Consider the following 41577-nt stretch of genomic DNA (forward strand, 5'->3'; position numbering starts at 1 on the left):
TTTTGGCTACCCTTTGGCTACCCAGAATAAAAAAATTCCTATATTTGCAAACAAAGGAATTTAAAAGAAATGGCTACTAAAAAAAAGTTGAGGAGCGATAATACATATATTATTAGTCAAGATACGACAGATAACCCCAAACTTGGGGCTAAGGTATTATCGGACGGTAGAGAAAGTTTGTTTCTCGATTATTATTTGGGGTATCAAAAAATATATAACGAAAAACTTGGCAGAGAAGTTATGAGGAAAGACCGGAAAAGGGAGCATTTGTCTTTGTACCTCTGGCAAGCACCGAGGACACCGATAGAGAGGCAACAGAATAAAGATACGTTGGAATTGGCAAAAAAGATAAGGTTTGAGAAGGGGCAGGAACTGTTAGAAATGACAGAAGGATATAGACTTAAAAGCAATAGAAAAGTAAATTTTTTAGACTATTTCCAGACATATATAGATAATTACACTAAGAAAGATATTAGAATGGTCCGGATTGCATTTGGGCGGTTTGTCGATTTTCTTAATGAGACACCGGAATATAACAAGTATAAGGATATGATTAGGCCGGATCAGATTACTAAGGATATGATTCTATCCTTTTCAGAGTATTTGCAAAGCAGGAGTGTCGGGGAGGGGGCGAGAAGCCTATATGCACGTTTTAAGAAAGTGATAAAACATGCAGTCGAGCATGGTGTAATGCGGATAAATCCGTGTTCCGGGATTTCTATAAAAGTAGATGACAGCCAACTAAGGAAAGAAATACTATCACAGGAGGAGATACAACTTTTGATAAGTACAAAACGAGAAAATGAGAATCCCAATATAAGAAGGGCATTTATTTTTTGTCTCTACTGCGGTTTGCGATTTTGTGATGTTAAAGAGCTTACATTTGCCGATGTGGACTATTCTAATAAGCTGTTGAGGTTTGAGCAGAACAAGACAAAAGGACATAGCACAAAAAGCGGAGTTGTTATACCTCTTAACGATAGTTTGTTAAAGTTGATAGGTATGCCGGCAAACTCCAATAGCAAGGACGATTTGATATTTCCTTTGCCGAGTTATGAAATGTGCTTAAAATCATTGAAACGTTGGGTAAAAAGAGCCGGAATCAATAAAAATATTAGTTGGCACTGTGCGAGGCATAGTTTTGCTGTAAATATCCTTAATAACGGAGCTAATATAAAGACGGTATCGAGCCTTCTGGGGCATAGTAGCCTACAAATGACAGAAAAGTATATGCACGCCATAGACAAGCTAAAACAAGACGCTATAAACAGCCTTCCGGAACTTGATATTTAATCAACTTATTGCAAGAACATTATAATAGAACGATATGAAAAACAGGGAGTCAGAAGTTGATATGCAGCAGCTTTGCAAAGAGTACTATGAAATTATTACATGTTGTGAAAAAATGGGTTTTTCACTTTGCAGGTATAAGTTATGGAAAAATGAAATCTATATTATAAAATGGTCTAAATTAGACACAAAATTATCGGATTTTGAAAATATAATCTTTGGGCAAATTCGCATTAAATATCAATTTGAACAGATAGAAAACAGCCCAATAGATTTAAAAACAAAGGCGGAAATTTTGTTTGCTATGAGTAAAAAATCAAACATGTATCTAGAAAAGTATATAGATTATACGTGCTGTAAAAACGAGATCGATGAAGGGGTGGATTTTGTTCATGAATTGTATTGTTATTTAGATAATATAGGGCATGAAATTTATACATGTTTGAGTAAAACAATGTGCCAAATAAGCATAATAAATGAGTATAGTAATTCAACTAAAATAACGGTTGATAATGATAGGGATATTATGCTTATTGAGGACGGAAGATTAAAGGATATAGTTGAAGTCGCCATAGATAAGGGGCTTATTGACAAAAATAACAATTGGTTAGACACAAAACAATTACAAGACTACTTTTGTCAAGAGGTATCGTCAGAATTGAATCTTTCAAAAAAATATTCAAACGGGAATCCGACTACAAATTGGAACTTTTTTAAATTAAAATTTGGGTGGAAAAATTTAGGGAATGCAAGAAAAAATTGGTTACAAATCAATGGAATGGATGCGCGTAGTATGGAAGGGGATAATAATTATTTACCAAAAGGACATGATAAGGTAGATGATATTTTCGATGAATTATGTTATACTTCCACAGAATAAACGCTAAAAATACTATTGCATACTGGTATTAATAAGTAAGTTTCATATTTTTTTGTGTGATTTTGGTTCAAAACGACTAAACACACCGGTATAACACCGGTGTGTTTTTTTATTTCTTATACCCTATATCTTTGTCCATGTATTCAGAGGGATAGCGAGTGCAAGCCTATCCCAGAAGATTACAACGGGTAAAGACGGGCGAGCCTTGCACCTCAGCTCTGAAAGCCTTAATTCTCAAATCAAAAAAATATGGAAGAGAAAGCAAAAGAGTTTGCCGATTATATTGCGGAAAACATTATCGGAATCACAAAACCAGTATTGACAAGTGAAGAAGCAGCCCGTTACATGGGTGTATCGATGAGTTATTTGTACAAGTTGACAATGGGGCGTAAAGTCCCGCATTACAAAAGCCCGACCGGTAAAATGTGTTATTTTAATAGATCCGAGCTTGAAGAGTGGATGCAGAGTAACCGGGTATCTACCGACGAGGAAATAGGGCAAAAAGCGCAAGAGTATTGCGTGGGAGGGGGTGTAAAATGATAACCCCCAATATTATCTATTATGCCCGTTTGTCATTGGAGAGAAACGGCAGTAAGACACCTAAGTATGTGATTACGGCGACCGCCGGCAACTATGCGCCAATGGAAAAATTAAAAGGCCGTGACGGTCGTGTATCTATGTTTCTCGTACCTAAGACGAGCTACAAATCAAGTGCGCCACAGATGAGGCTACAAGCCAAAGACAGCCTAAATTTTACAGGATTGAAGGATTATTTTATGGACGGTAAAATGAGCGGTTATGCGTATGGCTATGCCCCGACGGTGCAAACATACACGGTAAAAGGGAAAGAAAAGCCTAACCCGCTGTACGGGTATGAAAACGACGGTTTTCTGTTCATAATCCACCAAGACGAGACCGCCACATCGGAAGCCGAGAAAATCATACCGTCGGAAATAGAGCTTATAGTGTTGGAGGGTGCAAAAGTGCTCATACCCTCGTATTGCAAGCAGTTGTGTATGGGCGGTTTTGACGAGATTCTCAATTATTTAAGGAAACAATCAAACGTGTTATAATTATACAAGGCGATGAAAAGAAATGTAAAAACAATAGAAGAAACGAGCAAGTATAAAATAGTTGTCGATAACGTATTTGATAACATACCGCTCACCTTTAAGATATGGAAAAATACGAATCTTAAAGAGTTGAAAATAGACAACGGATTTGCGAGGGCTATCGGGTTTAACTCACTGGAAGATATGAAGAATAAGGTAGGCGAGAGCATTATAAAATCTCTTGGATATTTTCCTGAATGGACGATTTTAGAAGAAATGGATCCGCTTAATAACATAGGGTTGAATTAGAACGACAGACCGGACAAATCAGACACTTTAAAAAAGAGATATTATGAATAATAATTCAGACAAGGAAAACCCGAAACGAGATGTTTTTTCGTTCTTTTGGAGTTTCAAGGATGCTATAATGGGACTTGAAAATGAAAAGGAAAAACTTGCCATTTATGAGGCTTTGACCGATTACGCTTTTCTGGGTATTGAGCCTACCGATTTAACCCCGATATGTAAAATTATATGGAAGTTGATAAAACCAAATATCGACTCATCGATTAGACGTTATGATGCCTGTGTAAATAACGGTAAAAAGGGGGCGGAATATGGATCTTTGGGGGGTAGGCCAAAGAATAAAAAAGCAACGAAAAAAACCCCAGAGGAAACCCCAGAGGAAACCCCAGAGGAAACCCCAGAGGAAACCCCAGAGGAAACCCCAGAGGAAACCCCAGAGGAAACCCCTAAGAAACCCCTTAATAAGAATAAGAATAAGGATAAGAATAAGGATAAGAATAATAAAAAAGAAATACTCTCTAACGAGAGTATAAAGAAAAATGCGGCGTCCGCCGCCACACTCAAAAGGAAAGAAGATTTTTATCATTCCCTATTTCCTTATGCCGACAAATACGGGAAAGAAATGCTACGGTCATTCTTCGACTATTGGTCGGAGATGAACGCCTCCCAAACGAAAATGAGATTCGAGAAACAACCCACATGGGAACTATCCAAACGGCTCGCCACATGGGCAAACAACGAGAAAAAGTATGAAAACAATAAAAGTCCTGCTACCGGAAAGACCAAACAGGAGCGATATGCAGAGTTTGCAAAAGCCATCGCCGCCAAGCTGGCAGCAGGAGATACTGGCAGCCTACAAGACGGGGGAGAATCTGATCTGCCTTTTTAGCCCCGACAAGCAAATACAGTGTCTCGATGACGTTCTGGGAATTGAAACGACCAATAAAAACAAATATTTAACAATTTGAAAAATGGAAAAAACAGTAAAATTTAAAATTAAAGCAGACGGCGAGAAAGTACTCGTCACTGCCGGGTGTTGTGTGTATGCGCTGACAAGGAAAGAAGCGGACGAACTATTTTTGAGGGTAAGGGAATTACTCAACAAGATGGGAACAGCAATAGAAACGGTTGATTTGTCCGGACGGTTCATTTCCGACTTTGCGGGCAGAGAGAAATTCTTTGTATCGAGAGAGGATTTATACAAGGCATACATATCGCTGAAAAGAATACTTAACTACTTATAAATAAAGATTATGAGAAAAGAAGAAGTAAAAGTACTTGCACTGCAAGATGTGCTAAAAGAAGCGAAGAAAGAATGGAACAGGGCATTAGATGATGTTCTGGCCGGCAAGGGGAAAGGGGTATTTGGTAACGAATACGACAAAGCCGAAATGGAAGCCCGCACAAAAGTAGAAAAAATAAAAAAGCGTCTGAGAGAGGCGATAGTCGAACGGGATGCCTGTTCCGATGAGGAGATAGATGCTATCGTCGGAATAACTAAACCGGAGGAGTTATCACCGGAAGAAGATGCTTTTTTAGATAGGTTGTCCGACACATTCTAAAACGGCATAACACAGGCGTGTGAAGCTGCACGCAACCCAACGGAGGGGGGTGGGTACATACCTAAACGATCCACCTCCCTATTTTTTGAGAAACAAGGCAAAATAAGGCGATTTAAGAGCGTTTCTTTCCTGTTTGGTATAATTTATCGTTTTCAAGGAGAAACCCCCGCAAATCGAAAATAAATAAGCGAGAGAGATATTTGTGATGTAATTAAATATTGTTTGTTATGGTGAAACGTGTAAAATACGGACATGTCAAAGTCGAGGATGCCGGAGAGGTTATCCGCCTCCATGTCGGAAATGTCTACCGTGATTTAAGCGTGTCATACGCTCGTATATTGGCGGGAATAATTAAAAATGCGGCCGATAGGCTCGAACAGAAGCAGAAAGGAGGAGAGCATGCCAAAGATGATTGACCCGGCCGGATATGTCTCAAAATGCAAAGAGATAATCGAGAGTAATACTATTCGTACTTTGTGCGAACTCGGAGAAGAATGCGTGAAAAGAGTACGTGATAGAGCAGGTGATGAAAGTTGGTACGACCATACCGGAAACTTGCGTAGTTCGGTAGGATATATTGTGCTGTATGAAGGAAAAGAAGTCCAAAGAGGGGGTTTTATGTCAACTTCTGCACCGGAAGGCAACGGGAGCAAAGGGAAACAGGAAGGGCAAAATTATTTGGAAGAAACCGCAAAGACTTTTGCAGAAAGTTCCGGTTTTTCTCTTGTTGTAGTCGCCGGAATGAACTATGCCGAATTTGTAGAAGCGATGGATAATAAAGACGTACTTTCATCAACCGAACTTTGGGCAAGGGGAAAATGGGAAGAAACAGAACGGAAATTAAAAACGAAGATTGAAGTAGAAATAGATAAACTTGAAATATTTTAGGTGTATGAAAGAAAAGATTTCACAAAAAATTATCGATGTGCTGGGCGATGTCCCTGTGCGGTTTGAAGTAGGAGACAAAGAATATCGTATCTATCCCCCAACTTTGGGGCGGGAGCTTATTTTAGAGAACCTAAAAAAACAGTTGAATATAGACCCGGAACGAGCAAAAAACGAACCATTCGAGGAGGTTATAAAATTATGTGAGAATAATAAACCCGAAGTGCTTAGAATATTGGCGTACAGTACGATACGACGTAAAAGAGATATGTTTAACGATGCGTTAATAAAAAAACGGGAATCTGTTCTTAATACGGTCGATATAAAGGATTTGGCAACGCTCTTTTTTACGGTTATCACTAATACGGATTTGCAAGATTTTATTAAACATTTCGGATTGGATAGGGACACTGAAAATCGGAGGAAAATAGCCAAAGTCAGAAGCAAGGATTATGTTGTAACGTTTGGCGGAAATAGCATATTTGGGGGATTGATAGATTTTGCTTGCTCCCGTTATGGGTGGAAACCGGACTTTGTAGTTTGGGGTTTGAATCTTACTACATTGCAAATGTTATTCTACGACCACGCAGATAGCGTTTGTTTAACCAAAGAAGAATTTAAGGCGGCACATTTAAAGGAAGGCGGAGCCGTAATAAATGCCGATGACCCGGCAAACATGAAACTAATCAAAAGCATTTTCAGAGATTGATACTTCCTTAATTGAACTTATAAAATTAAAAAATATGGCAGGAATTAATTTTAAATTTTCAGGAACGAATGACGATGTATTAAAGAAAATACACCAGATTCAAAATGAACTTTCAAAGGTATATAATAAGACTAACAGCACTAAAATAGATCTCGGTAAAGACATCGATTTTTCGTTGTTGGGAGAGAATTTTAAACGGCTTGACCAACAAAGCAGGGACGCATTTAACAAAATGTCTAAGGAAGCGCAACAATACACGAAAGACATACAGAGCAATATACTCGCTTTGCAGCAGGTAGAAAAGATGCAATCCGGATTAAATGCGCTGTTCGAGGAGGGAAATGTGGATTTGGATTCATATATTCAGTCACAAGCCCGATTAACTGTACTTCACGAAGAACTCGCAAAAGCTATACAAAAGAGTGAAGCTAATTTGAGAGCTGAAAGTGTAGCCGGAAAGATAGCAGGAGATTCTATTGCAGGGTTACACGCAAAGGTGTTGCTTCTTACTACTGACTACATGAATTTATCCAAAGCCCAAAGGGAGGGTTTAGAGGGGGCTGCGCTACTGAGAAATTTACAGGAGACCCAAACGCAACTTGACAAAGCATCCTTGTCAATGAACAAGTATGCGGCGGGAGCAAAAATCAGATTCGATGCTTTGGGATTCAGTGTCGCACAAATTGCACGAGAACTTCCTGCACTGGCATTTGGTCCGCAAATGTTTTTTTTAGCGATAAGTAATAACATAGGTCCATTCAAAGATGCCCTCTCGTCGGCTCGAAATGAATACAAAATGCTGGTTGAGGCCGGTAAAAGTGCTACTCCCGTTTGGAGGCAGCTGTTAAAGTCTGTATTCAATTTACGAACCGGACTCGCTGTCGCAACTACTTTGCTTGTCGTGTATGGAGACAAGATTACGGAATGGATCAGTACATTATTCCGTGCTTCTGCCGCTGTGGATAAAACAGCGACTAATGTACGGAATTTAAGCCGGGTTATGGACGAGGCCGCAAAGCAATCGGCGGCGGAGCGTGCGGAGTTGGATATTTTATATAAAGCTACACAAGACCAAAACAGATCATTAGAGGAGAAAAACGCAGCAGCAGACGAATTGAAAAGGAAATATCCCGAATATTTCAGTAATTTGACAAACGAGGCTATTCTAGCAGGGGATGCGGCTAATGCTTACCGAAACTTGACCGAAAACATATTGAAGGTTGCACAGGCAAGAGCAGCAATGAAAATTGTAGAGGAGAATTACGGTAAGATGTATCAATTACAAAAGGCGATAAATGCGGATACTAATTGGACTAATAGACACAAAGAAAGTTCAAAGGGGGGAAAAGCTAGTACAACGACAGTTGTAGGTGGCTCTATAACTGGATATGTACAAACAGGAGAAGCCCTAACGGCAGAAGCAAAAGAGTATAACCGCAGGGTAGAGGCGTTGGAGAAGAATACAAAGGCGATGAAAGATTTTGAAGATGCAAATGAAGCGTTAATAAAATCTATCGATGTAGGAGCTTTTGCTCTTTCAAATGCAAATCCCACCGGATCGATTGACATGAACGCTTATAACGAACAGATAAACAAGATTAACGAACTCCGTGAAAAAAATAAAAATGAACGAATACGACTTGATACGGATTTGGAGAATCAAGTAGAACAGGCCTATATAAATACGTTAGAGGACGGCATAGAAAAAGAAAAGAGGCAGCGTGAACTGAACAACAAAATAGAGTTACAAGCCATCGAAAGAGATAAACAGGAATATATCCGTAAAGTTACGGAGGCACAAAAACAAATATTTGAAGCTGAGGAGAACGCCAAAGCCGCCAAAGATAAAAACTACAAAAAAAAGACGTTTGACCCTTCCTCAGTCTCTGTTGATACATCGATGTTTGACCGCATGTCAGAATATACCAAACAGAAGCAGTCCAACGAAATGGCAGATTATTATAACAATATTCTCACCAAGTATCAAGACTATACAACGAAGCGTTTAAGCGTTGAAAAGAAATACCAAAGTGATTTAGAGAAGTTGGAAGCGGCAGGAGGTACGGAGGCACAAAAGGCTGAATTGTCCTATCAGCGAGATGAAGCATTAAACGCCGTCGATAAAGAATTTGCCATGCGTGAAGTTTCGTTCCAGACGTGGGCAAATAGTATAACAAATATGAGTTTGGACGAACTGGAACGGTTGCTTACCGAAGCGGAACAGGAATTAGCACGCATGGAAAAGGAAGGAGGGGCAAACGGGAACGAACTTGCGGTACAGCGTGCAAAGGTAACGGCAACGAAAAACCAAATCGCCAATATAAAAAGTAAAGAAAGCACATCGCCGGATAAACGAAGTATCAAGGAGTGGCAGGAGTTGTATAAAACCTTATCTAAGGTAGAAAGAGAGTTTGAAGAACTTGGAGATACAATAGGGGGCACGGTCGGTGAAATTATATCCGCAGCCGGAAGTATCTCCTCTTCTACATTACAAATGATTGATGGTATTGTAACACTTGCAAATAGTTCTTCTACTGCCATGTCAGGAACGGCCGAAGCTGCATCTACGGCAATTCAGAATGTAGAAAAGGCCTCCGTAATACTGTCGATTGTAGGTGCAGCCCTGCAAGTCGCGACAAAAATAGCAGGGCTATTTAAACAAGAGTCGTCGTATGAGAAGTACGAAGAATCAAGGGAGGTGTACGAGTCATATATAGATATATTGGATCAGGTAATCGATAAGCAATTGGAGTTGGCCGATTCGCTGGCAGGAGAAAACGCACAGGCGGCCTATGACAAAGCGATAGAATTAACCAAGAAACAGGCAGATGCGGCACGGGCATTGGGTGCGCAATATTACAAATCTAGGGAGTCCGGGGAAAAATCGAAGGGACGCCAAGGTTTTAACGACATGTCCGCCGCAGGTTGGCAGCAAGCCGCTGACGCACTAGGTATGTCAACGCAAGAGTTAATCGATATGATGTCAAAAAACATGACTAACATATTTAACCTTCCCGCTGAGCAATTAGAGAAACTAATGGAGGAAGCTCCTCTATTTATAGCACAGTTGGATAGTGAAGCACAAGGGTATATAAGGCAGATTGTCGAAGCGGAGAATGATATTAAAGAGACGACAGAGCGAGAGATGGAGAACGCCACGGGCATATCTTTTGAATCTTTCTCCGATGACATATTAGAGTCCCTGTATGATGTGGAGAAAGGAGCGGAGGACATTGCGGACGACATCGCAGAATATATGAGAAAAGCACTCATTAAAGCCATGTATGTAAAGCAATATGAACCTGAAATGCGCAAATGGTATGAGATGTGGGCGGAGGCAACAGGAGACGGAGAAATCGACCCGGAAGAACAGGCCGCACTGGATAACCTAAAAAATTCAATCATTCAAGGAGCTGAAGCGGGAGCCGCCGCTATCAATGCACAATTTGGAACAGGTTCTACCACCGAGCAAGAATCAACGGTCGGAGGTTTTGAAACCATGTCACAAGATACAGCAACAGAATTAAACGGCCGGTTTACAGCTTTGCAGATAGCGGGAGAAGTGAGTAAGGAGCAACTTGTTTTGTTGAATGTGGCTGCAAATTCACTCCTTAAAATCAATCAAGCAGGGTTTGATAACACAATTCTCCAAATGGTGCAAATAAATAGCTATTTGGACGATATATATACCCTACAAAAGAAGATGTTTAGCCAACTCTATAACAAATTAGATAGTATAGATAGAAATACTAGAAATTTATAGACTGTATGTAAATCCCCTAAAAAAGGGGTATTTAAAAAGCCCGCCCACACAATCCATGTGCAAGCGGACTCCGACAGTACTCAACCATCTTAGCCTGCCCGGGCTAAGATGGTTGCAAATATAAGGATAATTGAATAAAAGTGCATGAAATTCATGCACTTTTTTTATTCCGTAAAATCTACGGATTTAACAAATCCTTTTGCTTTAAATGGGGGGAATTTCCCCTATTTAGATTTGAATTTTGAATAATGCTATCATGATGTAACAAACGTAACAAAACTAACAAATGATAGCATAAAAAGTCCGATTTTTCCGATGCAATAAAAAAGGGAATTGCACAATTTTGTATTATTGAATACGGCGGAATTTTCCGCTATATTTAACATGTTGATTATCAGTTTGCAGGGATTTTTTCTTTATAACTAAAATACTGGTTAATGGAATATTTTAATATAAAATGTTGCCGGAAAACGGAATATTTTTTACGCCTTTGTTGCCGGCAAGCGGTAGAGTTTATAAATGCCCTGTCGGAATTCCGAAAAACCTATAAATCAAATGTTTAACTACACACCTCATCAAGATGTATTTTACATACCCCAAAAATGGTATATGTAAAAGCAACAATACAGGGGAAAATCACGGTAAGATTACGGTAAGGGTAAATATTTTTTTTCTTTGATAGAAAGATCATCATCTTCTTATAGCGATAATCAGATAAAAAGTCGTTTTATCGTGGAACAGCATATTTACAGCATATTTACAGCACCTTAAATATAAACAGCAACTCAACAGCATATTCAACAGCAACCTAACAGCACCTTAAATAAAGATATTATTAAAGATAAATATGATCTCTCTATATATGGAATTGAAAAAATTGAATAAAGTGCATGAAAAACATACACCTTTTTTCTTTGATTTTTTTCTTTGTTTGAAATCATGACTTTACGTCATGTATCCTATAATGTATATTTATTTTCTATGTTTATTTTGTTATATTATTTATGCGGGCGGACATGGGGGCGGACATGGGGGCGGATATAAGGGTGATTTTAATTAAGAGGGTTACTTATTAAGACGGTGATTTATTGAATTTATAGCCTGTAATCTACTGGTTTCAAACTGTTTAACTTTATAATTTAAACTTTTATGTTTTATATGCCCTACAATGGCATCTTCTAAGCCTTTCATATCCAATTTGCAAGATACATAAGTACGTCTATTATATCCTATTTCAGATTGTAAGAACCCACGTACTACAAGCTCCTTTATCATCTTCTTATAGTGATAATCCGTCGTATATTGCTTGTATGCAGATTTCACCTTCTTATCACTTAAAATAAGCTCCAATTCGGATTGATTCTTAGCCCCGAACATTCTGCACTTAATCATACTGCCGGTAGTTTCTGCAAAATCTTTATTGCCAATAATAGAACGTATTCCGGCATACATGGCGAACAATGCTTTTTCGTAGTCGGTTTTTGTGTTCTTATAGAAATCAAACATCATTTTTTGACTGATTGATACAAGCGGCTGATTGTGAAACCCATTATAAGCAGCATGATAAGTTTTATAAATTTTAGCAACAGAGGATATGTCAAATTTTATTGCAAGGACATCTTTTACTTTCATTAGCCGGCTAAATTCTTCTATCTCATTTTTCAGATCCAGATGCTCCTTGCAATACTCATAAATACTTTCTATTTCTGTATCTGGGATAAATTCATAACTTCTAAATCCGTTATAATACTCATCTCTGTAAAATATATTACCTTCTTCAAGCCTATAAAGTTCTCTTTGAAGGCTCTTTGTTAGTCCACCGCGATAATAACAATACATGAGCTGTTTTAATGCGTTGTATTCGTTTATTTGGAGGGTTTGAGATACACGGTATATCCCTACATCGAAAATATCGCTAAATCCGCTCTTTGGCTTTTTAAATATTTCTTGAATTAGAGGTAATGGGAATAGGATATATTTGAAATCTTCCATATCTTTGCAATTACAATGTTTCTCGCTCGGTTGTCCGTGATGGATCGCCGGGCATTCTTTTTTTTGTTAATCATATACTTTGATATTGATACTTTTTCAACCGTTTTCCAACCGTTTTCCAACCGATTGTTATTGCACCTCATCACAAGTTTGTAAAAGGCTTAAAATCAATGTAAAGGATATTTTGCAGACACATCAATACCAGAAAAATCACGGCATGATTACGGCATGGGTAAAATATTTTTTTTCCCCTCATTCATGGCTTAATCTTTTGACTCGGTTACCTTTAATTTGGTTCCACATTTAGGGCACGTTAAGACATTATTATCGTTATTAGGGCGTTCAAATAGTTCAGATATATCGCAGCCTATGGCATTAGATATGCGTTCCAAAACTTCAACAGATGGGTTGCCGTTGATATGTTGACTTAATCCAGTAGGAGTTATCCCCATTCTTTTAGCAACTTCACGAACTTCTAACCCGTGTTCTTTAATTACTTTCTTAATATTTAAACTCATAGCTTTATTTAATTGGTTTATGCAAACATAAATCTATTATTTGAAATTAAAGTTATCGCTTTATCTAATTATTGTTAATAATAAGTTAAAACTTTAATCATGTATTGCATAATTAAAGTTATCGCTTTATCTTTGTCACATCAAACAAAAACAAACAAAGATATGAAAACGAAAATCAACAAATCGCAACTTTTCAAAATGGCATGGTCAATGTATAAACGCTCTATCTCGGTTCTCGGACGTGAGTTCTGCCAGTCGTTCAGTGCTTGTTTGAGGAACGCATGGTTTAAGATGAAAGCGGAAGCCCGCAAAGCGGAAAAAGAGGCTCGCCGGTTGATGAAGAAGTCGGAGCCCGCACAAAAGCCCGAACCGGTTGTATTTGACGCAGCAATGGAAAGAGGGATAACGGAGTATTACAGAAGCCAAAGCGGGCGTTATTGCGGAGATTGATACACCAAATACACGTGCTCTTCAAAACAGCACGAGACGGTAGCCCGGTCACGGGGGAAACAAAAACCGGTCCACTTTAATAAAGACCAACAAAATAAATAAAGATATGAGTACACGGAACAGAACACAATTAAGCGAGATTATGAGCCTTGCATGGCAGTTTGTAAAACGCAACGGATATACGATGTCGGAGGCACTCAAAACGGCATGGGCAAATATGAAGTTGAAAGTACAAATGAAACATCGGATCGTGCGGTTTTATTTCCGCAAGGTGGACGGGACGATTAGAGAGGCATACGGAACACTGAAAGAGTCTATGCTACCGCCGACACAGGGCACAGGAAGAAAGGCAAATGAGACGTTGCAAACGTACTACGACACCGAGAGACAGGAATACCGCTCTTTTAAGCGGGCGAACTTGGTAGAAGTATGCAGTTAAAAAAGGGGCGGTTTATCCGCTCCGGGGTTCCCTATCCCCTAAAATAGGTGCTTTTTATGTTTGTTAAATTATAGACGGGGCAGCCGCTTGTGAAAGTAAGCTATCCCACCGGTAGCGGACATGTCCGGGAGGATTCCCGCTATTTCAAACATAGGTTAAACAATAAGCTTTTTTTATATGGAAACAAATGAATTAAAACAGAAAACCACAGTAGAGAATTTACAAAACGCAAATGAGCAGTTAAAACAGTCTTTGAAGGATGCCCTTATATCGGCTGAACAATTCCGCAAGGAAGCAAAAGAAGAACGAGACAGGGCGAATATGCTTGAAGTTATGCTTCACAGTCAATCTATGGCAGACGATAGGATTAAGAGGAAAATTGTAGATAATGATGAAGTAAGGGATTTGCAACATCTGTGTAAAGGCATAAACGAGTACAATATTCAAAAGCTGTTAGAATTGTTTGTCTTAATGGGCGACCCTAACTATTGGAGTGAGGAGATAGCAAAAATTTCCATGATAATATCCGACCTTATTACACGGGCGGAGTTTGATACCGATGAGGACTATATATATCCACCTGACTATGCAAGTGCGTTTTACAATCTTAAAATGCTATATGAAGCCTTTTTAAGCATGAATAAACATACACAAAAATCCTTTGATGTTCAGTTTTTGATAACAACCAGCAGCGGAGAATCTTGTATTTAGTAAAATGTTCAGTCAATGGCGACCCCGTCGTCAATCCGGGCGGCGGGTTATGGAGCAGGGCACAGTAAACAGCGATGATATGAAACATAAGAAGGAAGTAATAAATTTCCGGTATTTATAATATATCGGGTCTCTATGGAGTTGAAAGACCCCGAACAGCTATTGCAAACGGCGATAGCTGTAATTAAATATGCTTCATGTGGCATTAGCCCGGATAGGCTAATGGTCTCGCCGGAGCTATGGGAATGGATAAAAACAGAGATAGACAAATACAATGAACATGAAAAAAGAAATTAAACAGTGTGCCGAAAATCCGGCATACTCCACTAAATTAACCATGTCCTCCGTGGAGATTGCGGTAATGACTGGGAAACCTCACAAAGACGTATTGAAAGCTATCCGGGCAATGGAGCCTGCATGGGAGAAAATCTCACGGCGAAAATTTTCGCCGTCAAATTATAAAGACGAACGAGGAAAACGACAACCTTGTTATCTCCTCGACTGTTACGAGTGCATGTACATCGCCACCAAGTTCAACGACGAAGCCCGTGCAAAGTTGGTATTGCGTTGGGCAGAACTGGAAGAGGAAGCCAGACGGAAGCAGGCAGAAACCGCCCTTATCGCTCCTACTATGGCAGAGGAACGCCTATTAAAGTTGATAGAGGAGCAAGGAGAAACTTTACGGCTACTTAGTGAACGGTTGGGACAAATAGAAAATACAGATGTACAACATAAGGTTAATATGGGGTCACCATACGATCTATATACCATTATATCTTACTGCTTCATTAATGACATACAGTTAACAAGAAATCAGCGTGCCATATTTTCGTATTTGTGTGCGGCTGCCTGTAATAATAGAGATATTTACTATAAAAAGACTGACGGCGGTAATAAATATCCCTATTGGGTAATCGAGCAAGTTTTTACCGATGAGCTTATGGGTGATTAAAATAGTGAGGGTAGAATTACCCAAAGGTTACCCAAAGGGTAAAATATTTTTTCTGTATAATAGAAATGCAATCGGGCTAAATAATACGCATGAAATTGCGTGTTTATAACGGTCGATCGATGAGGGGTAAATTTATGGATATGGGCAAAGTGCGGAAAATTTTCCACACTATTTTACGCTCATCGATGAGGTATAAAAGAAGGGGGTAGCCAAATTTGGACATACCCCCTCTTTCTAATACCAGACAAAAAAAGGATAACTAATAAGGACATACAAATATACAAATAATACTGAATAGCGCAGAACTTCATGCACTATTATGCAAATCTAAATAGGGGGAATTTCCCCTATTATATGATCTTCATAGGGGTATTACCTGTATGATAATCTTCTGCACACGTATATAAGAATGGAGATAAAACAGGGGGATAATGTGTCGATTTTGGCTACCCTTTGGCTACCTGTAAAAATAAATAGAGCTGAAAATCAAATGATTAACAGCTCTATGCAGTACCCGAAGGGGGACTTGAACCCCCACAGCTGCAATAGCCAAAGGATTTTAAGTCCTTCGTGTCTACCATTCCACCATTCGGGCAGCCTTAGAGCGAAAAACGGGACTCGAACCCGCGACCCCAACCTTGGCAAGGTTGTGCTCTACCAACTGAGCTATTTTCGCAATTGCGAGTGCAAAGATAAAATGCTTTTTTGTTTTTGCAAAATTACGGCTTGAAAATCTAATGGAAAGTTTTGTTTGAGACTTTATCGTCCGATGGAGGGGAATTATGTTAGGGATTACAAGCTAACTTATTTCACTGCCTATTCATCTACAAATATAGAACGATTATTATTTGTCTCCATAATGCCCTTTCATGGAAATCACAAATACCGTTACAATATCCTCGTCAATCTTGTAAACAAGCCTTGATCCTTTGTCTATCCGTCTGCTCCAAAAACCTTGTAGCTCACCTTTGAGTTGTTCTACTTGACCTGTTCCTGAGTTAGGGTGTTGCCGTAGTTCCTCGAAGAGTGCAACAATTTTTCGTAGTGTTTTCTTTTGTCCGGATTTTATCCATTCTTTTAGATGTCGCTCTGCCTCCGGCATTAATATCAACTCATAGTTCATGAATCCAAAAGTTCCCTAAGTTTATCCATAGAATATGTAGTCCCTTTCCCGGCTTTCATTTCTTCTATTCCACGATTTACTGATTCCATGTTTACCGGATCATCAAACCACTTGTCTCCTGATGGGGAAGGATTCTCACTAACCTCTATGGTTATACCGTTGGCCTTTGAAATAAGTACTTGTTCTATATATGCTTTAAGACTTTTTCCTTGTGCTACCGCCATGAGTGATAATTTTTTTAGAGTGTCCACAGGGAGGTCTATATTCTTTCTTTTCAGTGTAGTATCCATATCATTTCTATTTTTTTATGTAGCAAAGATATATAATGTATATTATATACACAATATATTTCCTGCCTTTGATTCTTAAAAAAATAGGAAAATCGATTTGAATTATTTATAAAATGTGATTTTATACCATGTAGAAATGATTGAACCTGTATATCAGTAGCAAATTTTACAAGGGGTATATCCGCTATTTTGAGCTTTGTCTAAGGATATAGAGACTATTTCTGCACTACATTTTTTCAATCCTCGGCAGTTTCTGTGGGCATGGAATCTTTTAGATTTTGGACCGGTGCAGATATATACAGTTGCAGTTTCTTGTTTTTTCTTTTTGTCAGTTGGTTCGCCGGAAGTTATAGCAGGGCAACACAATGCAAATAACAAGATTAGTGATGTCAGCCTTGTTTTCATATCAATAAATATCGTGTTCTTCTGTTCCTAAAAGAGGCTATTTTTTTCATAATACTTGATATAAAATTTGTTAGGGTTTTTTTCATCTGCAAGTACATTCTCTTTTTTTTCTCGTTTTACTGATTTATCTGGGAAACCAATATGTGGTTTGATTTGTTCTATATTGGACACCCAAAATTCATTTTCTACGTGCTTGATAGAATCTTCATTGTTCGATTTGTACGAAATCCTGTTGGTGAATATATATGGTGATTGTTCGGGGCTTACCGAACCGTCATGATAGAGTCGATTTCCATCGCTTATTGGATAACGCACAGGAATGTATTTTGCTGAGTGAGGGGGAATACATATTACCGGCTGTTCTTTTACAGTTATAGAAGAAACATGATTAGTGCCATATCCAACTTTTTTTGTTGCATCAATCGGATTAAAAAACGAATAATAGGGATATATGGCTTTCCCGTCAATACTTATACTCTCTTCATATGTCGAAGTATAACTCTCCGTTATCTCCCTATTGGCATAATAATCATAGGCCACACCATTGTGTATATAGAACGACCTGTCCATCAATACGAATAAATCGCTATCGGTTTTGTTTTCCATTACGAATCCCGGATTTCCGTATTCTGCCCACAGATTATAATACAATGCGCAGTCCTCGTTTTCATATTTGAGGGAGCCTTCATTTTGTTCCAACTCACTTTCTACCGTATAAGTTTGATAATATAAGAGGTATTCTGTACAAGATGTTATTGTCAATAATAGGGAAAATAATAGTATTTGATTTCTCATAATTATGTTGTGTTATAATTGAAATCGATTCATGAAGAAACTCATATCAAGACTTTTATTTTCATGATATAATACAGGCTTATGCGTATCCACATCAAACCGTATTTTAATATAGATGTAATCGTCAGACGTGTTTACACATTTGTGAAATTTGAATTGTTCAATGTCACTATTAGAGAAAGTAAAGAATATATTTTTGTAAGCATTATTCTCCTTACAGCGCACTACTATAATGTATCTTATTTGGGTGTTTATAAAAGCGTCGAATCTATTTACTTTTATTTGAGTGTGAGCTGTATAATTCCCTTTTAATTCTGTGGCTTTTACTTGAACAAAGAAGAATACATTGTCTTTACTTGCAACAATATCCACGCCTTCATCAACGCTCATATTGTTTGCATTATATCCACGAAATAATAGTTCTGACATAACTGCATATTCTCCTGCTTTTCCCATGTAGTTTGTCGTTGTTTTTTGAGATTGGGAAGTTGTTGTTTCTTTCAAAATGACATCCTTATTTTGTTTCTCATCAATAATAGGAATGGGGAGAGGTTCTTTCTTTTTTATCCTCAACTTATATACACCAGCTCTAAATTTACCGGTCTTTGGATTTTTTACTCTTGCAAAATCTTTATCAGCAGCGTTTTTCTTTTTAACTTCTCTATTTAATATTTGAGTAACTTTCCTTAGAACTTCGTCAATTGACATATCACCGGAAGCTCCACTCATTAATATTCTTTCTGCGATCATTCTCACATGAAGACCTTCTTTTGCATCTTTCTCACTAAGTATTTTCTTAATTAATTCTTTCATGGCTTTACTATTATATTAGTTTTTCTTATATTAAGAAATTATTTAGTATATTGCGATTATTAACCATCTAATCTTGTTTATCTAATGAACTCCTCAAAATACATATTAAATCATCTTTGGATTTTATTGTTGTTTCAGGAGTCTTTATTGTTAACGGTATATTAATTGGCCTCCGGCTGAGCCATAGGGTGCTATATTGTAACTTTGCAAGAAATAACGACCGTCTTTTGCTGTCCCTGTCATGGGGCCTCCTGTGGTGATGTCGTAGGTGGAACCGCATTTGGGGCATCTTAGACAAAGATTGTTCTCGTCGAATTCGATTCTTATGTTGGAGTTGATTTCTACGGGACAACAGAGGTCGTAGACGTAGGGCACACCGTGTTCGTTAGTAATAAGCATGAGCCCTCCGTATCCTGTGGCCGAAAGGTCGGTATAGGGAAATCCCGCCGGAATTTTCTGGTTACGAATGAACCGGCGGTGTATGAAACTACCGCTTACTCCATATAAGTCCCACATGGCTTGGTTGGCAAATTCTACCCGGACGGCGGCAGCCGGGATACGGTCGCGGTCGCCTCCGTCGCAGCTTGTGGCTATGATTATGATAAGGAGGAGAATGAGAATGTTGCCTGTTCGCTTCATTTCAATATGTTTTCTATGAGTTCTATTTCGGACGGTGAGAGGGACAAATTATCCACTGCATGCAAACTGTCTTTCAACTGGTCGAGGTTGCGGGCTCCGATAATTACACTACCGATTTCTTTGCGGCGTAGTATCCAAGCGATCGCCAATTGCGATATGCTTTGTCCTCTTTGTTCTGCGATTGGCCGAAGGCGGGCTACCTTAGCGATTTTATCCGGAGTGACATCGGATTGTTTCAAGTAACCTTCGGGACGGGCTGCTCGTGAATCGGCCGGTATGCCGTTCAGATATTTGGAACTGAGTATGCCTTGTGCCAACGGGGAGAATGCCACTACCCCGATGCCTTTTTCCATACAAATTTGCAGGTGTTCTTTTTCTATGTGACGGTCGAACATGTTGTAGCGATCTTGATAGGCCAAACACGGAACGCCGGCATCGTGCAAGTAGTTCAAAGCATACAATAGCTTGTCGACCGGATATTTGGATAGTCCTATATATAAGGCTTTGCCTTGCCGGACGATATCGACGAGGGCTTGCATGGTTTCATCGATGGGGGTAATTCCGTCGTATCGGTGGCTGTAAAAGAGATCGACATAGTCGAGGTTCATTCTTTTCAGGCTTTGGTCGATACTTGCCATGAGATTTTTGCGGGAGCTGCATCCTCCGTAAGGGCCGGGCCACATTTCGTGCCCGGCTTTCGACGTAATGAACATTTCGTCGCGATGTGCGGCGAAACTTTGTTTCATCATGCGTCCGAAGTTTTCTTCGGCACTGCCTGCCGGGGGGCCGTAGTTGTTGGCTAAATCGAAGTGGCATACTCCGTGGTCGAATGCATATTCGACCAATTCCAATCCGGTGGCATAACAGTCGGTGTTCCCGAAGTTGTGCCAAAATCCGAGGGATATGACGGGTAGTTGTATGCCGCTGTCACCACATCGGCGATAAAGCATTCCGTTGGTATAGCGGTCCGGTTGAGGTTTATATTCCATAATTGTCGTATGTTTAGAAGGAGTTCGATTTACAGCTATGAAATGTCTGTCTAAAATAATTTATTAGCGACCCAAGAGTCGAGCTTCGGCCGCTTCGGTACGAGCGAAGTCGAAAGAGTCGATCGTTTTTCGCATGAGTTCTGTGATTCGGTCGTTACACAGATTACCGATGCTGCCTTCGTGGGTATGATGGATATGCTTGTCGGGGGAGAATTTCCCGGCTTCGATTTCTAATCCCACTTGTTTATAGGCATCTCGGAAAGGTGTGCCTGTTTGCACTCGCCGGTTTACTTCTTCCACGCTGAACATATAATCATATCGTTTGTCGTCGAGAATATGCTCATTGACGGCAATTTGAGAAATCATGAGGTCGACCATGTCCAAGCACTCTTCCAATTCGTCGAACGAGGGTAGGAACAGTTCTTTAATGACTTGTAGGTCTCTGAAATAACCCGATGGCAAGTTATTGGCGATGAGTGTGATTTGATAGGGTAATGCTTGTAATTTGTTGCATTTGGCTCGTGTCAATTCAAAAACATCGGGGTTTTTCTTATGGGGCATGATGCTCGAACCGGTCGTGAAGGCATCGGGCAATTTAATGAAGGCGAAGTTTTGCGAATTGTACAAACAGGCGTCGAATGCCAGTTTAGCGAGAGTCGCGGCAATAGATGCGATAGCGGAGGCTACGATACGCTCGGTTTTCCCTCGTCCCATTTGAGCGTACACGACGTTGTAATCCATCGTTTCGAACCCGAGGCTATCGGTGGTTTGCGTACGATTCAGAGGGAATGAAGAGCCGTATCCTGCGGCCGACCCTAACGGATTGCGGTTGCACACCCGGTAGGCGGCTTGCATGACGATGAGGTCGTCTGCCAGACTTTCGGCATAGGCGGCGAACCATAGTCCGAAAGAGGAGGGCATAGCGACTTGCAAATGGGTGTACCCCGGCATGAGTACTTGTTTGTATTTCTCGCTTTGGGCGATGAGGGTATCGAATAGTTTCTCTGTCTTTTTTACGATATTCTGTAAGCGAGAACGGGTGAAGAGTTTGAGGTCGACCAATACTTGATCGTTACGGGAGCGTCCGCTATGGATTTTTTTTCCGATGTCGCCCAATTTGCGGGTTAATAAGAGTTCGACTTGCGAGTGCACGTCTTCGACACCTTCTTCGATTAAGAATTTACCGGTTTCGGTATCTCGATAGATGTTCCGTAACTCTTCAGTGAGTTGTTTCAGTTCCTCGGCGGTAAGCAACCCGATGGATTGCAACATGGAGATATGAGCCAGCGATCCCAGTATATCGAAAGGAGCCAAATATAAATCCATTTCCCGGTCTTTCCCGACTGTGAACCGTTCGACGTCCCGATCGACTTGCACCGATTTTTCCCAAAGTTTTTGCGCCATTCGAGGTACGTTTTTGTTGTCAGATGAAAAGATTAAAATAACTTTTTATTCGTAGGGCAATATGACAAGCATATCGGCCATTTTATCAACCCCTTCCTGCAATGGCTTGGAGACCATCGGTTTGATGAAAGGGTTAAGTTCCGCTTTGACCGTGATACGCGATGCCGTTTCATTTTCTCCGGTTGAGACCAACTGTATCCACAGATTGAGAGGAAGCGGGGAGTTTTCGGCTTCGAACTTTATCGTTTTATTGGGTTCCCGATCTATGATTCTGAAAGTGATAGATCCTATGGGGCTCACTTCGATAGAGAGGCTGTCCTTGTCGTAACCTGTAATTTTCAGCTTTTCGTTTCCGGGAGCATTCAAGGCTCCTTTGAACCTTTCGAGGTTGGAGAGGTCGGAAAGCAATTCAAAGACCCGCTCGGAGGAGTGGGCTATTCGTACCGTTTTACTTTCGAAACTTGTCATACCGAAGGCGTGTTGTTATTGGGACCTTGCCAGCTTGCCGGGTCTTTACGCCATTCCTGCAATGTTTCAAGGTCTTCGGGTTTGATATAGTTGGTTTCCAATGCGGTTTCGAGCATTGCATTATAGTTGCTCAATGTAATCAATTCGACTTGTGCCGATTTGAATTTGCGGGCTGCTACGGGGAATCCATAGGTGAAGATGGCGGCCATACCGATTACTTCGCAGCCTGCGTTTCGTATGGCTTCGACTGCTTTTAAGCTACTGCCTCCGGTAGAGATGAGGTCTTCGATGACAACCACTTTTTGACCGGGTTTTAAATTCCCTTCGATGAGGTTTTCCAAACCGTGGTCTTTCGGTGCGGAGCGTACATAAACATAAGGTAATCCTAAGGTTTCGGCGACAAGCGCCCCTTGTGCGATTGCTCCGGTGGCTACACCTGCAATGGCATCTACTTCGCCGAAGTTTTCCATAATTACCCGGCAGAGCTCTACTTTAATAAACGTCCTGACTTCGGGGTAGGAGAGTGTTCTGCGATTGTCGGTATATATGGGCGAGTTCCAGCCCGATGCCCAAACGAAAGGATTTTCGGGTTGTAGTTTGATAGCACTGATTTTTAATAGTTTTTCAGCAAGTAATCGTTCTACCGTTTTCATGACGAATAATGTTTAGAATATTTAAAACACAAAGGTAAGAAAAATAGCAGATAAACGGTCGAATGGCAGGTGAAAAATATGAAAATATTTAGACGCTATTTTAAATTTATAGAGAAATAATATTATCATTGCAAGCAGGTATGTTCCGGCCATATTGGCCCCTGTCTGGCATTTTGAATCCCTTGATTTTTGTCAATAGCCCGCTATTGACTGCCTATTTCGGACTCCAATCTGCTTCAACATAGGTCTCAATCTGTCTCGGAATAAATTTAAAACAGCTTCTTATAGTACCGCAGCGAGTGTGAGACAGCTGATTCGGGGCTTCCCGTGAAGATAGAGCGCCTGTGCGCAAGCCAGAAGAGTCGCGCCTGTGGTTACAACGTCGTCGACTAACAGGATATGCTTGTCGGATAAATCGAGTTCTGAGTCCGTTTCGTAAGCGGTGCGGGTGTCCAGCCAGCGTTCGTAGATATTTTTTCCGGTTTGCGATTTAGTGTTTTGGGAGTGGTATAACCATTCTGTGCAGACTTCGATTCCGGTGACTTGTTCGATTCCCCGAGCAATCCATTCGCTTTGATTGTATCCTCTGCGGCGTAATTTCGCCGGATGCAAGGGGACGGGAACCAACGCGTTTATGTCGTCGAAAAATCCGCTGTGCAGCAGTTCGTTCGCGTAAATTTTCCCTAAGGTGAAACCGCATTGTTTTCCTCCGTGGTATTTGATGTGGTGTATGAGTTGCCGGGCATCGCTCGGCGTGGAGAAAAAGAAAAATGCCGCACATTTTTCAATGGGAACTTTCCCGAGAAAAAGTTGTGCCATCGGGCTGAGCGGGTCGAGGTGATAACCGGTGCGCGGTAATCGATGCAAACAGGTGGTGCAAATGTTTTCTTCATTTCTGTTCAACGCCCGTTGGCAGACCGGGCAGAGCCGGGGAAAGAACAAATCGATGAAATCTTTGAGGAACGGGGGCGTTTTCATGATTCGATTCCTTTAAGGATGTGAAAAACTAATTCGGTTTCGAACCCTCGGGATGCGGCGAAACGAAGTAATTTGGAGCGTCGAATCTCGACATCTTCGTCGTGAATCGAACGAGATTTCTTTTCGAGCAGGTCGACGAGACGGGTCGTGTATGCTTCCTCATCGATGAGAGATAAGGCATTGACGATGTCACTATTCCCGATTCGTTTCTGTTGCAGGGCATAGCGGATTTTTATTCGTCCCCACCCGGAAAAACGGAATTTGTCTTTGGCGAAAGCAATGGCGTATCTTTCTTCATCGATGAATCTTTCTTGCACGAGTCGTTCGACGATTGTTCGGGCATCCGGTTCTCCGATACCCCATCGGGAGAGCTTTTCCCGTATGTCGGCTATACAGTGTTCCGATGAAGAGCAGAGGGCGGCCGCTCGGTGGAGGGCTTCGGGCGGAGTTAGTGTTTTAGCCATGTCGTATGGGTTTTATAGCAGAAACGAATCGATTTTTCTCATACAGGTCTTTGATGACTCTGATGTGCTTGTATCCCGCTGTTTCCAACATGCGGGCACATGCTTCGCCTTGTGTCTCGTTGATTTCGAAGTAGAGCTTGCCTCCGGGGGATAAAAGCCGAACACTGTCCATAGCTATTTTTTCATAGAACAGAAGAGGACTTTCGTTCGGGACGAACAGGGCTATATGAGGTTCGTATTCCAGCACATTGGCACTCATGGACCGGCTCTCGCATCGGCGGATATAGGGCGGGTTACTGACGATGATGTCTAATGATTCCTCTGGTAGTTCTGATACATCGTAACGGAGAATATCCCGTTGAAAGAAGTTTACATGGGCATTGTGTTTTCGGGCGTTACACTGTGCAATTTCCAAAGCCTCTGTCGAGATGTCCCATGCCTCGATCTTGCTGTCGGGCAACGAGAGCGCAAGAGTAACGGCAATACAACCGCTTCCGGTTCCCAAATCGGCTATGCGCGAAGGTTGACCGGAGTTTTCCGTTATAACGAGTCTTGTCAATTCTTCTGTTTCGGGGCGGGGAATGAGAGCTCCGGGGGCAATATCGAAACGTCGCCCGCAAAAATCGGTATATCCCAAAATGTATTGAATGGGTTCTTGCTGCGAGAGCCTGTCGGTTATACGTTCGATTTTACGGTGTATATCCTCGGATAAAATCGTATCTTTGTGCAGCAGAATATCGGTGGGGGTATAGCCGCACAGGGTTTCGAAAATCATTCGGGTGAATCCGATGATTTCCCCGGGAGGATAGATTTCTCCCAGTTTGCGCCGTAACAGATCGATACTTTGTTGCATGGGTAGGTCGATATTTGTAAATCCATGCAAAGTTAAGAAACTGTTTTGATTTTTGGGAATAGATATTTCGTGCAGAAAAACTACACCGATCAAATCGGGCTTTAATTAAAAAATCGGAATATGGATAAAACAGATATGGATGCCGTTTTCATGCGACGTTGTTTGCAGTTGGCTTCTCTGGGTCGAGGACACGTGTCACCCAATCCGATGGTGGGTGCGGTCGTCGTACATCGGGGGCAAATTATAGGAGAGGGGTATCATCGGTGTTACGGTCAACCGCATGCCGAGGTGAATGCCATAAATTCGGTGCGGGATGCAGGACTGTTGCCGGAATGTACATTGTATGTTTCTTTGGAGCCTTGTTCTCATTACGGGAAAACTCCTCCTTGTGCCGACTTGATTGTCCAAAAGAAGATACCGAGGGTCGTTGTCGGCTGCCTCGATCCGTTCCCGAAGGTGTCGGGGCAAGGTGTCGCCCGGTTGCGGGAGGCCGGTGTAGAAGTTGTCACTGGGGTATTGGAAGAAGAATGTAAGGCTTTGAACCGAACTTTTATGACCTGCCAAATCGATGAGCGTCCTTTCGTCACTTTGAAGTGGGCGCAGAGTCGGGACGGTTATATCGACCGGATTCGGAAACCGGGGGAACCTGCCATTCGGATTTCGGACGATGTTTCGTCTGTGTGGGTACATCGTTTGCGGGCCGAAGCAGATGCCATATTGGTGGGGACGAACACGGCAGTTGCCGATAATCCGTCGCTGACTACCCGTTTGTGGTACGGGCGTTCACCTTTGCGAATCGTTCTCGACGAACATGCCCGCGTTCCGTCTGGTTCGCACGTGTTTACAGATGGATTGCCTTCGCTTGTTATTACGGCGAAGGATATTGTTTATCCGGTTTTACCCGATTCTGTCGAAGTTATTCGCCTCCCTTTCGGGAAAGATTTAATACCCGGTTTGTTGAACGAACTATACCGTCGACGCATACAACATCTTTTGGTAGAAGGGGGAGCTGTATTGTTACAGTCATTTTTAGATTCGGGATATTGGGACGAAACGAGAGTAGAAACCGGGCCGATGTTTCTGGGAAATGGAATTGTCGCGCCAGTCGTAAAGGGTATGCTTGTGCGCTCTGAATATTGTGGCGAAGCAAAAATAGACTGGTATGAAAATAGGTAAAAACAGATTATTTGCCGTGTCAATTATTCGGTTCGTCTAAAATGAAACGGCTCTCTCTTTTTTTATTTATTTTTGAACTGGGAAATCGATGTATATGAATCGGTTTATCCATAAATAATTATAATTATCGGTGTTTGTAGTGTACAAAGAAAAAAATGTTGCTAAATTTGCCGATTGTAACTGCAAACCTGTAACTCATATCAGTTAATGAAGAAGCAAAAAATATATTTTTTTCTGTGTATAGCGGCTTTATTTTTATCCGGCATTTCGTGTAATTCGACCGAAGATGATGTTATATCGTATACTGTATCGGAGAGCGTACGGGTTTCCGGTTTTTCTTTGGCGGCCAATGACTCGGTGTTAGCTCATTTAGATACGATATTTTTTACGATAGACTTGAATAAAGGCCAGATTTATAATGCCGATTCTTTACCTGTCGGAACCGATGTTTCCGCATTGATTGCGAATATCTCGTTCGATAACGTCGCACAGGCTAAGATTTATATGGACAAAGGCGATCCTGCCAAGAACGATACGATAGACTATATAGCCAATCCTACCGATTCTATCGATTTTACGTCGAAAGTTTCGTTGGAGGTGACGGCTCAAAACGGTACGACCGTGAAGTGGTATTCCGTTAAGGTAAATGTCCATCAAATCGACCCCGACTCATTGTATTGGAATACCATGTTCGGCGTTCGGCCTTTACCGTGTGGCAGTCAAGCAACGGTCGATGCGCAAAAAGCCGTTTATTATAAAGGGAAAGTTCAATCTTTCATAGTCTCTAATTCGACTTGTACATTATATACGGCGGAAGATCCTTATGCCGATGACTGGACACCGCAGCCTTTGTCGTTATCGTTTACACCTGATTTGAAATCTTTACAAGCTACCGATGAGGCTTTGTATATGCTTTCGCAAACCGGTGAGCTATATCGGTCGGAAAATGGTGTAGAGTGGACTTCGACCGGGCAAACGTTTTATTCGTTGGTAGGAACGTGGAAGTCGAGGCTGTTGGGTGTCGTGTCGGAGAACGGTGTTTATAAACACGATTGCTATCCTCGTCCTGCTGGATTTGTACCTTATCCGACAGCTGCTAATTTCCCCATTACGGGCAGTAGCCCTATGGTGACATTCGTGTCGGAGTATGATTTGGATTCTCCCCAGTCCATTATGGTGGGCGGACGAATGGCCGACGATAATCTGACCGGTGCGACATGGGGATATGACGGTGAGGCTTGGGCTCAATTACAAGGCTCGATAAAACCTTGCGAGGGAGCCATTCTGTTCCCGTATTTTACTTTTACGACCAGTGAGTACTGGATAACGACGCAATACACATCGTGGATTGTGATCGGGGGACGCGAGGCTGCCGGGGTAGCCGATTCGGTATATGTTTCGGTAAATAACGGCAATACATGGAGCAAGGCTCCTCAGTCGTTGGCTATGCCTACCTATATCAATCCGCGGGCTTTTGCTTCGGTGATGGTTGTCGATGCGGACTTTACCTCTCGGAGCGCGGCTTCGTTGTGGAAGTTTATGCCTATTCGGAGGGTTCCGGCTATGTCGGTTGCTCGTACGAGCGATTACCAGATTCCTTATATTTATATATTCGGAGGGGAAAATAACTCCGGTGATATTTATAATGAAATATGGCGAGGAGCAATCGGTAGGTTGAGATATCCGCCGATACCATAATGAGTGTGTTTTGAAGAAAAAAGATACTTTTCATCGGTTTATTTCGTTTTATGTATGTAGGCTCGTAAAAATGGCACACGCATGAAAAAAATAATTCCGATTATAGTGATAATAATGAGTAGTACAGCTGTTTTATCTGCACAGGATTTCCGTTATGATGCGGGGATAGCGGGTGGAATAAGTTGTTATATGGGCGATGCCAATCAGGTTTCGCCGTGGCATCGGCCGGGTGCTGCGATAAGCGGAGTGTTCCGTTTTTTGTTGAATTATCGGTGGGCTGTAAAGACCGATATTTCAGCCATGCAGTTTTCAGGCGATACCCGTGATTTTGACAATCGTTTCCCAAACGGAAGTGATTACTCGTTTGAGAGTTGGCAATATCGGTTGGGAGGACAGATAGAATTCAATTTCTTTAATTATGGAATGGGATATTCTTATCTGGGAACGAAACGGCTTTCTCCATATTTGTTGGCGGGGGTGGGAGTAGGATATTCGACTGTCGGAGGCGGTTATGTGAGTTTCGATGCTTCTTTGGGAGCCGGGGTTAAATATAAAATAGCTCCGAGATGGAATATAAGTTTGGAGTTTGCCATGCACAAAACGTTGGGAGACAGTTTCGACGGAAAGGCACTCGCAGATCCTTACCATATAGAAAGCAGTGTGCTGAAAAATACGGATTGGTTTTCGACGACTTTGTTTTCAATCACGTATGAATTCGGCCGTAAAAAAGAAATTTGTAACAACGATAATCGTTGAAAGAGGAATGACTTACGTAGAGCAGATAAATCTAACTCGTGTGCCCAAACACATTGCCATTATTATGGACGGCAACGGGCGTTGGGCTAAGGAGCGAGGGCTGGATCGTTCGGAGGGACATCGCAAAGGTCTTGATGTCGTTCATGAGATAACGGATGCAGCAGCCGAAGTAGGGGTGCAATACCTTACTTTATATGCTTTTTCGACGGAAAATTGGAATCGTCCGCAAGCGGAAGTCGATGCTCTTATGGCTTTGGTCGTTTTTGGCATAGAGCGGGAAACTCCCGGAATGGTAGAGAAGGGAGTCCGTTTGTCGGTTATCGGCGATTTGGACCGCTTGCCATCTGATGTGAAAGCACGGTTATTGAAATGTATTCGTGATACGTCGGGAGGTGAGCGTATTGTTTTGAACTTGGCGTTGAGCTATTCTTCCCGATGGGAAATCGCTCGCGCGGCCCGGTGTATCGCACAGGAGGTTCAAAAGGGTAGATTGTCGGTGGACGACATTACGGAAACGACAGTCGATGAGTTTATGACAACTGTGAATATGCCTAATCCCGATTTGTTAATTAGGACGGGAGGAGAAATACGACTCAGTAACTTTTTGTTGTGGCAACTCTCGTATGCCGAATTTTATTTTACAGAAGAATACTGGCCCGATTTTACCGGCGAAAGCCTTTATAGAGCCATTGTCGAATATCAAGCCAGAGAACGTCGTTTCGGAAAAACGAGCGAACAACTATAAATGAAGAAAAAGAGATTGAAAATGCGATATTATATGCCTTTGAAAAGTTTGGCTGTTTTTTTGTTTTTGTCTTTTTGTGTGCAAGTTGTGACCGCACAGAATGAAGAGAAACTCGATACGATATATAATCCGAAGGTCGTTTATTCGGCCATTCCGCAGAAATATGAGATTGCCGGTATCACGGTTACCGGGGCTCCCAATTATGAGGATTATGTATTGATAGGTTACTCTGGGTTGGAAGTAGGACAGGTTATCGAAATACCCGGTAATGCCATTACCGAGGCAGCCAAAAAATTTTGGAGGCAAGGTTTGTTTTCCGATGTCGTGATTAAGTGGACGAAGGCCTATGGCAATAAGGCATGGCTCGAAATACAATTAAAACAACAACCGCGTATTTCGGAAATAAATTACCACGGGATTAAGAAAAGTGAGCGGGAAGATTTGGAAATGCGCTTGGGGTTGGTCAAGGGAAACCAGATAACTCCCAATATAGTGGATCGTGCCACGACGATTATCAAAAAACATTTCGAGGAAAAGGGTTTTAAGAATGCAGAGGTGAACATAAAACAGACCGATGACCTGACCCATGAGAACGAGGTGATCGTCGATATTTATGTGGATAAGAAAGAGAAAGTTAAGGTCCATAAGATATATATAGACGGGAACGAGGTTTTGTCGGATAGGAAAATAAAATGGGCTATGAAAAAAACCAATGAAAAGGGTAATTTGCTTCATTTGTTCCGAACGAAAAAGTTTGTCGAAGAGAATTATAAGAACGATAAAAATCTGATTATCGAGAAATATAACGAGTTGGGATACAGGGATGCCGCTATCGTAAACGACAGTGTGGTGCGGTATAACGATAAAACGGTAGATGTTTACCTGACAATCGATGAAGGAAAGAAATATTATATCCGAAATATAGACTGGGTAGGCAATACGATTTATCCGTCGGATTATCTTTCGGCTGTATTGGGTATGAAGCTGGGCGATGTTTATAATCAGAAAATGCTGAACAAGCGAACAATGGAAGATGAAGATGCGGTTGCCAATTTATATATGGACAGAGGATACCTTTTCTTCCAGTTGGTTCCTATCGAGGGCAATGTGCTGAACGACTCCATCGATTTGGAGATTCGTTTGTTCGAAGGTCCGCAGGCCCGTATCAACAAGGTTGTCATCAATGGTAACGACCGTTTGTATGAGCATGTTATACGTCGGGAGTTGCGTACGAAACCGGGAGAGTTGTTCAGTAAATCGGACTTGATGCGTTCTGCTCGTGAAATAGCTCAAACTGGGCATTTCGATCCTGAGACAATGGATATAAAACCGGAACCGAACGAAGAAAACGGTACTGTCGATTTGGTTTATAATCTCGAATCGAAAGCCAACGACCAAATCGAATTTTCGGCCGGTTGGGGGCAGACGGGTGTTATCGGAAAACTTAGTTTGAAGTTTACGAATTTCTCCATCAAGAATTTGCTCAACCCTAAATCGTTTAAAGGTATCATTCCGCAGGGCGACGGGCAAACGTTTACGATCAGTGCGCAAACGAATGCACGTTATTATCAGCAGTATAGTATTTCGTTTTATGATCCGTGGTTCGGAGGAAAACGTCCGAACTCGTTCCAGTTCTCGGCTTATTATAGCCGTCAGACCGGTATCGAAAGTTCTTTTTTGAGCCGAAGCTACAACAGTTTATACAATAATTCTTTGTATGGAGGTTACTGGGGAAACAGCTACTTGGGTAACTCTTATTATGACGATTATTATCAAAATGCTTATGAAAATGCCTTAGACCCGAACAAGTCTTTGCAGATGATCGGGGTTTCCTTCGGATTCGGGAAACGTTTGGAGTGGCCCGATGACTATTTTACTTTTATGGCAGAATTGGGCTATCAGGCATATATTCTTAAAAATTGGGAGTATCTGTACTATATGCAGAACGGTACTTCTCACAGTTTTACGTTGGGATTGACGCTGGGTAGAAGTTCGATAGATAATCCCATTTATACACGTCGAGGTTCTCAATTTACGTTATCGGCTCAATTTACTCCTCCTTATTCATTATTCTCTAAGAAAGATTACAAGAGCCTCTATGAAAGTTCGTCGAGAGCCGACCGAGAAGAGTTATATCGCTGGATAGAATATTATAAAATAAAATTCAAGAGCCGTGTATATACCCCGTTGAATAACTCCGAAAAATATACACTTGTGCTTATGGGACGTGCCGATTTCGGATTGTTGGGGTCGTATAACAAGTATAAGCAAACGCCTTTCGAAACATTCCATGTGGGTGGCGACGGTATGACCGGGTCTTATACATATGCTACGGAAACAATCGGGTTGAGGGGCTATGATAACGGTGCTCTTACGCCCTATTCCGACGGTCGGGCTTATACCCGGTTCTCGATGGAGTTGCACTTCCCGTTCTTGTTGCAGCCTTCGTCTACGATATATGGTTTAGCTTTTGTCGAGGGCGGTAATGCGTGGACATCGCTCGAAAACTTCAATCCTTTCTCTCTGAAACGTTCGGCCGGAGTGGGCGTTCGTATCTTCTTGCCGATGATCGGATTGATGGGTATCGATTGGGCTTATGGTTTCGATAAAGTACAAGGAGAGAAAGGGGGTGGCCATTTCCACTTTATCTTAGGTCAGGAATTTTAATTTGTGAAAAAACAGATACGTTTGTGTTAAATGCTCTAAAAGGATAGCGCGATTTGGTAGAATCGCGCTATCTTTATTTTTTAGAAAGTGTTTTATGTTATATGGTTTATTGAAACGGGAATGTTTAATTAAATAGAATAACGATATGAAAAGAATAGTTCTTTTTGCGATGGCGGTACTAGCTTTTACTGCGTCGTCGGTAGCTCAGAAGTATGCTTTGGTCGATATGGAATATATACTCAAAAATATTCCTTCGTACGAAATGGCCAACGAACAGTTGAACCAAGTGTCTCAACGTTGGCAAAAAGAGTGTGACGACAAGGCGGCCGAAGCTAAAACAATGTATAAAAACTATCAATCGGATTTGGTATTTCTTACCGAGGAAATGAAGGTAAAACGAGAAGAGGAAATCCGTGATAAGGAGACGGAAGTCGTTGAATTGCGCCGTAAGTATTTCGGCCCTGAGGGCGAGTTGTTCAAAAAGCGCGAAAGTCTTATGAAGCCTATTCAAGACGATATTTATAATGCCATTAAGAAGATTTCGGAAGATAAAGGCTACATGATGGTTATCGATAGAGCTTCTTCTCCGAATATTATTTTTGCGTCGCCGAAGATAGATATTAGTAATGAAGTGCTCACAAAGTTAGGATATTCAAAATAAATGCTTACTTTTGTGCCATTATTCATAACTTACAGTATAGAAACAAAAAAATTATAGTATGATTAAGAAATTTCTTTTCGCCGCAGTGTGCATTTGCTCTTTGAGTTTTGTATCACAAGCGCAACAAGCCCTTAAATTCGGTACCGTTAACTCTCAGGAGATTTTTATGTTGATGCCAGAGAAGGCAACCGCCGAGCAAACTCTTCAAGATATTAATAAGAAATATGAAGATGAGTTTGTAAAAATTCAAGAAGAGTTCACGAAGAAGTATAAAGAGTATATGGCATTGGGCGATACGATTCCCGAGACGATACGTGCTCGTCGTATGCAGGAGGTTCAAGATTCCCAATCTCGTATCGAGAGTTTCCGGGAAATGGCGTCTCAGGATATTCAAAAACAACAAGAAGCTCTTTTCGCTCCTATTCAACAGAAGTTGATGGATGCCATTAAGTCGGTAGGGGCAGAGGGTAAATTTACTTATATTTTTGATTTGGCTTATCCTATCGTTATTTATCAGGGAGCACCCAGTGAAGATGTGACTCCGTTGGTGAAAGCGAAATTGGGATTGAAATAATTATTCCCTCGTCGAGGGGTTGCGAAAAGGATGATAAGAACGTTATCATCCTTTTTCCATATTTATACTTCTAATAATGGATGCGACAAAAATACCTACGAATGTAGGTTCCATCGGAATTTTCGATTCGGGATACGGAGGTCTTACTATTCTCGAACAGGTGCGTAAAGGCCTGCCTCGATATGATTATCTCTATTTGGGGGATAATGCGCGGGCTCCTTATGGTACGAGGTCGTTCGAGATCGTATATGAATTTACTAAGCAGGCTGTATTTCATCTTTTCGACGAGGGATGCTCTTTGGTTATTTTGGCTTGCAATACGGCTTCGGCAAAGGCACTTCGTAGTATCCAGCAAAAAGATTTGCCTCGTCTCGCTCCCGATAAACGGGTTTTGGGGGTTATTCGTCCGACGGTCGAGTCGCTTTCCGAACTGTCGCGTACGGGGCATATCGGGATTTTGGCTACACCGGGTACGATACAGTCGGGCTCCTATGAGTTGGAGATAAAGAAGATGTATCCCGAATTCGTGGTATACGGACAGTCATGTCCCATGTGGGTTCCGTTGGTGGAGAACAACGAAGCACAAGGGAGGGGAGCCGATTATTTTGTTAAGAAATATATCGACGAACTTTTGTCGCAGTCCGATGAAATCGATACGATAGTATTGGGGTGTACCCATTATCCGTTGTTACTCGACAAAATTAGGGCCTATCTTCCTCCGTCTATTTCGGTAGTCTTGCAAGGTCCTTTGGTGACCGACAGGTTGGACGATTACTTGAAACGGCATCCTGAGATAGAGAGTCGTTGCTCGAAAGGGGGAGGTTGCCGCTATCTGACGACGGAATCGCCTCGAAAGTTTTCCGAGGCAGCGACCCTGTTTTTGAATGAGCCGGTAGAGGCTGAGCATATAGTGTTGGGATAAAATATAGAGTTTTGATTATGGCAAAGAAAGTGATACGATCGGATATTCGGGTCAATAAGTACATTAGTGATTCGGGATTTTGTTCCCGTCGGGAAGCCGATAAAATGATCGCCGACGAGCGGGTGACTATCAACGGCGAGTTGGCTACGTTGGGTAGTCGGGTGGCCGAAGGCGATAAAGTGAAAATAGACGGGGAACCGTTGCATTTTATCCCTATGGAACAGCGAGAGTATAAATTGCGCCGTTACGGTTCTTCTCGTAAAGAAAAACTATCGGGAGCTGAAAATCCCAAGGTTGAAAAGACGCAACGAGGAAGACGAGAGAGATTTGCCAGTGGACAGGAGGAACTTCGTCCGAATCGTCGTTCCAAAAATTCGATGGTGAAGAAGTCCGATGAGGCTTCGCATCAAGGAAGAAAGCCGAAGACTTATGCTCCGAAAAAAGTCGTGAAGGAAGGCGAGGAAAAGAGTAAGAATAGAACCCGAACCAAGTTGGTTCCGGGAAAATCCTCTTCTGGTAATGTGAAAAAGAAAATTAAGTAGTTGAGAATGTTTTTTTGAGGAGATGTTAAATGACAATGGGCTGAATCGTAGATGTATCTTTTTTATAACCCCACTCCTCGAAATGGTTGTTTCTCCGGTATCTTCACTATACTGCTTACGCAGCACCCCGCAATGCTCCGGAAGACGGTAGGGGAGAAGGGATATGTCCGATATAAACCGACTGATGAGATGTCGTTTTCAACCCCTCCGTCACTACGTGCCACCTCCCCTATATTTTGCGTTGCAAAACACAGGGGAGGAGTTTCAGATTCCCACTCCAAAGCGATATGTAATCATTTGTTGTTCTAAATATCGATATTCTCACTTTTCAAAAAAAATAAAGGTGGAATGTGAAATGTCCTATGATGTTGTGAGAGTAGGGGGAGGGGATTGAAAGTGTCGCTTTGAACAGCCTTTTATCTCTTTGGAACTTTGAGGGTATTCTCCTTCTCCCTTGTGCTGCGAAGTGAATAGGGGGAATGCCCGCCGGGCAAAGGGGTTAAACCCTCAATCGAAAATCTTATGAAATCTTTTTTAACCTCTCTCCAAAGAGAACAGGAACGAAGTATTCGATAAAAGATTCATCGTTAAAATTCAAATCTACTCCCTCGAATTTTCTATTGAATTGGGTTTAGTATGACACTATCGGTGTTAACCTCCTCCTCTGTGTTTTGCAACGCAAAATATAGGGGAGGTGGCACGTAGAGACGGAGGGGTTAAAAAATACCGGCAGTGGAGTTGACAGAGTCGGGGCTCCTCTCTTTTTGCTCGTCATAGATGAGATACGGGGAATACCCGCAGGGCGAGAGAGCAAATTTACGATTCAGCCCGTTGTCGTTTGAAATGATTATGATTTATGCTAACCATTTGACGAGCAGATAACCTCCTCCCAACAGCCATATATACAATATGGCCGCTAAAAGAAATGGTTTGGCTCCTGCTTGTTTGAATTTTTCGAAATTGGTTTCGGCTCCCAAAGCTGTCATGGCCATTGTGAGCATAAAGGTGTCTAGGCTATTGATTCCGTCTACTACTGGAACGGGAAGCCAATCGAACGAATTGAATCCGATAACGGCAAGGAAACCGAATGCGAACCAGGGAATGGTGATTTTTCCTCGTTGAGTGGCGGTTGTATTTTTGTCTCCTTTGACTGCTTTTACGGCTCGACGGGCTAAGGCAAAACTCATGATGAGTAAAACCGGGGCAAGGAGCATGACTCGAATCATTTTTACGATGATTGCCGAGTCGGAAATCTCTTTCCCCATCGCGTTACCCGCCCCTACCACGTGGGCTACTTCGTGTAAGGTAGAGCCTGTGTAGAGTCCCATTTGCTCGGGTGTGAGGTCGAATACTCCGGCTCGGTAAAGAATGGGATAAATGAACATCGAGAGCGTGCCGAAAATGACAACCGTCGAGACAGCAACTGCTGTTTTATGGGGTTCGCTTTTTACTACCGGTTCTGCACCCAAAACAGCAGCGGCTCCACAGATGGCGCTACCTGTGGCAGTGAGCAGGGCGAGGTCATTGTCCATATTCAACAGTTTCCCCACCAAGATACCCAATAGAATGGTGCAGGTGACGATAATCACGTCGATGAGTATGGCCGAGGCTCCTATGGCGATAACGCTTTGGAAGGTCAGCCGGAAGCCGTAGAGGACGATACCGGCACGAAGTACTTGTTTCGAGCAGAATTTTATGCCCGGAACCCATGTCTCGGGCAATCGGTTACGCAGGCTGTTGGCGTAGAGCATACCCAGTATGATACCTACGATGAGGGGGCTGAGTGACAGATTTTTTATAAATTGGAATTCTGCAATGTAAAAGGCGGAGAATGAAAAAAGTACAATCAACAGAATACCGTGGAGGACATTTCCTTGTTTTTCGCTGAACATATCAAAATGAATTAAATTGTTTTTTATAATCGAGTCGGGGAAAATTTGCCGTTTGACACAGTTAATGCGGAATGCGATATATGTTCATTCCGGGTGTCGTTTCCCTTTTCGGACGCAAAGGTAGAGATTTCATTTCGAATATGGGATTTCTTTGTGGTTATCGGTTATAACCATAGGTTATTTCGATCATTGTACCGTGTTATCAAAAGACAAAGGGACTGCTAATCGGCAGTCCCTTTGCACGATGATTACGGAAAGACTATTCTTCCTCGTACCACTTGGAATACATCAGGTAGTTTTTGGCGATTTTTTGATTGATCTCTTTCGATTGTTCGGGGTCCACCATTTTGATGAATTTGGCCGGTGTTCCGCCCCAAAGCTCACCCGGTTTGATGACTGTCTTGCTCAACACAACCGATCCGGCGGCAACGATGGCTCCTTCGCCTACGACAGCATGGTCGAGAATTACCGAGCCCATGCCTACGAGGGCTCCGTCGTGTATGGTAGCTCCGTGTATGGTAACGTTGTGTCCGATGGATACGTCATCGCCGATTTCGATGGTGGATTTTTCGTATAGGGTATGTAATACCGATCCGTCTTGAATGTTAACCCGGTTGCCGATACGAATAGAATTGACATCGCCTCGCAAGATGGCTCCGAACCAGATACTACATTCGTCGCCGATAACGGTATCGCCGATGAGTACTGCATTATCGGCGAGGAAACAGTCTTTACCGACTTTCGGGGTAAATCCCCGTACTGATTTTATAAGTGCCATGATTAGTTTATAATTTTATCTTGAATTAAATTGCTGTTGTTTTGCGGTGTAACCATTGTTGTTCTTCCTCGTCGAGCATCGGACTTAATCGGTCATAGACCATTTCGTGATAGCTGTTGAGCCACTCGATTTCTTTCTCGGTCATGATAGAAATATCGAGAGCCTCGGTATCGAAGGGGAAAAGGGTAAGAGTCTCGAACCGGTAAAACATGCCGAATTCATTTTCGTAATCGGGCACTGTCAAGACTAAATTTTCACAACGTATGCCATATTCGCCGGTACGGTATAATCCCGGTTCGTTAGAGGTAATCATGCCCGGCATGAGAGGCGTGGGATTTTCTTCGAGGCGTATGTTTTGCGGTCCCTCGTGGACATTGAGGAAATGCCCGACTCCGTGACCAGTCCCGTGCAAGTAGTTGAGGTGATCGTCCCATAGGAAATGGCGGGCGAGGGCATCGAGTTGGGCTCCGCGCGTACCTTGTGGATAATGGCAGGTGGCGAGAGCGATGTGCCCTTTCATTACCAGTGTGAAGTCTCGTTTTTGGCGAGGAGACAGATTGCCTAACGATACGGTGCGAGTGATGTCGGTAGTTCCGTCGAGATATTGCGCCCCTGAGTCGATGAGCAGAAATCCCTTGCGAGAAATGATCGCATTGCTTTCGGGTGTAGCCGAGTAATGGACAATGGCCCCATGCTCGTTGAATCCGGCGATAGTGGCGAAACTTTCTCCTACATAAAGACTTTGTTGCGAGCGGAACTCTCGCAGTTTCTCGGCAACTGTTATTTCGGTTACTTTGCCGCTGTCGATATTTTTTTCTAACCAACGGAAGAATCTAACCAATGCTACACCGTCGCGTATCATTGCCTCGCGTGTCCCGGCGAGCTGAGTCTCGTTTTTGATGCTTTTCAGTAGAGCGATAGGCGATTGGCCCGATACGGGTATGGCATGCAGCTTATTTAATAAGGTGTAATTGATTTTGTTGGTGTCTACGAATACTTTTTTCTCTGCCGGTAGAGCTGCTACGAAGTCGAAAATGTTTTCATAGGGCATTATTTCTACGCTATTTTTTTGCAGGTATTGGCAGACCGTATCGTTGATTTTGGCTTTGTCGATAAAAAGAATACGCCGGGAGTCGTCTATGTATGCATAGCAAATGACGACCGGGTTGCATTCTACGTCGGTTCCCCGTATGTTAAATGCCCAAGCAATTTCGTCCAATGCTGCCAATAACAGAGCAGCGGCTCCTGCTTGGCGTACTTGCTCCATAATTCGGGCCATTTTATCCGAGATAGATTCTCCGCTGTACTTTTCATCGTGAATAAAGGCTTCGTTTTTGGGGATCGATGGGCGTTTTTCCCAAATGGAGTCGAACGGAGTGAAATCGGATACGAATCGGAAGCCGTGGCTCTCGAAGTTTTGTTTCATCGCAGCGGCTTTCGATGCCCCGAACAATGTGCCGTCGATGGCGATGGTCGCACCTTGCGGTAGAGTGGTCAGCAGCCATTGCTCGATGGTGGGAGTGTCGGGCAGTCCTTCTTTAAAAAGTTCGAACCCGGAATCTTCCAGTTGTTGAGCAGCTTGGAGAAAGTACCGCGAGTCGGTCCATAATCCGGCTTGATTGGTTGTGACGACCGCAGTTCCAGCCGATCCGTCGAATCCGGAAATCCAAGTTCGTGCCGCCCAATGGCTGGCATAGTATTCGCTTTGATGCGGGTCGGTTCCCGGTATGATGAAAGCTGTAATACCGGCTTTGCCCATTTCGTCACGCAGGGCTTTGAGTCGGGGTAATGTCGATTTACTCATAATCTGAATGTTTAGAGTTATTGTCGATAAATATTTATCAACCGTGTGTAAAGGTAACGATATTTAGTAAAATAAGAAGATAAAAGGCTGTGAAAATATTGGAATAGAAAGATGGATATAATCGTGCCGATTTTGTGTAAAATTTATTTTCGAGTATATTTTAGCGGTCGAAAGTTTTGTTAATCACAAAACAATCTATAATTTTGCACCGCAATTTATTCAAAAGAAACAAATAAACTAATTTCTAAATAATTATGATTATAGTTCCAGTAAAAGAAGGCGAAAACATCGAGAAGGCTTTGAAAAAATTCAAACGGAAATTTGAAAAAACAGGTGTAGTTAAGGAATTGCGTAACCGTCAGGCATTTGAAAAACCATCTGTTACGAACCGCAAAAAAATGATGCGTGCTATCTACATTCAGAAACTTCAACAGATAGAAGATTAATTTTTTTGTTGTTGGCAAATATTGGATTTTTCAAGAATTTCCTTTATATTCGTAGCGTAAGTTAAAAGCTACGAGAATATGCCGATCGAATCGTTTTTAGAATATATCCGGTATGAGAAGAATCTTTCTACTCATACCGTATTGTCATATAGAAACGATTTGTTTCAGTTTAAAAAGTTCCTTGAAACCGAGTGTGATGGTATTGAGATGCAAAAGGTAACCTCCGATTGTATTCGTGAATGGGTGGCTCTTTTGTCGGAAGGAGGAATGTCGGCTCGTAGTATTTGCCGTAAGATTTCTTCTTTGAGGGCTTTTTACCGCTATCTTGTGGTGCAATCGGATATTCAGGAAAGCCCTGTGAAAAATATTCCTTTGCCTAAGGTACATAAGAAAATGCCGGTTTATCTTCGGCAGGACTCCATGAATGAGCTTTTGGACGATGTGTCGTATGGCGAAGGTTTCGAGGCGGTCCGTAACAAACTTATTATCGCTATGCTTTATCATACGGGTATGCGCCGAGCCGAATTGATAGGGTTGAGGGATACCGATGTGCGTGAAGGAGAGATAAAGGTGACGGGAAAAAGGAATAAACAGAGGCTGATTCCGTACGGAGAGGAATTGTCGCAGATGATTGCCGGTTATCGGCAGGCTCGTAAAGAGTCGTGTGGAGATGATTGTGGCTTCTTTTTCGTTCGGGAAAATGGGGAACCGTTATATCCGCAGTTAGTTTATCGGGTAGTCAATGGGTCTTTGTCGAAAGTTTGTTCGCTCGATAAAAGAAGTCCGCATGTATTGCGTCATACATTCGCGTCGGCCATGCTGAATAACGGGGCAACTCTCAATAGTGTCAAGGAACTGCTCGGACATCATTCATTAGCTTCAACCGAGGTATATACACATATAACGTTTGAAGAACTAAAACAAAGTTATAACCAGGCTTTCCCGAAAAGAAAGTCATAAAAAAGGAGGAAATATGGAAATCCGTATTCAAGCGATTCATTTCGATGCATCAGAAAAGTTGGAAAAGTTTATTCAGAAAAAAGTTTCTAAATTAGAACAATATTACGATGGGATTATAGCCGTCGAAGTTTCTTTGAAAGTGGTAAAACCGGAAACGGCACAGAACAAAGAGGCTGGAATTAAGGTTCTTGTTCCGAGAAATGAGGATATGTTTTCCTGCAAGGTTGCCGATACCTTTGAAGAGGCGGTCGATATGGCTGTCGAGGCTCTCGTTAAGCAGCTTCTGAAAACCAAAGAAAAGATGCGTGAAAAGTAAAAAAAATGTACTGATATTTTTGTAATTTAAAATTAATGCCTAAATTTGCACCCGTTTCTCACCGACTCAATCTTTGATAAACGGGTGCATTCTTCTGAAAAGGAAAGATGTGTGTGGTAGAGGGGGGTGAGATGTAAATTTAAGGTCTTGTAAAGGCTAATATAAGGGCAAATACCAGAGTGGCCAAATGGGGCAGACTGTAAATCTGCTGGCTTACGCCTTCGGTGGTTCGAATCCATCTTTGCCCACAAAAAAAT

At 42.0% G+C, this 41577-nt stretch carries 46 protein-coding genes and 3 tRNA genes; 30 read left to right on the top strand and 19 right to left on the bottom strand.

The genetic code is table 11. The features are described from left to right. The first annotated feature begins 69 nt into the window (after positions 1-69). From QVD32_RS06885 to QVD32_RS06940, 12 genes are all read left to right on the top strand, one after another. Positions 70-1293: a tyrosine-type recombinase/integrase gene (locus tag QVD32_RS06885; RefSeq protein ID WP_287710170.1), complete on the top strand. Its 1224-nt coding sequence runs from the start codon at positions 70-72 to the stop codon at positions 1291-1293. A 34-nt stretch (positions 1294-1327) separates the two neighbouring features. Further along, entirely contained in the window at positions 1328-2170 is an 843-nt protein-coding gene (locus QVD32_RS06890; RefSeq protein ID WP_287710171.1) for a hypothetical protein, read from the top strand. A gap of 249 nt (positions 2171-2419) precedes the next feature. Then, positions 2420-2710: a helix-turn-helix domain-containing protein gene (locus QVD32_RS06895; RefSeq protein WP_287710172.1), complete on the top strand. Its 291-nt coding sequence runs from the start codon at positions 2420-2422 to the stop codon at positions 2708-2710. Continuing rightward, positions 2707-3243, top strand: coding sequence for a hypothetical protein (locus QVD32_RS06900; protein WP_287710173.1), 537 nt, complete (start codon positions 2707-2709; stop codon positions 3241-3243). The genes QVD32_RS06895 and QVD32_RS06900 overlap by 4 nt, the downstream gene beginning before the upstream one ends. 12 nt (positions 3244-3255) lie before the next feature. Continuing rightward, entirely contained in the window at positions 3256-3531 is a 276-nt protein-coding gene (locus tag QVD32_RS06905) for a hypothetical protein (RefSeq protein WP_287710175.1), read from the top strand. 43 nt (positions 3532-3574) lie between these two features. After that, positions 3575-4417, top strand: a complete 843-nt coding sequence (locus QVD32_RS06910) for a DUF6291 domain-containing protein (RefSeq protein WP_287710176.1) — start codon at positions 3575-3577, stop codon at positions 4415-4417. Between the two features lie 82 nt (positions 4418-4499). Then, a complete protein-coding gene (locus QVD32_RS06915) occupies positions 4500-4772 on the top strand; it encodes a hypothetical protein (protein WP_287710177.1) in 273 nt (90 codons plus the stop codon). A 9-nt stretch (positions 4773-4781) separates the two neighbouring features. Next, positions 4782-5090 carry a hypothetical protein gene (locus tag QVD32_RS06920; RefSeq protein ID WP_287710178.1) on the top strand — a complete coding sequence of 103 codons (309 nt, stop codon included), beginning with the start codon at positions 4782-4784 and terminating at the stop codon, positions 5088-5090. Between the two features lie 227 nt (positions 5091-5317). Beyond that, a complete protein-coding gene (locus QVD32_RS06925; RefSeq protein ID WP_287710180.1) occupies positions 5318-5506 on the top strand; it encodes a hypothetical protein in 189 nt (62 codons plus the stop codon). Beyond that, positions 5490-5978: a hypothetical protein gene (locus QVD32_RS06930; protein WP_287710181.1), complete on the top strand. Its 489-nt coding sequence runs from the start codon at positions 5490-5492 to the stop codon at positions 5976-5978. The genes QVD32_RS06925 and QVD32_RS06930 overlap by 17 nt, the downstream gene beginning before the upstream one ends. Positions 5979-5982: 4 nt before the next feature. Continuing rightward, positions 5983-6684 (top strand): hypothetical protein, encoded by a 702-nt coding sequence (locus tag QVD32_RS06935; RefSeq protein ID WP_287710182.1) that lies wholly within the window; start codon positions 5983-5985, stop codon positions 6682-6684. A gap of 34 nt (positions 6685-6718) precedes the next feature. Next, positions 6719-10447, top strand: a complete 3729-nt coding sequence (locus tag QVD32_RS06940; RefSeq protein ID WP_287710183.1) for a hypothetical protein — start codon at positions 6719-6721, stop codon at positions 10445-10447. Between the two features lie 1065 nt (positions 10448-11512). On the opposite strand, the gene QVD32_RS06945 is transcribed toward QVD32_RS06940, so the two are convergent. Both QVD32_RS06945 and QVD32_RS06950 read right to left on the bottom strand, forming a co-directional pair. Further along, positions 11513-12439, bottom strand: a complete 927-nt coding sequence (locus QVD32_RS06945) for a hypothetical protein (protein WP_287710184.1) — start codon at positions 12437-12439, stop codon at positions 11513-11515. 263 nt (positions 12440-12702) lie between these two features. After that, a complete protein-coding gene (locus tag QVD32_RS06950; protein ID WP_287710185.1) occupies positions 12703-12957 on the bottom strand; it encodes a helix-turn-helix domain-containing protein in 255 nt (84 codons plus the stop codon). Positions 12958-13119: 162 nt separating this feature from the next. On the opposite strand from QVD32_RS06950, the gene QVD32_RS06955 reads away from it, so the two are divergent. From QVD32_RS06955 to QVD32_RS06975, 5 genes are all read left to right on the top strand, one after another. Next, on the top strand, positions 13120-13407 hold the full coding sequence (locus tag QVD32_RS06955) for a hypothetical protein (protein WP_287710186.1): 288 nt from the start codon (positions 13120-13122) through the stop codon (positions 13405-13407). A gap of 106 nt (positions 13408-13513) precedes the next feature. Beyond that, entirely contained in the window at positions 13514-13846 is a 333-nt protein-coding gene (locus QVD32_RS06960; RefSeq protein ID WP_287710188.1) for an SH3 beta-barrel fold-containing protein, read from the top strand. A gap of 177 nt (positions 13847-14023) precedes the next feature. Beyond that, positions 14024-14557 carry a hypothetical protein gene (locus QVD32_RS06965; protein ID WP_287710189.1) on the top strand — a complete coding sequence of 178 codons (534 nt, stop codon included), beginning with the start codon at positions 14024-14026 and terminating at the stop codon, positions 14555-14557. A 135-nt stretch (positions 14558-14692) separates the two neighbouring features. After that, positions 14693-14854 (top strand): hypothetical protein, encoded by a 162-nt coding sequence (locus QVD32_RS06970; protein WP_287710190.1) that lies wholly within the window; start codon positions 14693-14695, stop codon positions 14852-14854. Further along, positions 14838-15509, top strand: a complete 672-nt coding sequence (locus tag QVD32_RS06975; RefSeq protein WP_287710191.1) for a Rha family transcriptional regulator — start codon at positions 14838-14840, stop codon at positions 15507-15509. Before QVD32_RS06970 ends, QVD32_RS06975 begins: the two co-directional genes overlap by 17 nt. A gap of 511 nt (positions 15510-16020) precedes the next feature. On the opposite strand, the gene QVD32_RS06980 is transcribed toward QVD32_RS06975, so the two are convergent. From QVD32_RS06980 to prmC, 14 genes are all read right to left on the bottom strand, one after another. Next, positions 16021-16104: transfer RNA gene (locus QVD32_RS06980), tRNA-Leu, on the bottom strand. Between the two features lie 8 nt (positions 16105-16112). Then, positions 16113-16185: transfer RNA gene (locus tag QVD32_RS06985), tRNA-Gly, on the bottom strand. A 168-nt stretch (positions 16186-16353) separates the two neighbouring features. Then, positions 16354-16632 (bottom strand): Txe/YoeB family addiction module toxin, encoded by a 279-nt coding sequence (locus tag QVD32_RS06990; protein ID WP_021892318.1) that lies wholly within the window; start codon positions 16630-16632, stop codon positions 16354-16356. Next, the gene (locus tag QVD32_RS06995) at positions 16629-16922 is read right to left on the bottom strand and encodes a hypothetical protein (RefSeq protein ID WP_021892317.1); all 294 of its coding nucleotides are present in this window, start codon (positions 16920-16922) and stop codon (positions 16629-16631) included. The genes QVD32_RS06990 and QVD32_RS06995 overlap by 4 nt, the downstream gene beginning before the upstream one ends. A 432-nt stretch (positions 16923-17354) precedes the next feature. Further along, positions 17355-18122, bottom strand: coding sequence for a hypothetical protein (locus QVD32_RS07000; RefSeq protein ID WP_021892316.1), 768 nt, complete (start codon positions 18120-18122; stop codon positions 17355-17357). A gap of 12 nt (positions 18123-18134) precedes the next feature. After that, positions 18135-18935 (bottom strand): hypothetical protein, encoded by an 801-nt coding sequence (locus QVD32_RS07005; RefSeq protein ID WP_021892315.1) that lies wholly within the window; start codon positions 18933-18935, stop codon positions 18135-18137. Positions 18936-19085: 150 nt separating this feature from the next. Continuing rightward, on the bottom strand, positions 19086-19574 hold the full coding sequence (locus QVD32_RS07010) for a hypothetical protein (protein WP_021892314.1): 489 nt from the start codon (positions 19572-19574) through the stop codon (positions 19086-19088). Further along, a complete protein-coding gene (locus QVD32_RS07015) occupies positions 19571-20563 on the bottom strand; it encodes an aldo/keto reductase (RefSeq protein ID WP_021892313.1) in 993 nt (330 codons plus the stop codon). The genes QVD32_RS07010 and QVD32_RS07015 overlap by 4 nt, the downstream gene beginning before the upstream one ends. 63 nt (positions 20564-20626) lie before the next feature. Further along, positions 20627-21967 carry an argininosuccinate lyase gene (gene argH / locus QVD32_RS07020; protein ID WP_021892312.1) on the bottom strand — a complete coding sequence of 447 codons (1341 nt, stop codon included), beginning with the start codon at positions 21965-21967 and terminating at the stop codon, positions 20627-20629. A gap of 45 nt (positions 21968-22012) precedes the next feature. Then, on the bottom strand, positions 22013-22435 hold the full coding sequence (locus QVD32_RS07025; protein WP_021892311.1) for an SRPBCC family protein: 423 nt from the start codon (positions 22433-22435) through the stop codon (positions 22013-22015). After that, positions 22432-23088, bottom strand: a complete 657-nt coding sequence (gene pyrE, locus QVD32_RS07030) for an orotate phosphoribosyltransferase (RefSeq protein WP_008862394.1) — start codon at positions 23086-23088, stop codon at positions 22432-22434. Before pyrE ends, QVD32_RS07025 begins: the two co-directional genes overlap by 4 nt. 282 nt (positions 23089-23370) lie before the next feature. Continuing rightward, complete coding sequence (locus QVD32_RS07035; RefSeq protein ID WP_021892310.1) at positions 23371-24066, bottom strand: ComF family protein; 696 nt, start codon at positions 24064-24066, stop codon at positions 23371-23373. After that, complete coding sequence (locus tag QVD32_RS07040; protein WP_118687526.1) at positions 24063-24530, bottom strand: regulatory protein RecX; 468 nt, start codon at positions 24528-24530, stop codon at positions 24063-24065. Before QVD32_RS07040 ends, QVD32_RS07035 begins: the two co-directional genes overlap by 4 nt. Further along, the gene (gene prmC, locus QVD32_RS07045; RefSeq protein WP_195242206.1) at positions 24523-25383 is read right to left on the bottom strand and encodes a peptide chain release factor N(5)-glutamine methyltransferase; all 861 of its coding nucleotides are present in this window, start codon (positions 25381-25383) and stop codon (positions 24523-24525) included. Before prmC ends, QVD32_RS07040 begins: the two co-directional genes overlap by 8 nt. Positions 25384-25503: 120 nt before the next feature. Between prmC and ribD the strand changes: the two genes are divergently transcribed. The 9 genes from ribD (at position 25504) to QVD32_RS07090 (ending at position 35124) form a co-directional block, all read left to right on the top strand. Then, positions 25504-26559 carry a bifunctional diaminohydroxyphosphoribosylaminopyrimidine deaminase/5-amino-6-(5-phosphoribosylamino)uracil reductase RibD gene (gene ribD, locus QVD32_RS07050; protein WP_021892307.1) on the top strand — a complete coding sequence of 352 codons (1056 nt, stop codon included), beginning with the start codon at positions 25504-25506 and terminating at the stop codon, positions 26557-26559. A 207-nt stretch (positions 26560-26766) separates the two neighbouring features. After that, complete coding sequence (locus tag QVD32_RS07055) at positions 26767-28257, top strand: DUF6242 domain-containing protein (protein WP_021892306.1); 1491 nt, start codon at positions 26767-26769, stop codon at positions 28255-28257. Positions 28258-28338: 81 nt separating this feature from the next. Then, entirely contained in the window at positions 28339-29013 is a 675-nt protein-coding gene (gene porG, locus QVD32_RS07060; RefSeq protein ID WP_008862388.1) for a type IX secretion system protein PorG, read from the top strand. Positions 29014-29020: 7 nt separating this feature from the next. Further along, on the top strand, positions 29021-29758 hold the full coding sequence (gene uppS / locus QVD32_RS07065; protein ID WP_008862387.1) for an undecaprenyl pyrophosphate synthase: 738 nt from the start codon (positions 29021-29023) through the stop codon (positions 29756-29758). 33 nt (positions 29759-29791) lie between these two features. Then, a complete protein-coding gene (locus QVD32_RS07070) occupies positions 29792-32425 on the top strand; it encodes a BamA/OMP85 family outer membrane protein (protein WP_118687534.1) in 2634 nt (877 codons plus the stop codon). Positions 32426-32570: 145 nt separating this feature from the next. Then, a complete protein-coding gene (locus tag QVD32_RS07075) occupies positions 32571-33086 on the top strand; it encodes an OmpH/Skp family outer membrane protein (RefSeq protein ID WP_008862385.1) in 516 nt (171 codons plus the stop codon). Between the two features lie 58 nt (positions 33087-33144). Beyond that, positions 33145-33660, top strand: a complete 516-nt coding sequence (locus QVD32_RS07080) for an OmpH/Skp family outer membrane protein (RefSeq protein ID WP_008862384.1) — start codon at positions 33145-33147, stop codon at positions 33658-33660. Positions 33661-33736: 76 nt separating this feature from the next. Then, entirely contained in the window at positions 33737-34582 is an 846-nt protein-coding gene (murI, locus tag QVD32_RS07085) for a glutamate racemase (RefSeq protein ID WP_021892304.1), read from the top strand. A 17-nt stretch (positions 34583-34599) separates the two neighbouring features. Then, complete coding sequence (locus QVD32_RS07090) at positions 34600-35124, top strand: S4 domain-containing protein (RefSeq protein WP_021892303.1); 525 nt, start codon at positions 34600-34602, stop codon at positions 35122-35124. Positions 35125-35978: 854 nt separating this feature from the next. On the opposite strand, the gene QVD32_RS07095 is transcribed toward QVD32_RS07090, so the two are convergent. From QVD32_RS07095 to QVD32_RS07105, 3 genes are all read right to left on the bottom strand, one after another. Next, positions 35979-37016, bottom strand: a complete 1038-nt coding sequence (locus tag QVD32_RS07095) for a YeiH family protein (RefSeq protein ID WP_021892302.1) — start codon at positions 37014-37016, stop codon at positions 35979-35981. A 259-nt stretch (positions 37017-37275) separates the two neighbouring features. Beyond that, positions 37276-37794 carry a gamma carbonic anhydrase family protein gene (locus QVD32_RS07100; protein WP_008862380.1) on the bottom strand — a complete coding sequence of 173 codons (519 nt, stop codon included), beginning with the start codon at positions 37792-37794 and terminating at the stop codon, positions 37276-37278. Between the two features lie 25 nt (positions 37795-37819). Next, positions 37820-39598: an aminopeptidase P family protein gene (locus tag QVD32_RS07105; protein WP_021890944.1), complete on the bottom strand. Its 1779-nt coding sequence runs from the start codon at positions 39596-39598 to the stop codon at positions 37820-37822. 254 nt (positions 39599-39852) lie between these two features. On the opposite strand from QVD32_RS07105, the gene rpsU reads away from it, so the two are divergent. The 4 genes from rpsU to QVD32_RS07125 all read left to right on the top strand — a co-directional run bounded on the left by rpsU (position 39853) and on the right by QVD32_RS07125 (position 41568). Further along, complete coding sequence (gene rpsU / locus QVD32_RS07110) at positions 39853-40044, top strand: 30S ribosomal protein S21 (RefSeq protein ID WP_008862378.1); 192 nt, start codon at positions 39853-39855, stop codon at positions 40042-40044. A gap of 78 nt (positions 40045-40122) precedes the next feature. Continuing rightward, positions 40123-41004: a tyrosine-type recombinase/integrase gene (locus tag QVD32_RS07115; protein ID WP_008862377.1), complete on the top strand. Its 882-nt coding sequence runs from the start codon at positions 40123-40125 to the stop codon at positions 41002-41004. Between the two features lie 13 nt (positions 41005-41017). Next, on the top strand, positions 41018-41320 hold the full coding sequence (hpf, locus tag QVD32_RS07120; protein WP_008862376.1) for a ribosome hibernation-promoting factor, HPF/YfiA family: 303 nt from the start codon (positions 41018-41020) through the stop codon (positions 41318-41320). Positions 41321-41485: 165 nt separating this feature from the next. Next, positions 41486-41568 (top strand) — tRNA-Tyr (locus QVD32_RS07125). Positions 41569-41577: the final 9 nt, after the last annotated feature.

Source organism: Barnesiella sp., from assembly GCF_022723415.1.
Classification (GTDB): Bacteria; Bacteroidota; Bacteroidia; order Bacteroidales; family Barnesiellaceae; genus Barnesiella; species Barnesiella intestinihominis.

Bases quoted from the DNA above. Each gene is read 5' to 3' on its own strand.
- QVD32_RS06885 (WP_287710170.1), top strand. From the start codon at position 70: ATGGCTACTAAAAAAAAGTTGAGGAGCGATAATACATATATTATTAGT.
- QVD32_RS06890 (WP_287710171.1), top strand. From the start codon at position 1,328: ATGAAAAACAGGGAGTCAGAAGTTGATATGCAGCAGCTTTGCAAAGAG.
- QVD32_RS06895 (WP_287710172.1), top strand. From the start codon at position 2,420: ATGGAAGAGAAAGCAAAAGAGTTTGCCGATTATATTGCGGAAAACATT.
- QVD32_RS06900 (WP_287710173.1), top strand. From the start codon at position 2,707: ATGATAACCCCCAATATTATCTATTATGCCCGTTTGTCATTGGAGAGA.
- QVD32_RS06905 (WP_287710175.1), top strand. From the start codon at position 3,256: ATGAAAAGAAATGTAAAAACAATAGAAGAAACGAGCAAGTATAAAATA.
- QVD32_RS06910 (WP_287710176.1), top strand. From the start codon at position 3,575: ATGAATAATAATTCAGACAAGGAAAACCCGAAACGAGATGTTTTTTCG.
- QVD32_RS06915 (WP_287710177.1), top strand. From the start codon at position 4,500: ATGGAAAAAACAGTAAAATTTAAAATTAAAGCAGACGGCGAGAAAGTA.
- QVD32_RS06920 (WP_287710178.1), top strand. From the start codon at position 4,782: ATGAGAAAAGAAGAAGTAAAAGTACTTGCACTGCAAGATGTGCTAAAA.
- QVD32_RS06925 (WP_287710180.1), top strand. From the start codon at position 5,318: ATGGTGAAACGTGTAAAATACGGACATGTCAAAGTCGAGGATGCCGGA.
- QVD32_RS06930 (WP_287710181.1), top strand. From the start codon at position 5,490: ATGCCAAAGATGATTGACCCGGCCGGATATGTCTCAAAATGCAAAGAG.
- QVD32_RS06935 (WP_287710182.1), top strand. From the start codon at position 5,983: ATGAAAGAAAAGATTTCACAAAAAATTATCGATGTGCTGGGCGATGTC.
- QVD32_RS06940 (WP_287710183.1), top strand. From the start codon at position 6,719: ATGGCAGGAATTAATTTTAAATTTTCAGGAACGAATGACGATGTATTA.
- QVD32_RS06945 (WP_287710184.1), bottom strand. From the start codon at position 12,439: ATGGAAGATTTCAAATATATCCTATTCCCATTACCTCTAATTCAAGAA.
- QVD32_RS06950 (WP_287710185.1), bottom strand. From the start codon at position 12,957: ATGAGTTTAAATATTAAGAAAGTAATTAAAGAACACGGGTTAGAAGTT.
- QVD32_RS06955 (WP_287710186.1), top strand. From the start codon at position 13,120: ATGAAAACGAAAATCAACAAATCGCAACTTTTCAAAATGGCATGGTCA.
- QVD32_RS06960 (WP_287710188.1), top strand. From the start codon at position 13,514: ATGAGTACACGGAACAGAACACAATTAAGCGAGATTATGAGCCTTGCA.
- QVD32_RS06965 (WP_287710189.1), top strand. From the start codon at position 14,024: ATGGAAACAAATGAATTAAAACAGAAAACCACAGTAGAGAATTTACAA.
- QVD32_RS06970 (WP_287710190.1), top strand. From the start codon at position 14,693: ATGGAGTTGAAAGACCCCGAACAGCTATTGCAAACGGCGATAGCTGTA.
- QVD32_RS06975 (WP_287710191.1), top strand. From the start codon at position 14,838: ATGAAAAAAGAAATTAAACAGTGTGCCGAAAATCCGGCATACTCCACT.
- QVD32_RS06990 (WP_021892318.1), bottom strand. From the start codon at position 16,632: ATGAACTATGAGTTGATATTAATGCCGGAGGCAGAGCGACATCTAAAA.
- QVD32_RS06995 (WP_021892317.1), bottom strand. From the start codon at position 16,922: ATGGATACTACACTGAAAAGAAAGAATATAGACCTCCCTGTGGACACT.
- QVD32_RS07000 (WP_021892316.1), bottom strand. From the start codon at position 18,122: ATGAGAAATCAAATACTATTATTTTCCCTATTATTGACAATAACATCT.
- QVD32_RS07005 (WP_021892315.1), bottom strand. From the start codon at position 18,935: ATGAAAGAATTAATTAAGAAAATACTTAGTGAGAAAGATGCAAAAGAA.
- QVD32_RS07010 (WP_021892314.1), bottom strand. From the start codon at position 19,574: ATGAAGCGAACAGGCAACATTCTCATTCTCCTCCTTATCATAATCATA.
- QVD32_RS07015 (WP_021892313.1), bottom strand. From the start codon at position 20,563: ATGGAATATAAACCTCAACCGGACCGCTATACCAACGGAATGCTTTAT.
- argH (WP_021892312.1), bottom strand. From the start codon at position 21,967: ATGGCGCAAAAACTTTGGGAAAAATCGGTGCAAGTCGATCGGGACGTC.
- QVD32_RS07025 (WP_021892311.1), bottom strand. From the start codon at position 22,435: ATGACAAGTTTCGAAAGTAAAACGGTACGAATAGCCCACTCCTCCGAG.
- pyrE (WP_008862394.1), bottom strand. From the start codon at position 23,088: ATGAAAACGGTAGAACGATTACTTGCTGAAAAACTATTAAAAATCAGT.
- QVD32_RS07035 (WP_021892310.1), bottom strand. From the start codon at position 24,066: ATGAAAACGCCCCCGTTCCTCAAAGATTTCATCGATTTGTTCTTTCCC.
- QVD32_RS07040 (WP_118687526.1), bottom strand. From the start codon at position 24,530: ATGGCTAAAACACTAACTCCGCCCGAAGCCCTCCACCGAGCGGCCGCC.
- prmC (WP_195242206.1), bottom strand. From the start codon at position 25,383: ATGCAACAAAGTATCGATCTGTTACGGCGCAAACTGGGAGAAATCTAT.
- ribD (WP_021892307.1), top strand. From the start codon at position 25,504: ATGGATAAAACAGATATGGATGCCGTTTTCATGCGACGTTGTTTGCAG.
- QVD32_RS07055 (WP_021892306.1), top strand. From the start codon at position 26,767: ATGAAGAAGCAAAAAATATATTTTTTTCTGTGTATAGCGGCTTTATTT.
- porG (WP_008862388.1), top strand. From the start codon at position 28,339: ATGAAAAAAATAATTCCGATTATAGTGATAATAATGAGTAGTACAGCT.
- uppS (WP_008862387.1), top strand. From the start codon at position 29,021: ATGACTTACGTAGAGCAGATAAATCTAACTCGTGTGCCCAAACACATT.
- QVD32_RS07070 (WP_118687534.1), top strand. From the start codon at position 29,792: ATGCCTTTGAAAAGTTTGGCTGTTTTTTTGTTTTTGTCTTTTTGTGTG.
- QVD32_RS07075 (WP_008862385.1), top strand. From the start codon at position 32,571: ATGAAAAGAATAGTTCTTTTTGCGATGGCGGTACTAGCTTTTACTGCG.
- QVD32_RS07080 (WP_008862384.1), top strand. From the start codon at position 33,145: ATGATTAAGAAATTTCTTTTCGCCGCAGTGTGCATTTGCTCTTTGAGT.
- murI (WP_021892304.1), top strand. From the start codon at position 33,737: ATGGATGCGACAAAAATACCTACGAATGTAGGTTCCATCGGAATTTTC.
- QVD32_RS07090 (WP_021892303.1), top strand. From the start codon at position 34,600: ATGGCAAAGAAAGTGATACGATCGGATATTCGGGTCAATAAGTACATT.
- QVD32_RS07095 (WP_021892302.1), bottom strand. From the start codon at position 37,016: ATGTTCAGCGAAAAACAAGGAAATGTCCTCCACGGTATTCTGTTGATT.
- QVD32_RS07100 (WP_008862380.1), bottom strand. From the start codon at position 37,794: ATGGCACTTATAAAATCAGTACGGGGATTTACCCCGAAAGTCGGTAAA.
- QVD32_RS07105 (WP_021890944.1), bottom strand. From the start codon at position 39,598: ATGAGTAAATCGACATTACCCCGACTCAAAGCCCTGCGTGACGAAATG.
- rpsU (WP_008862378.1), top strand. From the start codon at position 39,853: ATGATTATAGTTCCAGTAAAAGAAGGCGAAAACATCGAGAAGGCTTTG.
- QVD32_RS07115 (WP_008862377.1), top strand. From the start codon at position 40,123: ATGCCGATCGAATCGTTTTTAGAATATATCCGGTATGAGAAGAATCTT.
- hpf (WP_008862376.1), top strand. From the start codon at position 41,018: ATGGAAATCCGTATTCAAGCGATTCATTTCGATGCATCAGAAAAGTTG.